The sequence below is a fragment of the Enterobacter sp. ENT03 genome, assembly GCF_019218745.1.
Taxonomy (GTDB): domain Bacteria; phylum Pseudomonadota; class Gammaproteobacteria; order Enterobacterales; family Enterobacteriaceae; genus Enterobacter_D.
Map to the genome: position 1 here is coordinate 975,293 of NZ_JAHUXA010000001.1, position 48,075 is coordinate 1,023,367.

General features: G+C 54.6%; 48 protein-coding genes (1 of these 48 running past the window's edge). 19 read left to right on the forward strand and 29 right to left on the reverse strand.

The genetic code is table 11. The annotated features are described in order from the left end of the window. The 10 genes from KW828_RS04715 to KW828_RS04760 all read right to left on the reverse strand — a co-directional run. Window positions 1-194 carry the 5' end (the start) of an MFS transporter gene (locus tag KW828_RS04715; protein WP_218335266.1) on the reverse strand. It extends 1,096 nt beyond the left edge of the window, so only the first 194 of its 1,290 coding nucleotides appear in the window; the start codon lies at window positions 192-194; the stop codon falls past the left edge of the window. A gap of 45 nt (window positions 195-239) precedes the next feature. Then, window positions 240-1,097, reverse strand: a complete 858-nt coding sequence (locus KW828_RS04720) for a helix-turn-helix domain-containing protein (RefSeq protein WP_218335268.1) — start codon at window positions 1,095-1,097, stop codon at window positions 240-242. A 266-nt stretch (window positions 1,098-1,363) separates the two neighbouring features. Next, complete coding sequence (gene cysA / locus KW828_RS04725) at window positions 1,364-2,458, reverse strand: sulfate/thiosulfate ABC transporter ATP-binding protein CysA (protein ID WP_218335269.1); 1,095 nt, start codon at window positions 2,456-2,458, stop codon at window positions 1,364-1,366. After that, on the reverse strand, window positions 2,448-3,323 hold the full coding sequence (gene cysW / locus KW828_RS04730; RefSeq protein WP_218335270.1) for a sulfate/thiosulfate ABC transporter permease CysW: 876 nt from the start codon (window positions 3,321-3,323) through the stop codon (window positions 2,448-2,450). The genes cysA and cysW overlap by 11 nt, the downstream gene beginning before the upstream one ends. Then, on the reverse strand, window positions 3,323-4,156 hold the full coding sequence (gene cysT, locus KW828_RS04735) for a sulfate/thiosulfate ABC transporter permease CysT (protein WP_218335271.1): 834 nt from the start codon (window positions 4,154-4,156) through the stop codon (window positions 3,323-3,325). Before cysT ends, cysW begins: the two co-directional genes overlap by 1 nt. Further along, window positions 4,156-5,166, reverse strand: coding sequence for a sulfate ABC transporter substrate-binding protein (locus KW828_RS04740; RefSeq protein ID WP_218335272.1), 1,011 nt, complete (start codon window positions 5,164-5,166; stop codon window positions 4,156-4,158). Before KW828_RS04740 ends, cysT begins: the two co-directional genes overlap by 1 nt. Window positions 5,167-5,346: 180 nt before the next feature. Further along, window positions 5,347-6,246, reverse strand: a complete 900-nt coding sequence (locus tag KW828_RS04745) for a Dyp-type peroxidase (protein WP_218335273.1) — start codon at window positions 6,244-6,246, stop codon at window positions 5,347-5,349. Window positions 6,247-6,338: 92 nt separating this feature from the next. After that, on the reverse strand, window positions 6,339-6,914 hold the full coding sequence (locus KW828_RS04750; protein ID WP_218335274.1) for an RpoE-regulated lipoprotein: 576 nt from the start codon (window positions 6,912-6,914) through the stop codon (window positions 6,339-6,341). 64 nt (window positions 6,915-6,978) lie between these two features. Then, on the reverse strand, window positions 6,979-7,425 hold the full coding sequence (locus KW828_RS04755) for a DUF2919 domain-containing protein (protein WP_218335276.1): 447 nt from the start codon (window positions 7,423-7,425) through the stop codon (window positions 6,979-6,981). Beyond that, a complete protein-coding gene (locus KW828_RS04760; protein WP_218335277.1) occupies window positions 7,412-7,837 on the reverse strand; it encodes a GNAT family acetyltransferase in 426 nt (141 codons plus the stop codon). The genes KW828_RS04755 and KW828_RS04760 overlap by 14 nt, the downstream gene beginning before the upstream one ends. A gap of 211 nt (window positions 7,838-8,048) precedes the next feature. On the opposite strand from KW828_RS04760, the gene amiA reads away from it, so the two are divergent. Together amiA and hemF are read left to right on the forward strand one after the other, a co-directional pair. Then, the gene (gene amiA / locus KW828_RS04765) at window positions 8,049-8,921 is read left to right on the forward strand and encodes an N-acetylmuramoyl-L-alanine amidase AmiA (protein ID WP_218335278.1); all 873 of its coding nucleotides are present in this window, start codon (window positions 8,049-8,051) and stop codon (window positions 8,919-8,921) included. Next, window positions 8,921-9,823 carry an oxygen-dependent coproporphyrinogen oxidase gene (gene hemF, locus KW828_RS04770; protein ID WP_218335279.1) on the forward strand — a complete coding sequence of 301 codons (903 nt, stop codon included), beginning with the start codon at window positions 8,921-8,923 and terminating at the stop codon, window positions 9,821-9,823. The genes amiA and hemF overlap by 1 nt, the downstream gene beginning before the upstream one ends. Before the next feature lie 156 nt (window positions 9,824-9,979). On the opposite strand, the gene KW828_RS04775 is transcribed toward hemF, so the two are convergent. Then, entirely contained in the window at window positions 9,980-10,321 is a 342-nt protein-coding gene (locus KW828_RS04775) for a RamA family antibiotic efflux transcriptional regulator (protein ID WP_218335280.1), read from the reverse strand. Window positions 10,322-10,362: 41 nt separating this feature from the next. Then, window positions 10,363-11,463 carry an MBL fold metallo-hydrolase gene (locus KW828_RS04780; protein WP_218335282.1) on the reverse strand — a complete coding sequence of 367 codons (1,101 nt, stop codon included), beginning with the start codon at window positions 11,461-11,463 and terminating at the stop codon, window positions 10,363-10,365. 192 nt (window positions 11,464-11,655) lie between these two features. Here KW828_RS04780 and KW828_RS04785 point away from each other — a divergent pair, with 192 nt between their 5' ends. After that, entirely contained in the window at window positions 11,656-12,237 is a 582-nt protein-coding gene (locus tag KW828_RS04785) for a TetR/AcrR family transcriptional regulator (RefSeq protein ID WP_218335283.1), read from the forward strand. Beyond that, window positions 12,237-12,608 (forward strand): MmcQ/YjbR family DNA-binding protein, encoded by a 372-nt coding sequence (locus KW828_RS04790; RefSeq protein WP_218335285.1) that lies wholly within the window; start codon window positions 12,237-12,239, stop codon window positions 12,606-12,608. The genes KW828_RS04785 and KW828_RS04790 overlap by 1 nt, the downstream gene beginning before the upstream one ends. 9 nt (window positions 12,609-12,617) lie before the next feature. Here KW828_RS04790 and KW828_RS04795 read toward each other — a convergent pair whose 3' ends face one another. Beyond that, window positions 12,618-13,487 (reverse strand): helix-turn-helix transcriptional regulator, encoded by an 870-nt coding sequence (locus KW828_RS04795; RefSeq protein WP_218335286.1) that lies wholly within the window; start codon window positions 13,485-13,487, stop codon window positions 12,618-12,620. Window positions 13,488-13,595: 108 nt separating this feature from the next. Here KW828_RS04795 and KW828_RS04800 point away from each other — a divergent pair, with 108 nt between their 5' ends. Further along, complete coding sequence (locus KW828_RS04800) at window positions 13,596-15,020, forward strand: MFS transporter (protein WP_218335288.1); 1,425 nt, start codon at window positions 13,596-13,598, stop codon at window positions 15,018-15,020. A 2-nt stretch (window positions 15,021-15,022) separates the two neighbouring features. On the opposite strand, the gene KW828_RS04805 is transcribed toward KW828_RS04800, so the two are convergent. The 11 genes from KW828_RS04805 to KW828_RS04855 form a co-directional block, all read right to left on the reverse strand. Beyond that, entirely contained in the window at window positions 15,023-15,886 is an 864-nt protein-coding gene (locus KW828_RS04805) for a DMT family transporter (protein ID WP_218335289.1), read from the reverse strand. A 21-nt stretch (window positions 15,887-15,907) separates the two neighbouring features. After that, window positions 15,908-16,888: a LacI family DNA-binding transcriptional regulator gene (locus KW828_RS04810; protein WP_218335290.1), complete on the reverse strand. Its 981-nt coding sequence runs from the start codon at window positions 16,886-16,888 to the stop codon at window positions 15,908-15,910. An 82-nt stretch (window positions 16,889-16,970) separates the two neighbouring features. Then, entirely contained in the window at window positions 16,971-18,122 is a 1,152-nt protein-coding gene (locus tag KW828_RS04815; protein ID WP_218335291.1) for a Gfo/Idh/MocA family protein, read from the reverse strand. After that, window positions 18,119-19,183, reverse strand: a complete 1,065-nt coding sequence (locus tag KW828_RS04820; protein WP_218335292.1) for a sugar phosphate isomerase/epimerase — start codon at window positions 19,181-19,183, stop codon at window positions 18,119-18,121. Before KW828_RS04820 ends, KW828_RS04815 begins: the two co-directional genes overlap by 4 nt. Window positions 19,184-19,198: 15 nt before the next feature. Then, a complete protein-coding gene (locus tag KW828_RS04825) occupies window positions 19,199-20,440 on the reverse strand; it encodes an MFS transporter (protein ID WP_218335294.1) in 1,242 nt (413 codons plus the stop codon). Window positions 20,441-20,599: 159 nt separating this feature from the next. Next, on the reverse strand, window positions 20,600-21,970 hold the full coding sequence (gene pheP / locus KW828_RS04830) for a phenylalanine transporter (protein WP_218335295.1): 1,371 nt from the start codon (window positions 21,968-21,970) through the stop codon (window positions 20,600-20,602). A 105-nt stretch (window positions 21,971-22,075) separates the two neighbouring features. Beyond that, entirely contained in the window at window positions 22,076-24,268 is a 2,193-nt protein-coding gene (locus KW828_RS04835) for a TonB-dependent siderophore receptor (protein WP_218335296.1), read from the reverse strand. A gap of 45 nt (window positions 24,269-24,313) precedes the next feature. Continuing rightward, complete coding sequence (locus tag KW828_RS04840) at window positions 24,314-25,405, reverse strand: YncE family protein (protein ID WP_218335298.1); 1,092 nt, start codon at window positions 25,403-25,405, stop codon at window positions 24,314-24,316. 466 nt (window positions 25,406-25,871) lie between these two features. After that, the gene (locus KW828_RS04845; protein ID WP_256349972.1) at window positions 25,872-26,063 is read right to left on the reverse strand and encodes a hypothetical protein; all 192 of its coding nucleotides are present in this window, start codon (window positions 26,061-26,063) and stop codon (window positions 25,872-25,874) included. Between the two features lie 310 nt (window positions 26,064-26,373). Beyond that, window positions 26,374-26,805, reverse strand: a complete 432-nt coding sequence (locus tag KW828_RS04850; protein ID WP_218335300.1) for a hypothetical protein — start codon at window positions 26,803-26,805, stop codon at window positions 26,374-26,376. A gap of 399 nt (window positions 26,806-27,204) precedes the next feature. Continuing rightward, window positions 27,205-27,726, reverse strand: a complete 522-nt coding sequence (locus KW828_RS04855; protein ID WP_256349973.1) for a cupin — start codon at window positions 27,724-27,726, stop codon at window positions 27,205-27,207. A gap of 105 nt (window positions 27,727-27,831) precedes the next feature. On the opposite strand from KW828_RS04855, the gene KW828_RS04860 reads away from it, so the two are divergent. After that, complete coding sequence (locus tag KW828_RS04860; RefSeq protein ID WP_218335302.1) at window positions 27,832-28,935, forward strand: AI-2E family transporter; 1,104 nt, start codon at window positions 27,832-27,834, stop codon at window positions 28,933-28,935. A gap of 222 nt (window positions 28,936-29,157) precedes the next feature. After that, window positions 29,158-31,059 (forward strand): flagellin, encoded by a 1,902-nt coding sequence (locus tag KW828_RS04865; protein ID WP_218335303.1) that lies wholly within the window; start codon window positions 29,158-29,160, stop codon window positions 31,057-31,059. 1 nt (window position 31,060) lies between these two features. On the opposite strand, the gene KW828_RS04870 is transcribed toward KW828_RS04865, so the two are convergent. Then, window positions 31,061-31,975, reverse strand: a complete 915-nt coding sequence (locus tag KW828_RS04870; protein WP_218335304.1) for a LysR family transcriptional regulator — start codon at window positions 31,973-31,975, stop codon at window positions 31,061-31,063. A gap of 103 nt (window positions 31,976-32,078) precedes the next feature. Here KW828_RS04870 and KW828_RS04875 point away from each other — a divergent pair, with 103 nt between their 5' ends. Next, window positions 32,079-33,146: an SDR family oxidoreductase gene (locus tag KW828_RS04875; RefSeq protein WP_218335305.1), complete on the forward strand. Its 1,068-nt coding sequence runs from the start codon at window positions 32,079-32,081 to the stop codon at window positions 33,144-33,146. A gap of 65 nt (window positions 33,147-33,211) precedes the next feature. Further along, a complete protein-coding gene (locus KW828_RS04880; protein WP_218335307.1) occupies window positions 33,212-34,243 on the forward strand; it encodes an NAD(P)H-quinone oxidoreductase in 1,032 nt (343 codons plus the stop codon). A 48-nt stretch (window positions 34,244-34,291) separates the two neighbouring features. Here the strand turns inward: KW828_RS04880 and KW828_RS04885 are convergent, their stop codons facing one another. Continuing rightward, window positions 34,292-35,167: an MBL fold metallo-hydrolase gene (locus tag KW828_RS04885; protein WP_218335308.1), complete on the reverse strand. Its 876-nt coding sequence runs from the start codon at window positions 35,165-35,167 to the stop codon at window positions 34,292-34,294. A gap of 105 nt (window positions 35,168-35,272) precedes the next feature. On the opposite strand from KW828_RS04885, the gene KW828_RS04890 reads away from it, so the two are divergent. The 5 genes from KW828_RS04890 to KW828_RS04910 all read left to right on the forward strand — a co-directional run bounded on the left by KW828_RS04890 (window position 35,273) and on the right by KW828_RS04910 (window position 41,350). Further along, the gene (locus KW828_RS04890) at window positions 35,273-36,184 is read left to right on the forward strand and encodes a LysR family transcriptional regulator (RefSeq protein WP_218335309.1); all 912 of its coding nucleotides are present in this window, start codon (window positions 35,273-35,275) and stop codon (window positions 36,182-36,184) included. A gap of 261 nt (window positions 36,185-36,445) precedes the next feature. Continuing rightward, window positions 36,446-39,493 carry a formate dehydrogenase-N subunit alpha gene (gene fdnG, locus KW828_RS04895; protein WP_218335374.1) on the forward strand — a complete coding sequence of 1,016 codons (3,048 nt, stop codon included), beginning with the start codon at window positions 36,446-36,448 and terminating at the stop codon, window positions 39,491-39,493. An 11-nt stretch (window positions 39,494-39,504) separates the two neighbouring features. Beyond that, a complete protein-coding gene (gene fdxH / locus KW828_RS04900) occupies window positions 39,505-40,389 on the forward strand; it encodes a formate dehydrogenase subunit beta (RefSeq protein ID WP_218335310.1) in 885 nt (294 codons plus the stop codon). After that, entirely contained in the window at window positions 40,385-41,038 is a 654-nt protein-coding gene (fdnI, locus tag KW828_RS04905) for a formate dehydrogenase-N subunit gamma (protein ID WP_218335375.1), read from the forward strand. Before fdxH ends, fdnI begins: the two co-directional genes overlap by 5 nt. 156 nt (window positions 41,039-41,194) lie before the next feature. Then, complete coding sequence (locus KW828_RS04910; protein WP_218335311.1) at window positions 41,195-41,350, forward strand: hypothetical protein; 156 nt, start codon at window positions 41,195-41,197, stop codon at window positions 41,348-41,350. Window positions 41,351-41,881: 531 nt separating this feature from the next. On the opposite strand, the gene KW828_RS04915 is transcribed toward KW828_RS04910, so the two are convergent. Both KW828_RS04915 and KW828_RS04920 read right to left on the reverse strand, forming a co-directional pair. Next, window positions 41,882-42,106, reverse strand: a complete 225-nt coding sequence (locus KW828_RS04915; protein ID WP_218335312.1) for a DNA polymerase V — start codon at window positions 42,104-42,106, stop codon at window positions 41,882-41,884. A gap of 134 nt (window positions 42,107-42,240) precedes the next feature. Then, window positions 42,241-43,263 carry an acyltransferase gene (locus KW828_RS04920; RefSeq protein WP_218335313.1) on the reverse strand — a complete coding sequence of 341 codons (1,023 nt, stop codon included), beginning with the start codon at window positions 43,261-43,263 and terminating at the stop codon, window positions 42,241-42,243. Window positions 43,264-43,598: 335 nt separating this feature from the next. Here KW828_RS04920 and KW828_RS04925 point away from each other — a divergent pair, with 335 nt between their 5' ends. The 4 genes from KW828_RS04925 to KW828_RS04940 are packed head-to-tail and all read left to right on the forward strand — an operon-like array spanning window position 43,599 to window position 46,573. Then, window positions 43,599-43,961 carry a GtrA family protein gene (locus KW828_RS04925; protein WP_218335314.1) on the forward strand — a complete coding sequence of 121 codons (363 nt, stop codon included), beginning with the start codon at window positions 43,599-43,601 and terminating at the stop codon, window positions 43,959-43,961. Beyond that, complete coding sequence (locus KW828_RS04930; RefSeq protein ID WP_218335315.1) at window positions 43,958-44,881, forward strand: glycosyltransferase family 2 protein; 924 nt, start codon at window positions 43,958-43,960, stop codon at window positions 44,879-44,881. The genes KW828_RS04925 and KW828_RS04930 overlap by 4 nt, the downstream gene beginning before the upstream one ends. Then, window positions 44,878-45,327 carry a hypothetical protein gene (locus KW828_RS04935; RefSeq protein ID WP_218335316.1) on the forward strand — a complete coding sequence of 150 codons (450 nt, stop codon included), beginning with the start codon at window positions 44,878-44,880 and terminating at the stop codon, window positions 45,325-45,327. The genes KW828_RS04930 and KW828_RS04935 overlap by 4 nt, the downstream gene beginning before the upstream one ends. Beyond that, window positions 45,311-46,573 carry a DUF6056 family protein gene (locus tag KW828_RS04940; RefSeq protein WP_218335317.1) on the forward strand — a complete coding sequence of 421 codons (1,263 nt, stop codon included), beginning with the start codon at window positions 45,311-45,313 and terminating at the stop codon, window positions 46,571-46,573. The genes KW828_RS04935 and KW828_RS04940 overlap by 17 nt, the downstream gene beginning before the upstream one ends. 55 nt (window positions 46,574-46,628) lie before the next feature. Here KW828_RS04940 and KW828_RS04945 read toward each other — a convergent pair whose 3' ends face one another. Further along, on the reverse strand, window positions 46,629-47,309 hold the full coding sequence (locus KW828_RS04945; RefSeq protein WP_218335318.1) for a hypothetical protein: 681 nt from the start codon (window positions 47,307-47,309) through the stop codon (window positions 46,629-46,631). Window positions 47,310-47,621: 312 nt separating this feature from the next. Between KW828_RS04945 and KW828_RS04950 the strand changes: the two genes are divergently transcribed. Then, window positions 47,622-47,861, forward strand: a complete 240-nt coding sequence (locus KW828_RS04950) for a DUF4222 domain-containing protein (protein WP_218335319.1) — start codon at window positions 47,622-47,624, stop codon at window positions 47,859-47,861. Window positions 47,862-48,075 lie beyond the last annotated feature (214 nt).

Here is a 48,075-nt window from a genome sequence, read left to right on the forward strand (position 1 = left end):
AAAAACGCACCGAGGGCGATACTTAAGGTCAATATGCCGGAAAGAATGCCTATTTCAGAGGACGTCGTACCGATAGCTTTTTGATATATCACCAGCGCCGTACCATTTGAAACAATGGCGGCAGAATCAATATAAGAGGCCATTCCCGAAACAACACCCACGTACCATGGATTTGGCTGGGTCATTTTATTCATAATGCTGACTCCCATTCCTTGTATCAGACAATCAATGAAAATAAGTTATGCGCCTTCAACCGGACGACTTAACTGACGTTCCTGGCTGGGCGTTCGTGAAAAATTCTTTTTATACAATTCAGTTAAATACGCGGCATTAATAAAGCCGCAGTCACTGGCGATATTTTTAATGGCTAAATCGGTGGTCCGCAGTTTATCTTTGGCTTTTAACAAACGGTAAGTTTGCTGGAACTTCTCCGGCGTGGTTCCGGTGTATTCCTTAAAAAGGCGGTACATGGTGCGCTGGGAAAGCCCCGCCATTTCACCCACGCTCACCCAGGGAACCGACTGCGAATAATGTTTGCGGATATAATTGAGGATAAACAGCACACCTTTCTCCCCGGTATTACCCCGCCCCTGTTTGTGATCGAGAGTACGGCTGAGCGTACTCAAAATGCCGAGCAGCAGCGATTCCGTCAGCGCAAAGTAAGCGCGGTCGAAGCTGTCATCGCGGCAGTCGCTGATCCCCTGCGCCAGCGCGACGATCCGGCTTAACGCCTCTTCGCTTAACGGGTGATAGCCGGTGGTGAACGGGACGGTATGCTTTTTTATGGTCGCCAGCAGCGGCGCAATATCCTTGAGAAAATAAAACGGCGTCTGCTTGTGAAACAGAATATTGATAATCGATAAATCACAGGTGGCATCGTAATAATGAACATCATTCGCTGACACGAAAAAGAAATCGCCCTGATGAATTAATTCCGTCTGATCGTTAATAACGTGAAAACCGCAGCCGTGAATGACAATCACCAGCTCATCAAATTCATGCCCGTGAATATCCGCCATCGCCTGATTATTTAATTGAAAAAGACAAAAAGCATGGGTGTCCGACAAGAAAAAATCCTGACTTTGTTTAATATCCATATTTTCGGCGCTCCTGGTAACAGGTATTACCATGTATGCGTTTAATTAGAACGTATTATTTATGACAAGTCATTACGATGACCTGGCAGTGGAGTGAAAGTCAGTGTGACCTTACCTGCATTTTTCGTGTGCAGAGGAAATAAAAAAAGCGACCGGATGGTCGCTTCGTGCGGGGTGCAGTTCATTTGCCGGGCGGCGCATTCGCTTGCCCGGCCTACGTGAGTTTGTAGGCCCGGTAAGCGAATGCGCCACCGGGCATTACGTCGTCAGGCAGATTCCGCCAGCGCCAGTTCTTCGTGATTTTCGATACGCTCGCTGCCGTGATACAGGCGCGCATGTTGCAGGCCGACAAACAGACGTTCGCCGCGCACCGGGGCGTCATCCCCCTGCAACACCACAGACAGCGGCTCGTCATACCAGCCCAGCGGCTGCACCACCAGTTGCGTGTAGTGCCCTTTTGGACTCGCTTCGATAACCTGTACCGGTAACGGTGAATCCAGACTGGTGCGACGGCTGATGTCCACTTCCCACGGACGCAGGAACAGATCGACTTCTCCCTGATGCGCCGGGGTGTACCCCAGCGGCCAGCGGTGCGCGCCGACGTGGAACTGCCCGCCGCGTACGGTGCCCTTCAGACGGTTCACTTCGCCCATAAACTCCAGCACAAAGCGGGTCGCCGGTTCGCGCCACACCTGCTCCGGCACGTCTACCTGCTCGATATTTCCCTGACTCATCACCACCACGCGATCCGCGACTTCCATCGCCTCTTCCTGATCGTGGGTCACGAACACGCTGGTGAATTTCAGCTCTTCGTGCAACTGACGCAGCCAGCGGCGCAGCTCTTTACGCACCTGCGCATCCAGCGCGCCGAACGGTTCGTCGAGCAGCAAAATTTGCGGATCCGGTGCCAGTGCGCGGGCCAGCGCCACGCGCTGTTTCTGCCCGCCGGACAGCTGCGCCGGATAGCGATCGGCAAGGTGCGACAGCTGCACCATCTCCAGTAATTTAGTCACTTTCGCTTTGATGGCCGCGGCATCCGGGCGCACGCGCCGCGGCAGTACCGTCAGGCCAAAGGCGATATTGTCGAACACCGTCATATGGCGGAACAGCGCGTAATGCTGGAACACGAAACCGACTTTACGATCGCGGGCATGCAGACGACTGACGTCGGTGCCCTGAAAACGGATACGGCCGCTGGACTGATGCTCCAGCCCGGCAATAATGCGCAGCAGCGTGGTTTTCCCGGAGCCGGACGGCCCCAGCAGCGCCACCATTTGTCCAGAAGGAATATCCAGCGAGATGTCATTCAGCACCTGGGTGCGACCAAATGACTTCTTAATGTTGGCGATCTCAATGCTCATGATGTTCCTCCTGTTGCGCGCGTTTTTCCTGATTATGCAAACGCCACTGCAACCCACTCTTTAAAAACAGGGTCAAAATAGCCATTAACGTCAGCAGGGCGGCGGCGGTAAACGAGCCAACCGTGTTGTAATCCTGCTCCAGTAACTCTATCTGTAACGGCAGCGACAGCGTTTCACCGCGGATCGAGCCGGATACCACCGACACCGCGCCGAACTCACCGATGGCGCGGGCGTTGGTCAGCACCACGCCGTACAGCAACGCCCAGCGAATATTGGGTAAGGTCACGCGGCGGAACATCTGCCAGCCGGATGCGCCGAGTAAAATTGCCGCCTCATCTTCGTGGCTGCCCTGGCTCAGCATCACCGGCACCAGCTCGCGCACCACAAAGGGACAGGTCACGAAAATCGTCACCAGCACCATGCCGGGCCAGGCAAACATGATTTGCAGATTATGTTCATCCAGCCAGCCGCCGAGCGGGCCGTTGGAGCCGTAAAACAGCAGATAGACTAAACCTGCCACGACCGGCGAGACGGCGAACGGAATATCCAGCAGGGTCAGCAGCAACTGGCGGCCCGGAAAATCAAAGCGCGTCACCAGCCAGGCCAGCAGGATGCCGAACACCAGGTTTACCGGCACGGTGATCAGCGCAATCATTACCGTCAGCCAGATGGCGTGCAGCATGTCCGGATTGGCCAGGTTTTGCAGCACGGGCATCAGGCCTTTGCTGAAAGCCTGCACAAAGATGTAGATCATCGGCACCAGCAGGATAAACGCGGAAACGATCATCCCGGTGCCGATCAAAAACCATTTGCCCCAGTTGATGCGGGGCGCGTCAATGCGTTTCAATTGTGTAACGTCCGCCATTAGTGACCTACCACACGCCGGCCAAAGCGACTTTGCAGGGTATTGATGGAAAACAGCAGCAGTAAGGACGCCGCGAGGATCACCGAGGCAATGGCGCTCGCCGCCGGATAATCAAACTCCTGCAGGCGCACAAAAATCATCAGCGAGGTGACTTCCGTTTTCCACGCGATGTTACCGGCGATGAAAATCACCGCGCCAAACTCACCCAGGCTGCGGGTAAAGGATAACGCCACGCCCGCCAGCAGCGCCGGGGAAAGCTCCGGCATCACCACTTTCCAGAAACTCTGTAAGCGGGTGGCACCCAGGGTTTCCGCAGCTTCTTCATATTCCGGGCCTAACTCTTCCAGCACTGGCTGCACCGTGCGCACCACAAACGGGATGCTGGTAAACGCCATCGCCACCGCGATGCCAAGCCAGGTGTAGGTGACTTTAATATCGAACTGCGCCAGCCACTGCCCGTAAAAGCCATTGACCGAAAACAGCGAGGCGAGGGTTAAGCCCGCTACCGCCGTGGGCAGCGCAAACGGCAGATCCATTAACGCATCGAGCAAAGTTCGTCCCGGAAAACGATAGCGGGTAAGGATCCACGCCATCAGCAGGCCAAACACGCCGTTAAAAATCGACGCCACAAACGCCGACAGCAGCGTCACTTTATAGGCCGCCACCACCTGCGGATTGGTGACCACCTCCCAGTACTCCGCCCAGCTCATTTGCGCCAGCTGCATGACCAGCGCGCTCAGCGGCAACAACAAAATCAGACAGACAAACAGCAGGCTGGTGCCGAGGCTGAGGGTAAAGCCCGGCAGCACGCGCCGGGTAGACAGTGCAAACATCAGCTACGCCCCGCCGCCAGCAGTTTGTCCAGCTCACCGCCGGTGGTGAAGTGGGTTTTCATCACCTCAGGCCAGGCACCGAACTGATCTTCCACGCGGAACAGCTCGGTCTGCGGGAATTTATCTTTCAGTTTTTCCATCACCTGCGGGTTATTCACGCGATAGTAATAATCGGTGATGATGGTCTGCGCCTGCGGGGTGTACAGCCAGTTGAGATAGGCTTTCGCGGCTTTCTCGGTGCCGTTAGCCTTGACGTTTTTATCCACCCAGGCGACCGGGAATTCGGCGAGGATATTCACCTTCGGTACCACCACTTCAAAACCCTGCGCTTCATACTGCTTGCGGATATTGTTCACTTCCGATTCAAAGGTGATCAGCACGTCACCGAGGCCGCGCTCCACAAAGGTGGTGGTCGCGCCGCGTCCGCCGGTGTCAAAGACCTCAACGTTTTTCAGGAACTGGGTCATGAATTTTTCGGTCTTAGCTTTATCGCCGCCGTCGGCTTTTGCCGCTGCGCCCCATGCCGCCAGATAAGTGTAACGCGCGTTACCGGAGGTTTTCGGGTTGGGGAAGATCAGCTTCACGTCAGAACGCACCAGGTCGTTCCAGTCGTGGATATTTTTCGGGTTCCCTTTGCGGACCAGGAACGCCATGGTGGAGTAAAACGGCGAGCTGTTATTCGGCAGACGGCTCTGCCAGTCGGCCGGGATCAGCTTGCCCTTGTCATGCAGGATCTGCACGTCGGTCACCTGGTTATAGGTCACCACGTCAGCCTTCAGGCCTTGCAGGATCGCCAGCGCCTGCTTTGAGGAACCCGCGTGGGATTGTTTGATGGTCAGCTTGTCCCCGCCATTGTCTTTCGCCCATTGCTGTTCGAACGGCGGATTCAGGGCGGCAAACAGCTCGCGGGAGACATCATAGGAGCTGTTGAGCAGTTCAGTTGCCTGGGCCTGAGCCACCAGCAACAGGGATGCTGCAAGCGTCAGGTATCCTTTTTTCAGTATGGTCATGGCGGTGCGCACCCTTATAAGTAGAAAGACTGTCCGGATCACAGTTTATTTATAAGCAGTACGAAAGGAGTAACGGTTTTATATACCGTTTGGTGATTTGCAAGTTGAAAAGAGAATAAGAGCGCCGGGACATTGCCGGGTAGCGCTGACGCTTACCCGGCCTCGGAATAAACAGGGCTTTTACAGCGCTAATAACCGCGTCAGCGACGGCGCAAAATAGTAGCCGCCGGTTACCGGACGGGTGAAGCGCAGCATGGCGTCGCGCTTGCCGTCGGTGTCGCCAAACATGCTCAGCAGCTGCTGCTCAATGTTATACAGGCGGGCGCAGTAAGCGCAGAAGTAAAGGCCGTGGGTGCCGCTTGCCGTGCCGTAAGGCAGGCTCTGACGGACAATCTTCAGGCCCTTGCCGTTTTCTTTCAGATCGACACGGGACAGGTGCGAGGTGACCGGGCGTACGTCGCCGTCGATCTCGTCGTTGGCGACTTTAGTACGGCCAATCATCATCTCCTGATCCGGTACACTCATGCGGTTCAGCTGTTTAAGGTTATGCTCCCAGCGCTGCACAAACACATAGCTGCCGCCGGCGTCCACACCGTCTTTGATCACCGCCACCTCGGTACGCGTTTCCACGCCTGCCGGGTTTTCGGTGCCGTCGACAAACCCGCTGAGATCGCGATCTTCCACCCAGCGGAAACCGTGCACCTCTTCCTTCACCTCCAGCGCATCGCCAAAGGCTTCCAGCGCCGCCTGGGCGACCGAGAAGTTAACATCATGGCGCAGCGATAAAATATGGATCAGCACGTCATACTGGGTGGCTGGTGCCAGCCCTTTGCCGTAAGGCACGAAATCTTTTAGCTCGGCGGCGCCCACGCCGCCACTCAGTTCGCGCCAGGCGTTATGCCCGAAGGCCACCACCGCGCCGAGGGCCGCGTCCGGGAACGTCGCCTGCAAGGTTGCCAGTTTATCGGCAAATATTTTACTGCCCGCACGCAGGGCGTTGATGTCGCCCCTGACGTTCGCTTCCATCCATATTGCCGCACGGCAATGTTCCGGCAATATGCCGCTCTGCACCTGAGACATCCATCACTCCTGAAAAAAAGATGCCACGCGACCGTGGCATTGATGGGCGTATTGTACCCGTTTTTTATGCAGGACAGATGATCCGCCGCAAATTAGCGACGCCAGATAATTTTTGTCAGCGTCCAGTTTTTCAGGGCATCGTCGGCAGGCATTAACCCTTCCGGGCCACTCCATTTACCGGTGAACAGATAGCTGATGTGCTGGCTCTCTTTCGCCCGGCATTCCACCGCGCTGCTGTCGTCGCCGGTGGCTTTTTCACAGTTACCATAGGCTTTGTCATACAGATCGCTAAACGGCGTGCCGATAGCGGTGCCGCTGGCGGTTTCGATGTCTTTATCCAGCACGTCGATGCGGCTGACCGTGCCCTGTTCACCCTGGATCACCATTGCCAGCTCGTCGCCTTTCAGCGCCTCGACGTACCGCACAATCGCGCCGTTTTCGGTTTTCATGCCGCTGCGCAGACGATAATCCCCGCCCAGCGCCGCGGTGATGGCCTCTTCGTTGAGCGCCGTGCTGCCCGTCAGATCGCCAACGCCCTCTTTGGTAACCTGCAGGGAGGAGCCGAACCAGTTCCACGGATTCGCCGCTGACCAGTTAACGTTGCTCAGCGTGGAGCAGCCGGTGAGCAGCAGTGGCGTAGCGCATAACAGTAAACGCAGCGATTTCATTGTCACTTCCTTCTTATTTCAGTTAACGCCTGTTGGAGTACCAGAACGGCAAAAAGTGCCGTGGTTACGCCTCCGGCGTGAAGCAGGCGCGCAGGCGGCGGTCCGTCAGCAACCACCAGAGCGCAAAACTGTCGATCAAAAGCAGGGCTAAACCGATCCCCGTCACGGCCTCGCCCGTCAGCCACAGCAGCGGTTGCCAGACCAGCAGCACCAGCTGCGCCACAATTAACAGGCCACGTAACCGCGGCCAGAGATGCGGATAGTGCTGACGACGCCCGCTAAACAGAAATACCAGCACCGCAGGCAGTCCCGGTAACATCCCCCACCAGAACAGATCGTGATCCGGATAAAACAGGCTCAGCAGCGTGCTGCCCTGTTCACGGGAGGCCCCCGCCATAACAAACAGCACCCAGGTGCGTGCTTGTAACAGCAGCACGCACCAGAGCATCAAAGGCAGGCGTAAGCGTCCGTGCGGGTCAAAATCGGAGGGCAAAAACTCAATATTCTTCATCTTCAATCAGGCGTTTGCCCAGATTCAGCACGTCGGCGTGCTCGTAGCCCAGGCGTTCATACATGCCGAGCACCACGTCGTTGTCTTCACGCACCATGATCTGAATTTTCGGACAGCCGCGGGCAATCAGCTTTTTCTCAAGACGATTGAGCAGTGCATTGGCGATGCCGCGCCCACGGTATTCCGGGTGCACGCCAAGGTAGTAGGCCGAACCGCGATGTCCGTCGTAGCCACCCATCACGGTGCCCACCACTTCCCCGTTCACTTCCGCCACCAGGAACAGGCTGACGTCATGATTCATCTTACGTTCAATATCCATTTCTGGATCGTTCCACGGACGCAGGAGTTCACAACGCTCCCACAGGGTGATGACTTCTTCGAAATCGGCCTGGCGAAATACGCGTATCTCCATGGTTTGACCTACTCTTTTCAGGCTAAAACGTTGATTATGGCGTGAAGTGCCGGGGAAACCAATATCCGGCGAAGTCAGCGTGAAAAAATGGCATAATATGAATCTGTCACGTATTGAAATGAAAAGTAAAACAAATCTTAACAACGAGTGTCGTAACGGATAACACGATACGATATAACACCACGGACCCCTTTTTTACAGTTCAGGCCGTATGAACACATTCAAACCCTTAAAAACACTCACCTCGCGTCGCCAGGTGCTCAAAGCCGGTCTGGCCGTTCTTACGCTGTCCGGCATGTCGAAAGCTATCGCAAAAGATGAAGCGTCGCTGAAGGTGACTAACACCCACAGCAAGCCAACGGCGAAAAAAAGCGGTGCACGCCGTGTCGTGGTGCTGGACCCCGGTCATGGTGGTATTGATACCGGCGCAATTGGCGGTAACGGTTCGAAAGAGAAACATGTGGTGCTGGCGATTGCCAAAAACGTGCGCGCTATCTTGCGCAGCAAAGGCATTGATGCCCGGCTGACGCGCACCGGCGATACCTTTATACCGCTTTACGATCGCGTGGAGATTGCCCATAAGCACGGCGCGGATCTGTTTATGTCGATCCACGCCGACGGCTTTACCAATCCGAATGCCGCCGGTGCCTCGGTGTTTGCCCTCTCCAACCGCGGGGCCAGTAGCGCAATGGCAAAATACCTGTCGGAGCGTGAAAACGCCGTGGACGAACTGGCAGGTAAAAAAGCCACCGATAAAGACCATCTGTTGCAGCAGGTGCTGTTCGATCTGGTGCAGACCGACACGATCAAAAACAGCCTGACGCTGGGCTCGCATATTCTGAAGCAGATCAAACCTGTTCACCGTCTGCACAGTAAGCACACGGAACAGGCGGCGTTTGTGGTGCTGAAATCGCCATCGGTGCCGTCGGTGCTGGTGGAAACCTCCTTTATCACCAATCCGGCGGAAGAAAAATTGCTGGGCACCACCGCCTTTCGCCAGAAGATCGCCAATGCGATTGCGGCGGGCGTCATCAGCTACTTCAACTGGTTCGATAACCAGAAAGCGCATTCGAGAAAACGTTAATGACCACACCTGACGCTCACCTGGTAAAAGCCTTCCTGTTGCAGTTGCAGGATGAGATATGCCAGCAGCTTTCCGCCGTTGACGGCGCAAGCTTCCTTGAAGATAACTGGCAGCGCGAGGCTGGCGGCGGCGGGCGTACCCGCGTGTTACGCAACGGCGGCGTGTTTGAGCAGGCGGGCGTAAATTTCTCGCACGTTTACGGCGCGGCGATGCCCGCCTCTGCCACGGCGCACCGTCCAGAGCTGGCCGGGCGTTCCTTCGAAGCAATGGGCGTCTCGCTGGTGGTGCATCCGCATAATCCGTATGTGCCCACCAGCCATGCCAACGTGCGTTTTTTCATTGCCGAAAAGCCCGGTGCTGATCCGGTGTGGTGGTTTGGCGGCGGTTTCGATCTGACACCGTTTTACGGTTTTGACGAGGATGCCGTCCACTGGCACCGTACCGCCCGCGATCTCTGCCTGCCGTTTGGCGAGGATGTCTATCCGCGCTATAAAAAATGGTGCGACGACTATTTCTTTCTGAAACACCGTAACGAGCAGCGCGGCATTGGCGGGCTGTTCTTTGACGATCTGAACACTCCGGATTTTGCACAGTGCTTTGCTTTTATGCAGGCGGTGGGCGAAGGTTACACGCAGGCTTATCTGCCGATCGTTGAAAAACGTCAGGCGCTGCCGTTTGGCGAGCGTGAGCGCGCCTTCCAGCTCTATCGTCGCGGGCGTTATGTCGAATTTAATCTGGTGTGGGATCGCGGAACGCTGTTTGGCCTGCAAACCGGCGGACGCACCGAATCGATCCTGATGTCGCTGCCGCCGCAGGTGGCGTGGGAATATAACTATCAGCCGGAGAGCGGCAGCCCGGAAGCGGCGCTGAGCGAGTTTATCCAGGTGCGGGACTGGGTGTAAGCCCAGCAATTCAGAACCTGCCCATCAGGCGTAATTGGTGCAGACAATCTGGACATGGACAGCGCGGAAAAACCGGAGCGTACAGATAGTACGTGAGGATTTTGAGCACTGCCCAGGCCCAGAGTGGCAAACAAAATAGCCTGATGGGTCAGGTTCTTAGTGCGTGACGCCGTGATTCTCGCGCCGATACGCTCCCGGCGGCTGATGAAACGTGCGGGTAAAAATGCGCGTAAACGTCTGCTGTGAATCAAAGCCATATTTCAGGCAAATATCGTAAACCTTCTGATCGGTGTCGCGCAGATCGCGCGCGGCCAGCAGAAGTTTACGCTCCCGAATATAACGCCCCAGACTTTCACCCTTGTAATGCATAAACAGGCGTTGCAAATGCCACTTCGAGTAGCCTGCGTGCCGGGCGATGTCATCAATCCGCAACGGTTGATGCAGATTGTCGTCGATCCACTCGACGATAGTGTCGATAACCTGAGCGGAAATCGTCATTTTTCTCCCCCTCTGCTCTTCGAAAGTGGTTTCAGGATGGATTACTGCCACCAGGCGCTGAACTGCTGTAGTGCGTCGGCGGCATGAACAGGTTCGCCCAGGCGCGGGGTGAGCAACCGGTAATCCCGGTTCTCGCTGGCCGCCGCCAGCCGTTTGTACGGGTCGTCCCAGGTATGTTTTGCCAGCACGAAGCGTCCGGCGTGACCGGGTAAAATCGCCCTGGCGTGCAGATCCACGGCGGCCTGGGCGGTTTCTTCCGGCATCATATGAATGTATTTCCAGTCTTCGTCGTACTGCCCGTTTTCAAGGATCGCCAGATCGACACTGCCGAACTGCTCGCCAATCGCCCTGAAATGCGGGCCGTAACCGGTGTCGCCGCTGTAGTAAACCTTACGCGCCGGGGTTTCCAGCATGAAACTGGCCCACAGCGTCTGGTTACGCTTCAGGCCGCGCCCGGAAAAATGCCGCGCGGGTAACACATGCACACGCAGGTCTTCGCTGATGTGCACCGCCTGGTTCCAGTCGGCTTCGGTGATGATCGCCGGATCCATACCCCAGTAGCGCAGGTGTGACCCGACGCCAAGCGGCGTGACTACCCGCTTCACTTTCGGCAGCAGCGCGGTGATGGTGGCGTGATCAAGGTGATCGTAATGGTCATGGGAGATGATCAGCAGATCGATGTCCGGCATCGTCTCAGCCCGCCACGGATACTCCCCGGCAAAGGCTTTATTAATAAACGAGAACGGCGCGGCGTAGTTGCTGAACACCGGGTCGATCAGAATGCGTTTTCCCGCCAGCTGTATATACCAGGACGAGTGGCCCAGCCAGACCAGGGTATCTTCCTGTAACGGCAGGCTCGCCAGATCGGTATTCACCATCGGCAGCGGCTGCGCCGGGCGGGCATTTTCGCGTTTGGTGACCAGGAACTCCCACCATGCCGCCAGCATATTTTTCTGACCGGTAAAGCCCGCCGTGGGCAGCGCGTTATGAAACTGACCGTCGCGATAGTGCGGTGATTTTTCCACTTCTGTAAGCTGTGCGCCCTGTGGCGGCTGGCCAAAGCCCGCGTTGAGGACAAAAGGTAAACTGGCCGTTGCTGCGACTAACATGACAATAACCACGCTAAAAAGGAGTCGGTTCATATCCAGGCTCAAAAAAAACCGCTCCTGTCCGCTGGAACGATAAGGGCACACTTGATTATGAGTGAGTAAGCACTCATTATAGAAAGGCATTGAAAGTCGTCAAGTCGATTTTCAATCTTTGACACCGGGCGTTGCGGCAACGCCTCTGGCATGGTTCAATCAGCGTTTTTGCGCAATGTGAGGGAATGTGTAGTGGCTCGTCCGAAAAGTGAAGATAAGAAGCAGGCCCTGCTGGATGCGGCGACAGAAGCGGTTGCGCAGTCCGGCATTATGGCGTCCACCGCATTAATTGCCCGCAAAGCGGGCGTGGCGGAAGGCACCCTGTTTCGCTACTTTGCCACCAAAGACGACCTCTTTAACGCCCTCTATGTGCATCTGAAAAGCGATCTCTGCCACACCATGCTGGCGGATCTCGACCGCACGGAGAGCGATGCGAAGCGTTTTACTCGCCATATCTGGAACCGTTATATCGACTGGGGTATTTCAAACCTCAACGGTCACGGGGCGATCCGCCAGTTGGCGGTCAGTGAAAAGATCACCCCAGAAACGCTGCAAATCGTGGAAGATATGTTCCCGGAACTGCGTCAGCTGTGCCGTCGCTCATTATTGCCGGTATTTATGACGGAAGAGTTTCGTGCCTTTGGCGATGCGCTGTTTTTATCACTGGCGGAAACCACCATGGGATTTGCCAGCCGCCAGCCAGAGCGTGCGGCGGATTTTAAAGCCCACGGCTTTGAAGCGATGTGGCGCGCCCTCTCCGTCGAGGATGAATAATGGACAGTCGATCCCTGCAAGCCTGCGCGCATCGCGTGGCGCTGGAATTACCCTTTACCGAGCACTGCTGGCCGTTTGGCCCGGACGCCGACGTTTTTAAAGTCAACGGCAAGATTTTCATGATGACGTCTATTGCGCACGGTCGTCCGTTGGTCAGCGTGAAAGCCGACCCGCAAAAAGCGCTGCTCAACCGGCAGATCTACCCAAGCATTGAGCCGGGCTGGCACCTGAATAAAAAACACTGGATCTCAATTTACGCGGGGGACGACATCAGCGAAGGGCTGGTGGAAGATCTGATCCTCGACGCCTGGCATCTGGTGGTCGACAGCCTGCCGAAAAAAGCCCGCCAGCGCATTCGCCCGGAAGGCTGAGTCTGACGCTCAGCTACGCGCCAGACTCTCCAGCGCCTGCTCCCCCGCCGCATCAACCGGCAGATACACCAGCAACCGCGAGCCGTTACGCGGCGCGGAATACCAGTACATCTGCTGCAACGTAAATTCCCCCAGCTGCGGATGATTGAAGGTTTTGATCTTATTTTCCACCCCGGAGACGTCATAGCGTTTATGCCACAACGCCTCGAATTCAGGCGAGACGGCAAAAAAGCGCGCCAGTTTATTCTCCCAGAACGGTTCGCCCCGGTGCTCCGCCATCGCCGCGCGGAAATAGGCCACAAACGTCGGCAGCACCGAGTCGTCGCTGCCAAGGCGGCTGCGCCAGACGGGGCTGGTGAGATAAAGATAAATACAGTTGCGCTCATCGTCGGGGATTTGCGCGAAATCAACGCCCATCAGGCGGCGAAAACTGTCGTTCCACGCCACGATGTCAAAGCTGGGGCGCTGAATACTGGCGGGTTGCGGATTCAGGCTGTCGAGCAGGCGTCGGGTACTGTCGCTGATCATTTCACAGCCGCTTAACGGCGGGATTTCACCGGGCGTTAAGCCTGCTAACACAAACAGATGGCGGGTTTCGGTGGGGGAACATTGCAGCGCCGTGGCAATGGCCTGCATCACCGTCGCGGAAGGATTAACTTCCCGCCCCTGCTCAAGCCAGGTGTACCAGGTCACACCGACATCGGCGAGCATCGCCACCTCTTCACGCCGCAGGCCAGGCGTGCGCCGACGCCCGCTGCGCGGCAGCCCCAGACGCTGCGGATCAAGGCTTTCCCGCCGTGCACGTAAAAACGCGCCAAGCTGTTTGCGGTTCTCATCCTGAATGGTCAGCGTCGCCGCCCGGTCAACCAGCATCGTCATAATCATCCCCAGCATGGTAGTGCCAGTACCAGTATAAGCAAGAACTGGTACCCGTTTAATGATTCCGCGATGCTACGTCCATCTGATGAATGACGCAATGGAGTTACCATGAATACCACTGCTGTTTCGCCGGGTCGGGCAGCGCTGATCGTGCTGCTGACCGGTCAAATGTTACCGCTGATCGACACCTCAATTACCAATGTGGCTCTTGATTCTATTACCGGATCGCTGCACCCCAGCGCCACGCAACTGGAGCTGATCGTCGCCCTGTACGGCGTGGCCTTTGCGGTCTGTCTGGCGATGGGCAGTAAGCTCGGCGATAACCTCGGTCGCCGCCGGGTGTTTATGTGGGGCGTGGCGGCATTTGGCGTCGCCTCGCTGCTGTGCGGCATGGCGACCTCAGTCGGGGCGCTGCTGGCTGCCCGCACTTTACAGGGCATGGGCGCGGCGCTGATCGTGCCGCAAATTCTCGCCACGCTGCACGTGACGCTGACAGGCAGCGCACGGGCGAAAGCCATCAGTCTATACGGCGGCATTGGCGGCATCGCCTTTATCATCGGGCAGATGGGCGGCGGCTGGCTGGTGTCCGCTGATATTGCCGGGCTGGGCTGGCGCAACGCCTTTTTCATCAACGTGCCGATCTGTCTGCTGGTGCTGGCCGTCGCGCGCCGTTATGTGCCGGAAACCCGCAGCGATGCGCCGTCGCGCATTGACTGGCGCGGCACGTCCCTGCTGGCAGTGATCCTCTGCTGTCTGCTGTTCCCGCTGGCTCTCGGCCCGGAACTGCACTGGCCGTGGCCGACAACGGCGGCGCTGCTGGCGGTGATCCCGCTGGCGCTGTGGATGCGCAGCGATGCCGCACGCCAGCAACAGCGCGGATCACAACCGCTGTTGCCGCCACGCCTGCTGAAGCTCCCCAGCATCCGGTTCGGCATCCTTATCGCCCTGCTGTTTTTCAGCGCCTGGTCCGGCTTTATGTTCTGTATGGCGCTGACCATGCAGGCAGGCATGGGCATGGCGCCGTGGCAGTCGGGAAACAGTTTTATCGCGCTGGGCGTCGCCTATTTTGTCTCCGCCTGGTATGCGCCAAAACTTATCGCCCGCTACGCGACCGGCACTATTTTGCTGACCGGTATCGCCATTCAGCTGCTCGGCCTGCTGGCGCTGATCGCCACGCTGACCGCGTCCGGGCGGATCGTGGGTGCGCTGGCACTGGCCCCGTCTACGGCGCTGATTGGCTACGGACAGGCGTTGATTGTGAACAGTTTTTACCGTATCGGGATGCGGGATATTGCCGCCCGTGATGCCGGAGCGGGCAGCGCCATCCTCAGTACGCTGCAACAGGCGACGCTCGGCCTGGGTCCGGCGGTATTAGGCGGCCTGTTCCTGCATCTGCTGGCGCGCAGCGAGGGGAATTATTCTTCGGCGCTGAGCGGCTTTCTCGCCGTGGAAGTGGTGATGATGCTGGCGCTGGCGACAGCGGCGATTTGCGGTCGCCAGCACCTGATGCCGGTCTGCACCGACAAACAGTAACACTAGGCGGGCAGCCGTTTTACCATCCGCCAGCGGAACCAGATTTGCGCCACGAGGATCAGCACGCCGCCGATGATTTTCTGTAGCGGCAGCCGTTCGCCGTACCACACGGAGGCGGCGATCACCGTCAGCAGCGGCTCCAGCACCATAATAATGGCGGCGCTGGCGACGGCGGCGTGTTTTTGCCCCTGCAATTGCAGGCCAAAGCGCAGCGCCGTGGCGATGAAAATACTGGCGATCAGCCAGCCAAAGGTGGTGGCGCTGATACCCTGCGTCCACGGCTCAAACAGCGCGGAGATCACAAGCGCGGTGAGGCCGGTGATCGCCAGTTGCGCGGTGGTGAGCGGGATCAGCGGCACCTCGCGGGCGACACGGCTGGTATAGCAAAAGGAAATAGACTGCACGAAGGCGGTGAGTAAAAACCAGCCCTGGCTGGCGTGGAAGGTAATGGGAACATGCAGGCTCAACAGCGCCAGGCCGATAATCGCCAGCGGCAGGCACTCCCAGTACGCCCGCGCCGGGCGCACGCCCATCATGCCCCAGGCCACCAGCGGCACAAACAGCATCGAGAGGCTCATAATGAACGCCCCCTCCCCCAGCGACGGCGTCACCGACACCGACCAGATCCACAAGCACAGGTTCAGCGCCATCCACAGACCGCTGATGATCACCGGCTTCAGCTGAATGCGGGCAATGCGTTCACCGCGACAGAACGGCAGCAGCACCAGCGCGCCACCGCAGAAACGCAGCGCAAGGAAAGCGAAAACCGGCATACCGGCAATGGCCTCACGGGAGAAGATCCAGCCGCAGGCGGCGATCATCGTAGTCAGGACGAGAAAAAGATCAGCTTGTCGTTGCCGGTTCACCGGAAACACTCCCTTAAAAAACTACGCGCTCAGGCGAGAAATATAGTGCCAGTCCATCATCACCCGCTGGGCGGGGGCATCCGGGTTGTCGATTTTATTCAGCAGTAGCCCGACGGCGGTGCGGCCAATGTCCTGGGAGGGTTGCTCAATGGTGGTGAGCGGCGGCGAAACCATTTCCGCCAGCGCCGTACCGTCAAAGCCCACCACCGCAATATCCTCCGGCGTTTTCAGCCCGGCACTGGCAATCGCCAGCATCGCTCCTGCCGCCAGCGTGTCCGATACCGCAAACACCGCGTCCGGGCGCACGTCGGCCTGCAACAGCTTCTCCATCGCCTGCACGCCCGCGCGGAAGCTCAGTTCGCTGGCATATTCCACGGCGTTATAGTCCAGCTTGCCCTGATGCAGCCCGGTTTTATAACCGCGCTCGCGCAGACGGGCGTATTTGTAGCTGAGATCGTGGTTGATGAGCGCAATGCGCTGGCGGCCACCAGCCACCAGTTGCCCGATCACGTGCTGGGCGGCGTCAACATCGTTAATGCCGACGCAGGAGACATTGCCGGCATCGGCGTATTCCGCACACTGCACCCAGGGCGCCTGACCGATCATCGCGGTCAGTTCCGGTAATTTGCTGAAGGCGTCCATGGTGATAATACCATCGACAATTTTACCGGAGAGCAGCTTCAGCGCCGAGGTGGAACGCGCCACGTCGGAGCCGGAGTTACACAGCAGAATGCGGTAGCCGTTTTTCTCAGCCTCTTCTTCAATGCCCTTGACCACTTCTGCGCAAAACGGGTTGGCGATGTTAGACACCAGCACGAGGATCATATAGCTGCGCGCGGTGCGCAGCTGGCGGGCCAGCAGGTTGGGCTGATAATTGCTTTCCTGAATAGCCGCCAGTACCCGTTCGCGATTTTTCGCTTTTACGGAGTCGCTGTTGTTGAGCACGCGCGACACCGTGGCGACGGAGACGCCTGCCAGCCGGGCGATTTTCTGAATTGACATAAAACGGACACATCCTGCGGTTGGCGCAATGCAATGCTTGCAGGCTATCACAAATTTAGTGCCCGGCGAACCGGGCTGTCGTTCACGAGGCCACGCGGATCCAGCGCTGCTGCTGATGACTTTTCACAATGGCATCAATGATAAACATCACGTTCGCGCCATCCTCAAAGGTGGCGAACGGGGCCGTTCCGGCGGCGGGCATTTTTCCGGCGCGCACTGCCTCATAAAATTGCAGCATCATATTTTTGAAGGCATCCGGCCAGCCTTCGATATGCCCGCCGGGGAAGTGGGCGCTGGCGGCGGCGTCCCGTGCCATCAGGCCAGGATCGTCCGTGAGGATCTGATTGGGCTGATTACGGTGCCCAATCCACAACTGCTGCGGCACTTCCTGATCCCAGGCCAGCGAACAGGCGCTGCCGTTGATCTCAAAACTGAGGCGGTTTTTGCGCCCGGCGCTGACCTGCGAAACGCTGAAACAGCCTTTGCTGCCGTCGTCAAAACGCAGCAGGACCGCACCGCCATCTTCGGTGGTGACCGGTTTATCCTCATACTGCGCGGTCTCGTTGCCGTGGCTGAAGGTCGCCCCGCCGTCGGTGCGCGCTTTGCGCGTTGGCCAGACGATCGCCAGATCCGCCATCACCTCGGTGATGCGCCGCCCGGTGACAAACTGCACCGTGTCGCACCAGTGAGAGCCAATATCCGCCACCGCGCGGGAGAGGCCGCCCATTGCTGCGTCCACCCGCCAGTTATAGTCGGTTTCCAGCACCATCCAGTCCTGCAAATAGCTGCCGTTAACCGAAAACAGCCGCCCCGTTTGCCCGTGGCGCTGCATACTCGCCGCCTGCTGCACCATCGCAAACTGCCGGTAAACGAAGCTGACGCCATGCACCACCCCTGCCGCCTGTGCCAGCGCCACCAGTTCGCGGGCTTCTTCCGGCGTCATGCACAGCGGTTTTTCGGAAAAGACGTGCTTTCCGGCGCGCAGGACCTGCCGGTTGATTTCCGCATGCAGATGATTCGGCGTGCAGTTATGCACCACGTCCAGCCCCGGATGCGCCAGAAAATCCTCCACCGCGCCGTAGGCGTGCGGCACGTTCAGCGCCGCCGCTTTTTCCTGCGCGGCGATAAGCGAGCTGTCGCACAGCGCAACCACCTCAACGAAACCCAGACGGCGCAGGGCTTCAATATGCGCCGGACCGATAAAGCCGCTGCCGATAATACCGACCTTGATCATGAGGCGTCTCCCAGTCCGAGCATGCGGCGCACGCTGGCGCGATCTGAGGCGCTGGCGGCAAAATCATCAAACGCACGATCCGCCACCGGAATGATATGCCGACGGATAAATTCGCTGCCCTCCCGCGCGCCCGCATCGCCCGCTTTCAGGCAGCACTCCCACTCCAGCACCGCCCAGCCGTCATAGCCGTACTGCGTCAGCTTGCTGAAAATTGCCCCGAAGTCGATCTGCCCGTCGCCTGGCGAGCGGAAGCGTCCGGCGCGGTCGATCCACGGCTGATAGCCGCCGTAGACGCCGCTGCGCCCGTTGCGGCGGAACTCCGCATCTTTAACGTGAAAGGCTTTGATACGCCCATGATAGCGATCGATAAACGCCAGATAGTCGATGTGCTGCAACAGCAGATGGCTCGGGTCGTAGAGCATATTGCAGCGCGGATGGTGATCCACCAGCGCCAGAAAACGCTCAAAGGTAGCGCCGTCGTGCAGATCTTCCCCCGGATGGATCTCAAAGCAGACGTTAACCCCATGGCGATCAAAGACGTCAAAGATCGGACGCCAACGGGCAGCCAGTTCATGAAAGGCTTCCTCCAGCAGCTGCACATTGTGCGGCGGCCAGGGGTAAAAATAGGGCCACGCCAGCGCGCCGGAAAAGGTGGCGTGCGCCGTTAAGCCAAGCCGCTGTGACGCCCGCGCCGCCTGCTCAAGCTTTTCCACCGCCCACGCCTGCCGCGCGGCGGGGTTGCCGCGCACTTCCGGCGGAGCAAAAGCATCAAAGGCCGCATCATAGGCAGGATGCACGGCAATCAACTGTCCTTCCAGATGGGTGGAGAGTTCGCTGATGACCAGCCCGTGCCCCGCCAGCCTCGCGATAATGTCATCGCAGTACGCCTGGCTTTCCGCCGCCCGCGCGACGTCAAAAATCGCCGGATGGTTGCAGGGAATTTGCAGCGCTTTATAGCCGTGCTCTGCCGCCCATGCCGCGATGCCATCGAGCGTGTTAAAAGGCGCGTCGCTGCCAATAAACTGCGACAGGAAAATACCCGGTCCTTTAATGGTTCTCATAACCTCTCCCACACCTTAAGCCTGTGCTTTATCGTCGTATTTGAATGACAACATGAAAATCAACGCGATAACCGCGGCGGCCACCGCCGGGCTCCACCAGAAGGTCACCCACGCCTGCGGTACGCTTTGCCCCGCCACCAGACGGTTATAGAGCGCGCCGGAGATCTGCGAGCCGAGCAGCATGCCGATACCATAAGTGAACATCACGATCATGCTTTGCGCCTGACCTTTCACTTTTTCCCCTGCCACGCGATCGGTGTAGATAAAGCCGACCACAAAGAAGAAGTCATAGCAGATACCGTGCAGCAGAATGCCGAGATAGAGCAGGAAGCGCCCTTCTTCGCTGACGCCCAGCGCAAAAAAGGCGTAGCGCACGAACCAGGCGAACATGCCGATCAACAACATGTATTTCACGCCCAGGCGGCGGAACAGCAGCGGGATCACCAGCATGAAGAAGATTTCGGACATCTGCCCGAAGGACATGGCGGTGCTGACATCCGCGACACCGGCGTCGGCGAGATAAGACGCGGTATAGGCGTAATAGGTACCCAGCGGCACGGAAATCAGCATCGCGCACAGCGAGAAGACAAAAAAGTGACGCGTTTTCAGCAGCGCGAAGGCATCGGCACAAAACAGATCGCGCACCTTCACCGGCAGGCCTTTTGCCGGGGCGGGCGTGTGCGGCAGCGTCAGGCTGTAGATCGCCAGCGCCACCGAGCTGAGGGCCGCTACCATAAAGATGCTGGTGCTGGAGGCGATACCGGTCACGCCGATAAAGATCCCCGCCACAATCCAGCCGATGGTGCCGAACACGCGCACCACCGGGAAGGTTTTATCGATATTGCGCAGGCTGTGAAAGGCGATGTTGTTGGTTAACGCCAGCGTCGGCATATAGCAAAGCGTGTAGCCAAACAGCAGGCCAATCAGCAGCGCACCGTTTTCCGCCACCAGCGCCTGGGGTACAAACCATAAGATCACCGCACCCGCGAGGTGCATCACCGCCATCACTTTTTGCGAGGCAAAAAAGCGATCCACCAGCATGCCGAGCACGAACGGCGAGAGAATAGAGGCGATGGGACCGGCAGAAAACGCATCGCCAATCAGCAGCGCCATATTGTGCTGCGTCATCACCAGACCGAGGGTGACTGACCAGCTACCCCAGATAAAAAACTGTAAGAACATCATCAGCGACAGCCGCGGTACGAGTAACCGGTGCTGCGCCAGATTGCTTCCGCTACTTTCGGTTGTTGACACCATTTTATTGCCTCACCTGTGAAAAGTAATCGATTACAAATTGCCGTCAACCAGAAAGTAATCGATTACAAAACAAGGCGCATCGTGATCGAACGGGATCCGCGAGGTGGATCACGATAAATAATCAGGGAGTCCCCTCATCGGGCGATGAGGGGAAAAGGATCACGCTTTCGCGCGGCGCATCACCTTAAAGGCGAGGAACAGGAACAGGATCCACACCGGCAGCAGGATAGCGGACGTCCGCATACTTTCCATGGTGCACATCAGGCCGAGGATCATCAGCAGGAAAGCGATGCACAGGTAATTGCTCGCCGGATAAAACAGCGCTTTAAACTGGGTATCACGCCCCTTGCGGCGCATGGCGGCGCGGAATTTAAGGTGCGCAAGGCAGATCATCATCCAGTTAAGCAGCAGCGTGGCCACCACCAGCGCCATCAGCAGACCAAAGGCTTCCTGCGGCAGCAGATAGTTCACCAGGATCACCAGCGAGGTAATGGCCGCCGACAGGAACAGAGAATTCACCGGCACGCCGCGTTTGTTGACGCGGGTTAAAAACGCCGGGGCGTTGCCCTGCACCGACAGGCCGAACAGCATTCGGCTGTTGGAGTACACGCCGCTGTTAAACACCGACAGCGACGCCACCAGAATGATGAAGTTCAGCGCCGAGGCGACGATGTTGCTGTCCATTTCATGGAAGATCATCACAAAGGGGCTACTGTTGGCTTTTACGTCCACCCACGGATAGAGCGCTAACAGCACCACCAGCGAGCCGATGTAAAACAGCAAAATGCGATACACCACCTGGTTCACGGCTTTTGGGATGGTGTTTTCCGGGGAGCTGGCTTCCGCCGCGGTGATGCCAATCAGCTCAAGGCCGCCAAAGGAGAACATGATCACCGCCAGCGACAGGATCAGCCCGTGCCAGCCGGTGGCCATAAAGCCGCCGTGCTGCCACAGATTCTCAATGCCCGCGCGCTCGCCGCCGGTCCCGGAGAACAGCAGCCACAGGCCAAAGCCGATCATGGCAATAATCGCCAGCACTTTGATCAGCGCAAACCAGAATTCCATTTCGCCGTACAGGCGCACGTTCACCAGATTGACGGCGTTGATAAGAATAAAGAAGGTCGCCGCCCAGACCCAGGTCGGTACGTCCGGCAGCCAGAACTGCATATAAATGCCGGCGGCGGTGAGTTCCGCCATGCCTACCAGCACGAACATGACCCAGTAGTTCCAGCCGGAGAGGAAGCCCGCAAAAGGCCCCCAGTATTTATACGCGAAATGGGAAAAGGATCCGGATACCGGCTCTTCGACCACCATTTCACCTAACTGGCGCATGATCAAAAAGGCGATGATCCCCGCCAGCGCGTAACCGAGCAGCACCGCCGGGCCTGCCATCTGGATCGCCGGACCGATGCCGAGAAACAGCCCGGTACCAATCGCGCCACCGAGGGCGATAAGCTGAATATGACGGTTTTTTAAACCCCGTTGCAGTGTCGGCACGGTATCCGGCGCGACGTCTGACGCGTTTTTCACGTCTTTCCCCTGTGTCTTTTATTTGAAGGGGCACGTTTTAACATTTAGCGCCGGCGGTAGCAATTATGATGGGCGTCCCTGCCCGTCATAACGAGGTGCAGGGGATCAGAAATCGTAATTCATTGAGACTTTCAGCGTGCGTCCTTCACCCTGGAAAATATAGGTGCCGAGATCTTCAACGCCAGACCAGTATTTCTCATTGGTGACGTTATCCACACCTACGCGCCAGACCAGCTCGTTTTGCGCGTCGTTAAGGCGCATACGGTAACGCATGCCGAGATCCAGTGTGGTGTAGCTGTCGAGTTTTTTGGTGTTGGCGGCGTTGGCGTACTGCGAGCCAGTGTGGTTGACGCGCGCGGTGGCAGTCAGGCCATCCACCGGTTTGATGTCGTACTCCGCGCCCAGCACCATAAAGAAGTTCGGCACGCCGATGGCGTCTTTGCCGTCGTTGATGCCGTCTTTGGTACGGGTCATTTCGGGATCGATCCAGGTGGTGCTGCCGTTAAGACGCAGCCCATACACCGGTTCGCCAAACACATTCAGCTCCAGGCCGCGGTTACGCTGTTCGCCGTCCAGCCCGTAACGCTTCGTGGTGCTGTCCATAATGGCGGAGGGCTTTTTGATTTCAAACAGCGCCAGTGTCCCGCCGATGCGACCATAGTCCACCTTCACGCCCACTTCGTTTTGCTTCGCGTGAATAATACCGACAGATTCAAAGGCGTTGGCGGCATCTTTCGGCGCGTTGCTGCCTGGCTGTAAGGATTCGGTGTGGTTGGCGTAGAACGACACCTGTTCCCACGGCTTGTACACCAGGCCATACGTCGGCATCCAGCGGCTTTCGGTGTAACGTGCGCTGAGGGTTTCCGCACCGGTGGCATTGCTGTAGTTACGCACCACCACTTTTTGATGGCGGGCGGCAAGGGTCAGTTGCAGGCGGTCATCCAGCACGCCTAACGTGTCGCTGAACAGCCAGCCCTGGGTACGGTTGCGGCTGGTGGTTAAGGGATCGGAATAGTTGCCGCCGATAGTGTTGTAATCCGGGCGCGGCACGCTTGCGGTGTCATAGATATTGATCAGCGGGCGATTCGCTTCTGCGGTGGAGCGCCAGGCGGTTTTATCCTGTTTAGTCAGCGCGGAATATCCGGCATTCACGTTATGCGATACCACGCCGGTATCGAACTGCCCGCGCAGCCCGGCCATCCCGCTGAACGAGTCAGAAATACGGTTGGTGTCCAGACGACCAATCCGCGCATCGCCCTGCTTATTGATGATCTCCGGCGAACTGTAGACCCCGGTTTCGTGGGCATGCTGACCGCCAAACGCCGTGTACGCGGTCCAGGCATCCGTCACATCAAACTCGGCGCGCGCCATACCGAATTCATTTTCGATGTCGCTGTAGCCCCATTTCTGGCTGTAGTTGTGCGTGGCATCCGGCAGAGCGGGAATGAAATCGACCTTGCTGATTTTGATACCGACATTGCTGCCGTGGAAGGTTTTCTTCTGGTAGCCCATGTCCAGCGAGGTACGCAGGCGGTCACCACGATAATCGAGCCCGATGGCGGCAAGCGTGGTGCGGCGGCGATCGTCATCCACGGCCCCCTCACCTTCCCGGTGCAACAGGTTGACCCGCGCGCCGAACTGATTGTCATCGCCAAAACGACGCCCCAGATCCAGCGAGGTACCGATCTGCGCCTGGCTGCTGTAATCCACGCCGACGCGGGTGACTGGCGTGTCTTCCGCGTGTTTTGGCTCAAGGTTGATCATACCGCCCACGCCGCTGGCCGCCGCGCCGTTCAACAGGCCGTTTGCACCTTTGAAGATTTCCACCCGTTCCAGCATCTGCGTATCCACGACCTGACGCGGTACGATACCCGGCAGGCCGCCCATGGTCATGTCGTCGCCGTCGAGCTTAAAGCCGCGAATGCGGTAGGTTTCGGCGAAGTTGCCGTAGCCCTGCACCGCCTGCACACCGGCGTCATTGCTGACCACATCGGCAATCGTTTTTGCCTGTTGATCCTGCACTGCTTTCGCGGTGTAACCGATGACGTTGAACGGTACGTCCATGGCATTTTGCTCGCCGAGCATCCCCAGACGCCCGCCGTGCGCCACCTGACCGTCCAGGTACGCAGGAACCAGTTGATCGCCGCCAGCGGTAAAATCGCTGCCCGCCGCCTGAACCACAATCGTATCTTCCGTCGTCACCGGAGCCTGACTTTCCGCCGTCGCGGCAGGGGTTACGGCGCCGATCGCCAGCGCCAGCAACGTCTTATGCAAAGGAGCAGTACTGTTCATTGTCATCTTTTATGAGAAAGGGATAAAAAGCCCGTCGCCGGGCCGGTTCGGTTATTTATTCAGGTCAATACGGACCACGCTGTCCGGGCCTTTGGTGGAATGATCTTTATTGAACGCCTGTTTCACGGTCACAAACAGCGTCTGACCATCCGCCGAGAGCAGCAGGCTGTTCGGATGCGGCGGCAGGTCCCAGGATTTTTTTACCGCGTAAGTGGTGGCGTCGAGGCTCAGCACTTTGCCGGAATCACGCTGAGAAATATAAAGCTCGTTGCGTGTGGCGTTGAATTTCACCGCCAGGGAGTCGCCCACCGGCAGCTGCTTTATCATCTCGCCGGTATTTATATCCAGCACCAGCGTGGTTTTGGCTTTCGAGTTATCGGTGACGAACAGGCGGCCTGTCGCGCTGTCTTCCGCGATATTCAGCAGCAGCGCGGTTTTCTCACCGAGCGGTTTCCAGCGTTTTTCGATGCGGTTATTGCGCGGGTTGATCACCAGGATCTCACCGCCGCCGTTAGCCGCATAAATGCGTCCGGTTTTTTCCGAGTAATGCAGGCCGGTCATCCATTTGCCGGTGTTTTTGATGCGGGTTTTCAGCTTCATGGTTTTCGCATCAACCACCCAGATCAGCGCCGGATCCGCTACCGCGCCGATATAGAGCAGACCGTTGTGCAGCAGCACCTGACGCGCACCGTAGGGGAAGCCTTCCGGGTTACGCTCCGGGAACAGGGCACGCGCGATCACTTTGCCGTCAGCGGTGGCGATCGCGCTGATCCCCGCATCCAGCGAGTTGGTGACATACAGGGTTTTACCGTCTGCGGAAATATCCACGCCAAAGTTTTTCAGATCGGTATGGGTGACGCCGAGGGTTTTCAGGGTTTTCGGATCGAGTTTGTAGATCATCCCACCCTGCACATCTTTGAAGCCTTCAGCGCTGGCGACATAAAGCGCGTCGCCCGCCGGACTTAACGCCAGTTCGTACACCCCTTCTGCCAGCACGCATTTCACGACGCTGCTGTCGGCAGGCAGCGTCGTCTGCGCTTTCGGCGCATCAGCGGCTTTTTTAGCGTCGGACGTGTGCGGCGTGCTGCACCCGCCCAGGGTAATCGCAACCAGCAGCGCCAGTGCAGACGTTTTCATTTTCATGTGGAAAATCCTTGCCTTGAGTGCAAACAGTCAGGGAGGTAGCGCCGGCGCGCATAACAATAAAGAGAATGAGAACTATACTCATTATGTTTAGGCAAGCAAGATTATTTGTCACAATCCATAACGAATTGTCATCAAGGGTAAGCAGCGGGCTGGCGCGGGGTGAAAATCCGCAGTAAAGAAGGGGTTGATAGTTTAGATGATAAGGATTATCTTTCTCATTACTGAATAGTTGAGCAAAACACTCAAGTATTCAGCACGACATTGCTCACATTGCTTCCAGTATTATGTTGCCCGCCTTGTGCGGGCTTTTTTTTGCTTTGAAGCTGTGCGCCTGAAATAAAAGCGTCATGTCTGCGCGGTGCGACATGAGAAGGCGTGACGGTGATCAGAGGGCGGTAGAAGAGGCTTTTCGAGCGGGCATAAAAAAGCCTCACATGGCTGTGAGGCTTTAGATCGGTGTGGATTAACGCGCACCGACCAGGCGTTTATCTGCATGAACATCTGGCGTATACACCACCGTTCTGGCCATCATTACTGATTTACAAAATATACATTTTGCGCCAAACGGGTTGCTTTCAGTCATGTCAAAAGGTGAAGTCCTGTACTGCGAACCGTGGCAACGCGGACAGGTAAAGTGCATAGAATTTGTTGTCATTGAGTATTTTAACCTTTTCTGTGGGCCATTTTGGCCAAAGATGGTCTGAAATACAGAGTTTAATCAGCGCTTAAAAAGTGGAGGCTCAAAGAAGAGGTATCAAAGATACACTGAGAAATGAGGACTGCTTTAGTTAACTACCCGAGATAATGTCTGCGTATCAAACCGACTGATTCATTAACGCACGTCTGCCGGGGGAAAGCAACATTTATTTAGGCTGTTATTTTTTACGTTGATTGCTCTGGTAGAAAAATAAAATAACGGTACATCCATGCACCTGATTTTTTAAGCGTAGTAAGGTTATTGCCATTCAGCAAATGATGTCCCGCCGATTGCGGTAAAATAATTTTAACGGACGCAGAATACAGTAATTTTCAGCCGTGAAATCATTGGTTGTCAGGTAGCGTTCTGTCTGGACTTCCGGCTTCCATAACGCCGTGAGCGCGTCATAAGTCATTGTTTTATCGCCATCCGGCGTTTCCACCCGGTATTCACCACTTTGCAGATACCCTGATGAGAACAGCAAATGGCTGTCGCTTACACCCCGCACCTGATGCTCAATTTTACGAAAACCAATTGGCACCAGATGAAAAAGGTAGAAAGGTAATGTTTTCAGTTTTAAATCTGAGAAACTTGAAATTATTTCACCATCACGGGTGAGAATGACCTCCTGTAAAGAAACCGACGACGACGGTAAAAGTTCAGGAAAAGCGCACTCGGCTTTGAAATAAATAAATTGCATAGCGGTACCTCAGGCGGGACTTTTTTTGTCACATATTATTTTTATAGCTCAACTCCGATGGTCATTCCTCTTTTTAAGACATTCCAGAAAATACTTACCTGAAAATTACCTGAGTTTACATACGCAGCGGCATCCGTCATTACCCGCACAATAAAAATGGTTATCAGACCAGGCAATATACGCAGTATGCCTGATGGTAATGCGTTAAGGTATTCTTAAGGTAATGTAAATATAGTGACGGTGATCAAGTTTTACTTGCCGCGAAGGACATGGCTGGTTACTATTTGCTCGCTTTAGAAACATCGGTTTACAGATGAACGAATTCTTTGTCGGTAGGGGATTAGATGTCGCCTTACCGACTTTCTTCGTTTTGTCCCCTCCCCCCTCCTGTTTTATTCCTTAGCTTCCCAGCCAGTGACGTAACAACGGCCCTTTTGCGCCATAAACCGGATCGCTTGCCGGAAACGGCGTCTGCGCAATGCTTTTCAGCATGTCAGCCGATGGCGCGGCGCGACAAATGTCGGCACTTTGTCCCGGTGGATACCCCCCTACGACCGTAAAATCATCGCTACAGCCTTTATTACAGTGCCCGGTTCCGGCGGGCAGTAACGCGATGTCCCCTGCCCGTACTGTGACCAGCGTGCCGCCAGGCCCACCGAGCATGATCCGTGCTTCCCCCCGCGTGAAGGCCAGCACTTCATGAGCTTCGCTGTGATAATGGTGATAATGAAAAACGCCGTCCACCCATTGCGCGGGCCAGCCGTTATCAGCAAATCGCTGTTCCACCTCAGCAATGGCCTGATCGCCCGGCGTAAAAACGTCACGGTATAACAGCACCGGCAAACGGGGATTATTCGGCACCCAGTCATGGGCATTTAGCATCAACACTTGCACATTTTGATGAGAAATTTCCGGCATCATGACACTCCAGCGACAAATGATTTTTTAAGCGTAGCCAGGCTTTATTGTATTCTCGCCAGTACCTTCTATATTTCGGAAACAGAATGCATATCGGGAGTAGTAGCTATGAGATTTAAGGGACTAACAAAAGGATTTTTTATCCTTATTTTATTTGTGGTCACCCTGGCGTTTTTTGATGTCCTGTCGCCCTATTTTTCGGCGATTTTGTGGGCCACGATCCTCGCGGTGATCTTCCAGCCGTTAAAGAATAAGCTGCGCGAAAAAATGGCAGATAAAAACGGCATCGCCTCGCTTATCACCGTGTTAATTATCTGCCTGATCGTCTTTACCCCGCTGGCTATTATTCTCTCGTCGCTGGCCTACGAAATTAACGTCGTGTATCAAAAACTCCAGGAGAACAACACCCAGTTCCCGGTGGTGATCGCCGATCTGCTGCGCCATCTGCCTGGCTGGGCGCGCAATTTCCTTGCGGAGCATGAACTTAATAACGCCGCGCAGATCCAGAAAGCGCTCTCCGGCGTGGCGCTTAAGGGCGGGCAGTACATGGCGGGCAGCGCGTTTGTCATTGGTAAAGGCACCTTCGGCTTTACCATCAGCTTTGGCGTGATGCTCTACCTGTTATTTTTCCTGCTTAAGGATGGCGCAGTGATCGTGCATCAGGCGCTGGAAGCGCTGCCTCTCTCCCGCTACGTTAAACACCATTTATTTGCCAAGTTCGCCACCGTATCGCGGGCGACGGTAAAAGGCACCGTGGTCGTGGCCCTCGTCCAGGGGGTGCTTGGCGGCATCGGCTTCTCGATTGTCGGCATCGACGGCAGCATTCTGTGGGGGGCTTTGATGGCGTTCCTGTCGCTGATCCCGGCGGTGGGTTCGGCGATTGTCTGGGTTCCGGCGGCGATTTTCCTCTTCTCCACCGGGCAGATGTGGCAGGGCTTCTTTATTGTCGGCTTCTTTGTGGTGATCGTCGGACTGGTGGATAACCTGCTGCGTCCGCTGCTGGTCGGTAAAGACACCAAAATGCCGGACTACCTTATTCTTATCACCACGCTCGGCGGCATGGAAATCTACGGCATCAACGGTTTTGTGATCGGCCCGCTGATCGCCGCGCTGTTTATCGCCTGCTGGAATTTGCTCTCCGGTAAAGATCATCAGGGCAACGTTGACGAGCTGGATGATGATTTTATGGAAGAAGGCAGGCGCGAGCAGTAAGCCCACCTACCAGAGTTTGTAGATCGCAGTTCATTCTGCTGGTTGCTAAATTTAAACAGGCAGCCAGCAGAATATAATCTCATCAGAATCAACTCAGCCAACCGTTAATATCAGAAATCCCTCTGTGCATCTCAGCTACTTTTTCCCTTCTTATATTTACCCCTAAAGAAAATTACCGTCTGCCGATAATCCTTCTCAGGGATGTCATTCGTGAGCCGGATAATGATAAGTCTAAAAACCAATATGTTTTCACTGAACGTCGAGAAGAACGTCAGCAAAAGTGCCTCGGCGCTCGACCAGGCGATCCATCGTTTATCTTCTGGACTGCGTATTAATGGTGCCAGCGATGACGCCGCAGGCCAGGCGATCAGCAACCGTCTTTCCAGCCAGCAACACGGGCTGGCGCAGGCGCAGCGTAACGCCGGGGATGGGTTGTCGCTGGTGGATACGGCGGAAAGCGCTATGAGTGCCATCAACGGCAGACTGCAACGTATTCGTGAACTAACGGTACAGGGGCTTAACGAAACCTGGAATCAGCAGGATTCGGACGCCATTCAGGCAGAAATCAACCTCAACCTGAAAGAGATCGACCGCCTGACTACAGCTACCGAGTTTAATGGTATCAATCTGCTGGATGGCAGCGCGGGCAAACTGGGTTTTCAGGTTGGCGCTTACGATAACGAAAAAATCGACCTTGACCTCTCTTCGCCGGGCTTCAGCGTCAATGCGCTGGGTTTGAAGGATCTGATTATTCGCGGCATCAGCGGTAAAGTCACCGATGTCAATACCGTCATCGGCACCGCGAATAACATTTCTCTTACCAATGGTAAGGCGAGCGTGAACTATGCCACACCGGCCGGGATCACCTCCCCGCAGCTGGTGCGCAGTACGGTAAATAATCAGCTCTATATTCAGGGCAACGACAGCAACGGTAACGCGACCTTTTTCCCGGCGACCTATAATGCTACCTGGTACACCGCCACCGGCAGCGGTACGGTGTCTGTGGGGACAACCAGTAGCTCGCCACTTTACAGTCCGGTTGCCACCCTGCCCTCCCGCCCCCTTGCGGCGGTAAATTTTACCGACACCAGCGGCACACCATTGAGCGCCAGCCCGGCGGCGGCGCTGACCATGGATAACGGTCAGTATTACATTGAACAGAATAATACCTGGTATCCCGCCACGCTAAGCTTCGGCCCCACCGGTGCCGTCAGCGCGCAAATGTCCAGCGCCACCGGTTTGCAGGATATTGATTTTGCCACGCTACCCACGCCCGTCACCGCCACACCGGTCGCCGATACCAGTACCGCAAGCTTTGTCGATGCCGGCGGCAACCCGGTCACAGGCGCGGCCCGGCTGGTAAAAAATGGCAGCCAGTATCTGATGGAAGTCGATAACGGCGGTGGCAACGTGCAGTACTTCAACGCCTCGGTTAAGGCCACGTCGGACGGCACGACCACCAGCATGCAGGTGACCGCCCTGAGCGCCACCAGCCAGAATGCGTTCACGGCCGTTAATACGGTAAACGGCACCTCAGTGGTGACGCTGGATCGCGCCAACGTAGAGCTGCGTTATATTGATGCCGATGGTCACGCCAGCAACGATGTGCTGCGACAGGATGCAAACGGCGATTACTATATGGACGCGCCGGGTTCAACCATCGACAAAACCGCAACGCTGGTACGGCAAAACGATGCCGCCAATACCCTGTTACTGAAAACGCTACAGGGCGTCGGGGATGTGCAGGTCTATTTTACTACTACCTATAGCGCGAACACCGATGCCTCGACCAACGCGACGACCATGAGCATTGCCGAAGTGGGCGATGAGATCCGCTTACGCAATCCGGATAACCCGCTGGCGACGCTCGATAAAGCCATCAGTATGGTGGATGCTCAGCGCACGAAGCTCGGTGCAGTCGCCAATCGCCTGAGTTCGGTGCAGACATTGCAGAGTGGTGCGACAGCCACTCTCGCCGCTGCCCGATCGCGCATTGAAGATGCCGACTACGCGACGGAAGTCTCAGCGATGTCGCGGGCGCAAATTCTGCAACAGGCTGGCGCACAGATGTTGATGAAAGCCAACCAAACGCCGCAAATGGTACTGGCGTTGTTAAACGGCTAACTCACCCCAGCGGCGCGGCAATCTCCAGCTGGCTGAGTACGTTAAGCAGAGCATCCACTTTTGGCAGCCACTGCTTGCGGCGCGGCCAGACCAGCGACAGCGTCAGGCCGTCGGGCTGCAATTCCGGCATGATCACCTGAAGTTCTCCGCGTAGCAGAGGCGCGCGCACCAGCCAGGTCGGCATCTGTCCGATACCCAGCCCCGCCACCACCGCCTGCACCTGGGCATCCACATCGCCCAACGCCATACGGTACGGCACATTACGCCAGTTCTGCTGCCCGTCGGCGGTGGTGAACAGCCAGGGTTTGGTGCTGCCATCCACCCGCTCGTAAAGAATGGCGCGGTGCTGCATTAATTCCTCTACCGTGCGTGGACAGCCCTCGCGTGCCAGATAATCCGGCGACGCGCAGAACACCATTTTCTCGCGCCCCGACTGGCGACAGCCCAGCGACGCAGGCAGATCCACCGCGCCGCCAATGCGCACCGCCACGTCAATTCCCTCATCAAACAAATCGATAAAGCGATCGGAAAACGTCAGGCTTAGCTCAATTTCCGGGTGCTGCTGACAAAAGGGTATCAGCAGCGGCATCACCGCCAGCCGTCCGTAGGTATTAGGTACCGCCAGCCGTAAACGGCCGGAGGGGATAGTGCGCTGGGCGGCGAGCAGCGACTCAGTTTCGGACAGCTCCTCCAGAATGCGCATACAGGTCTGATAATACGCATGCCCGGCGTCGGTCAGTTCCAGATGTCGGGTGGTGCGCTCCAGCAGGCGCGATCCGAGGCGCGCTTCCAGTCGACTGATGCTTTTGCTGACCGCCGATCCGGTGACGTGGAGATGTTCAGCCGCCGCAGTAAAACTGCCTTTTTCGACGCTGGTGACAAAAGGGACAATATCTTTCAGACGCTGATCGTGCACGGATTCATGACCTCAGGTTAAGGATCTTGTGAATTTATACCAGAGCCGGGAATGAGATTCTCTATTAGGCTGTATACATCCCCTGTTGCAAGGAAAAAAACACATGACAAAAAAAGCATTGATCGTCGGTATTAGCGGTGTCATTGGCCGCGCGCTGTCAGAAAAATTACTGCAAGACGGCTGGCAGGTAACCGGGCTGTCCCGCGGGCGCGGCGAGGTGCTGGCAGGCTGCGACAGCCTGACGGCGGATCTTACCGATGCGTCAGCGGTCAACGAGGCGCTGAAATCGGTCAAACCTGACGCGGTATTTTTCAGCGTCTGGGCGCGCCAGGAAAACGAAAAAGCCAATATCCGCGTCAACGGCGCGATGATCAAAAACGTCATTGAAGCGCTGGGCGACCGGCTGCACGGTGCCCATGTCGCGCTGGTCACCGGCCTGAAACACTACCTCGGCCCGTTCGAGAACTACGGTAAAGGCGGTGCCGCCGTCACCCCATTCCGCGAAGAACAGGGGCGTCAGCCAGTAGAGAACTTCTACTATGCGCAGGAAGATGAACTTTTTGCCGGTGCCGAGAAATACGGCTATCGCTGGAGCGTTCACCGCCCGCACACCATTGTCGGCTACGCGCTGGGCAACGCCATGAACATGGGGCAGACGCTGGCGGTCTACGCCACCCTGTGCCGCGAAAAAGGCTGGCCGTTTATCTTCCCCGGTTCGCCTGAACAGTGGAACGGCGTCAGCGATGTGACTGATGCGGGCCTGCTTGCCGAGCAGCTCAGTTGGGCAGCCACCAGCCCGACGGCTGCGAACGAAGATTTTAACGCCGTTAACGGTGACGTGTTCCGCTGGCGCTGGCTGTGGCCACGTCTTGCCGCGTATTTTGGTATTGAAGCGGCGGATTACCCTGAACAGATGATGCCGCTGGAAGGCCGTATGCAGGACGCTGCTGCCGCCTGGCAGACCCTCGCCACGCAGCACCAGCTGCGCAAGCAGGACATCAATAAGCTGGTGTCATGGTGGCATACCGACGCCGACCTGGGCCGTCCGATGGAAGCGTTCACCGACATGAGCAAAAGCCGCAAGGCAGGCTTTACCGGCTACCGCAGCACGCTGGACTCCTTCACCGCGTTGTTCGACAAACTGAAACAGGAAAAGATTATTCCTGGTTGAGGGGGTATTCTGCATCCCGCCGCTAATCGCATCCATACTAAAGACACTGAATGCAGGAGGAAAAGATGTCAGAACATACCACTACCCTTCCCGATACCATGACCGCGGTAGAGATCACGCAACCCGGCGGGCCGGACGTTTTAAAGCCGACGACCCGCCCGGTGCCGAAACCACAGCCGCATGAAGTGCTGATCCGCGTGGTCGCGGCTGGCGTGAACGGCCCGGACATTATGCAGCGTAAAGGCCAGTATGCGCCGCCGCCGGGCGCGTCGGACATTCCGGGTCTGGAAGTTGCCGGGATCGTGGCGGCCGTCGGTGCGGATGTGAAACGTTTTAAGGTGGGCGATCACGTCGCCGCGCTGATCCCGGGCGGCGGTTACGCGCAGTATTGCGTAGCCCATGAAACCAACGCCCTGCCGCTGCCACCGGGCTTAAGCCTGATCGAAGCCGCCGCGCTGCCGGAAACCTTTATGACGGTGTGGCTGAATATGTTCGAGCGCGGTCAGTTTAAGGCGGGCGATATTATTCTGATCCACGGCGGCGCGTCGGGTATCGGCACCACCGCCACCATGCTGGCGAAAGCGTTCGGCGCGGCGAAAATCATCACCACTGTAGGCTCCGCGGCGCATCGCGACGCCAGCCTGAAGCTTGGGGCGGATACCGCAGTGCTGTATAAAGAAGCGGATTATGTCGAGGTCACGAAACAGGTGACGGACGGGCACGGCGCGGACATTATTCTGGATATTGTGGCGGGCGATTACGTCGCACGGAACTACGATGCGGCGGCGATGAATGGTCGCATCGTGCAGATCGGCGTGATTGGCGGCGCCGCCAAAGAGCTGAATCTGTTCCCGATGCTCAGCAAACGGCTGACGCACATCGGCTCAACGTTGCGTTCCCGTTCCCCGGAAGAGAAAGCGGCGCTGATCAAAGCGCTCACCGAGAACGTCTGGCCGTTGCTGGAAAAAGGCACCGTCAAACCCCAAGTGTGCAAAACCTTCCCGTTTGAGAAAGCCAGTGAAGCGCATCAGATGATGGACGACAGCAAACATATCGGCAAAGTCGTGCTGATTATGGATGAAGAGGCGCACCGTTAAATCCAAAAAAGGGGGCCAGCGCCCCCTTTAGTTAACTGTAGTAAACGCTTACTGCGGCCATTTCATCTCGCCTTTCAGCACTTTCGCGCCCAGTTCCAGACTCGCTTCATCCTTCAGATTGGGATACTGCTTTTTCAGCATCGCCACCAGTTGCGCGGCATCTTTCGCTTTCGGCAGCGCCTTCTCCACCGCAGTAATGTAGTCCTGCGTAAAGGTTACGGACGCGAGCGTCAGAGGCGCGCCCGGCAGATAATGCCCTGGCACCACCACGTCCGGCTTCAGCGTGCTGATGCCTTCCAGCGTTTGCTGCCATTCGGCGCGTGACTGTGCGGTCTGGGTGTCCGCCATCCAGACGTGGATATTATTACCCGATACCGGCACGCCGCCGACCACCGCCTTTAGTGCCGGGATCCATACATAAGTGCGATCCGCCGTCGGCCCTTTCACTTCCACGTGTTGCCCGTCTACGGTGAACGTCTTGTCCGTCAGCGGCTGGGGCACGATCAGCGTTTTTGGCGCATTCTCTTTCAGGATCGGTCCCCAGTAGCTCAGCTTGCCGTCTTTTGTGGCTTCAATCGCCTTAATGGTTTCCGGGGTGGCAACGATTTTCGCCTGCGGGAACGCCGCCTTGATCACGTCCAGCCCAAAGTAATAATCCGGATCCGAGTGGCTGATATATACCGTGGTCAGGGTTTTGCCCGTCGCTTTGATCTTCTCAACCAGCTGTTCGGCGTCGTTACGCTGGAACTGGGCGTCGATCAGCACCACTTCATGCGCGCCGCTGATGATCTCCGACGAGACAGGGAAAACACTTTTTTCGCCCGGATTGTAGATCTCCATTTTCAGTGGGCTTGCGGCCTGGGCCGCAATGCTTACGGCAGAAAGCGTGACCAGCGTCAGCAGGGTAAATGAGGGTTTAAACATGATGTGTGTCCTGAGGTGTTCGGATAATGAACGCATAATACGTTGCATAAAGCGCGACAAAAACCGGATACTGAGCAACTATTCATTGCATAAATCGGACGAATTATGGATCGCCTTATCGCCGCCCGCGTGTTTGTCCCCATCGCCGAGCGCGGCAGTATGATTGCCGCCGCCGGGCAACTGGATATGTCGCGGGCGATGGTCACGCGCTATCTGGCGCAAATGGAACAGTGGGCGGGCGCGCGGCTGCTGCACCGTACAACGCGGAAACTGAGCCTGACCGACGCCGGGGAACGCACGCTGGCGCTCTGCCGCCAGATGCTGGCAGTGGCGGAAAATATCGATCTGGTGGCCGACAAACAGGACGATGCGATCCGCGGGTTGCTGCGTATTTCCTGTTCCCAGTCGTTAGGCCAGACCGTGCTGGCGGAGGCAGTAACGCAGTACCTGCAACGCTATCCGGCCGTGGCGGTGGATCTGCAGATGAACAACCAGGCGGTGAACCTGGTGGAAGAACGCATCGATCTGGCGCTGCGCATTACCAATGACCTCGATCCTAATCTCATCGCCCGCCCGCTTTCCACCTGCGACTCCGTCGTTTGCGCTACGCCCGCCTGGTTAAAAAAGCACGGTACACCGCACCATCCTGACGATCTCGCCCGTCACAATTGTCTGACCTATTCGTGGTTCGGCAAAAGCCTGTGGCAGTTCGATCATCAGGGGACAAAATCCGCCGTCGCCGTCAGCGGCAATCTGAGCGCCAACGAATCCGTAGTATTGCTGGCCGCCACGCTCCAGGATGCGGGAATTTCACTGCAACCTTATTATTCCGTCGCTGCGCTGCTGGAAAAAGGCGAGCTGATCGAGCTGCTGCCGGACTATACGCCGCAGGCAATGGGTATTTACGGCATCTATTTATCGAGGAAACAGATGCCCCTTACGCTGCGCTCGATGCTCGATTTTCTGGTGGAGTGGTTTGCCACTGATCCGCGCTGGCAACGTATGCTGCGCCGGTAGCGATAAGGGGCCTCCTGGAAATACGTCTACACCGTCTACCCTGCGCAACCAGCGCGGGACGTGTATTTCGTCGGCGAACCAGGTAAAGTCCAAAGATACACGCCTCAAAGGGATTATCGCCCCGCCAGCGCCGCCTACCCCGTAAGAGGTGAGTTCCCCGCCAATGCATAGCGAATTGATTTCACGCAATATCCCTGCTCGTCGCCCTGTTATTTTCGCCGCCGAAAACACGTCATAACAATTCAAAACATTGGGGATATGATGGACGTCAGTCGCAGAAAATTTTTTAAAATCTGCGCCGGCGGAATGGCAGGAACGACGGCGGCGATGCTGGGCTTTGCCCCCACCGTTGCCCTTGCGGAAACGCGTAACTATAAACTGCTGCGCGCGAAAGAAACCCGCAATACCTGTACTTACTGTTCCGTAGGCTGTGGATTATTGATGTACAGCATGGGTGACGGCGCGAAAAACGCCAAATCCAGTATTTTCCATATTGAAGGGGATCCGGATCATCCGGTCAGCCGCGGGGCGCTGTGCCCGAAAGGCGCGGGTCTGCTGGATTATATCCACAGCGACAGCCGCCTGCGCTACCCGGAATACCGCGCACCAGGCGCTGATAAATGGCAGCGCATCAGCTGGGACGAGGCCTTTACCCGCATCGCCCGCCTGATGAAAGATGACCGCGACGCCAACTTTATCGAGAAGAACGAACAGAACGTCACGGTAAACCGCTGGCTCTCTACCGGCATGCTGTGCGCCTCGGCGGCCAGTAATGAAACCGGGATGCTGACCCAAAAATTTGCCCGCTCGCTGGGCATGCTGGCAGTCGATAACCAGGCGCGCGTCTGACACGGACCAACGGTAGCAAGTCTTGCTCCAACATTTGGTCGCGGTGCGATGACCAACCACTGGGTTGATATTAAAAATGCCAACGTGGTGATGGTGATGGGCGGTAACGCCGCTGAAGCCCACCCGGTCGGTTTCCGCTGGGCGATGGAAGCCAAAAACAACAACGATGCCACGCTGATCGTGGTCGATCCGCGCTTTACCCGCACCGCGTCGGTGGCGGATATTTATGCGCCGATCCGCTCCGGTACCGACATTACTTTCCTGTCGGGCGTCATCCTGTATCTGATTTCTCACAACAAAATCAACGCCGAATACGTCAAACATTACACCAATGCCAGCCTGCTGGTGCGGGATGATTTTAGCTTTGATGACGGCCTGTTCAGCGGCTACGACGAGGCGAAACGGCAGTACGACAAAACCAGCTGGAACTATCAGTTCGATGAGAACGGCTATGCGAAGCGCGACGATACCCTCCAGCACCCCCGCTGCGTGTGGAACCTGCTGAAAGCTCACGTCTCACGCTATACGCCTGACGTGGTGGAACATATCTGCGGCACGCCGAAGGCTGATTTCCTGAAAGTGTGTGAAGTGCTGGCCTCCACCAGCGCGGCGGATCGCACCACCACCTTCCTGTATGCGCTCGGCTGGACGCAGCATACCGTCGGTGCGCAGAACATCCGTACCATGGCGATGATCCAGCTGCTGCTCGGCAATATGGGCATGGCAGGCGGCGGCGTGAACGCGCTGCGCGGCCACTCCAATATTCAGGGGCTGACGGATCTGGGCCTGCTCTCCACCAGCCTGCCGGGGTATCTGACCCTGCCATCGGAAAAACACACCACGCTCGAAAGCTATCTGGCAACCAATACGCCGAAGGCCACGCTGCCAGGACAGGTGAACTACTGGGGCAACTATCCGAAGTTCTTCGTCAGCCTGATGAAAGCCTTTTATGGCGATGATGCGACCCGGGAAAATAACTGGGGCTTCGACTGGCTGCCGAAGTGGGATCAGTCTTACGACGTGCTGAAGTACTTCGACATGATGGATCGCCAGCAGGTCACCGGCTACCTCTGCCAGGGCTTTAACCCGGTCGCCTCCTTCCCGGATAAAAACAAAGTGGTCGCCAGCCTCAGCAAGCTGAAGTATCTGGTGATCATCGATCCACTGGTCACGGAAACCTCGAACTTCTGGCAGAACCACGGCGAGATGAACGATGTCGATCCGGCCACCATTCAGACCGAAGTGTTTCGTCTGCCGTCCACCTGCTTTGCCGAAGAAGATGGCTCCATTGCCAACTCCGGACGCTGGTTGCAGTGGCACTGGAAAGGCGCGGACGCACCGGGGGAAGCGCGAAACGACGGCGAGATCCTCGCAGGTCTGTATCACCGGCTGCGCGAGATGTACCGCGCCGAAGGCGGTAAAGGCGCGGAGCCGCTGCTGAAAATGGGCTGGGATTACGCGCAGCCGGATCACCCGGAATCGGACGAAGTGGCCAGGGAGAACAACGGCTACGCGCTGGAGGATCTGTACGACGCCAACGGCAATCTGCTGGCGAAAAAAGGTCAGTTGCTGGACTCCTTTGCGCTGCTGCGTGACGACGGCACCACCGCCTCCGCCTGCTGGATCTACGCCGGGAGCTGGACAGCGAAAGGCAACCAGATGGCGAACCGCGATAACAGCGATCCGTCCGGGCTGGGTAACACGCTGGGCTGGGCCTGGGCCTGGCCAATGAACCGCCGCATCATTTACAACCGCGCCTCCGCCGATCCGCAGGGTAAACCCTGGGACGCGAAGCGCATGTTGATCAAATGGAACGGTACAAAATGGGTCGGCAACGATATTCCTGACTACAACACCGCGCCACCGGGCAGCGGCGTTGGGCCGTTTATCATGCAGCCGGAAGGACTGGGCCGCCTGTTCGCCATCGATAAAATGGCGGAAGGGCCGTTCCCGGAACACTACGAGCCGTTTGAAACGCCGCTCGGCACCAACCCGCTGCACCCGAACGTGGTGTCGAATCCGGCTGCGCGCCTGTACGCCGCGGATGCCCGACGCATCGGCAAACGCGATGCCTTCCCGTATGTCGGTACTACCTACCGTCTGACGGAGCACTTCCACACCTGGACCAAGCATTCGCGGTTGAACGCGATTGTGCAGCCGGAGCAGTTCGTGGAGATCAGCGAGCGGCTGGCGAAAGCAAAAGGCATTGCTAATGGCGATCGTGTGAAGGTCAGCAGCATGCGCGGCTTTATACGCGCCGTTGCGGTGGTGACGCCACGTGTACGCACGCTGTATGCGGGCGGCCAGGAGGTGGAAACCATCGGTATTCCGCTGCACTGGGGCTTTGAAGGCACGGCGCGTAAGGGGTATCTCGCCAATACCCTGACGGCGTCCGTTGGCGACGCCAACTCGCAAACGCCGGAGTACAAGGCGTTTCTGGTCAACATTGAGAAGGCGTAAGGAGCGACATTATGTCCATGCAATCTCAGGATATTATCCGCCGTTCAGCGACGAACGGCATGACGCCGCCGCCTCACGCCCGCGACGATAAAGAAGAAGTCGCGAAGCTGATTGATGTGTCGAGCTGTATTGGCTGCAAAGCGTGCCAGGTGGCCTGTTCGGAGTGGAACGACATCCGCGACGAGGTGGGTCATTGCGTCGGGGTGTACGACAACCCCGCCGATCTGAGCGCCAAATCCTGGACACTGATGCGCTTTAGCGAGACGTCGCAGAACGGCAAGCTGGAGTGGCTGATCCGCAAGGATGGCTGTATGCACTGTACCGATCCGGGCTGCCTGAAGGCCTGCCCGTCGGCCGGTGCGATCATTCAGTACGCCAATGGGATCGTCGATTTTCAGTCGGAACACTGTATTGGCTGTGGCTACTGCATTGCCGGTTGCCCGTTCAACATTCCGCGTCTGAACAAAGACGATAACCGCGTCTATAAATGCACGCTGTGCGTTGACCGGGTGAGCGTGGGCCAGGAGCCGGCCTGCGTGAAAACCTGCCCGACAGGTGCCATTCATTTCGGCACCAAAAAGGCGATGCTGGACGTGGCGGACGAACGCGTGGCGAAGCTGCAAAAACGCGGCTATCCGCACGCCGGCGTTTACAACCCGCAGGGTGTGGGCGGTACGCATGTGATGTACGTGCTGCATCACGCCGATCAGCCCGAGCTGTATCACAATCTGCCGAAAGATCCGCACATCGACACGCCGATTTCCCTGTGGAAAGGGCTGCTGAAACCGTTATCGGCGGCAGGTTTTATCGCCACCTTCGCCGGGCTGATTTTCCATTATGTGGGTGTCGGGCCGAACGAAGAGGTGGATGAAGACGAGGAAAAACATCATGATTAAGCAGAGCAAGATGATCGTCAGGACGAAATTCATCGACCGCGCCTGTCACTGGACGGTAGTAATTTGCTTCTTCCTGGTGGCACTTTCCGGCATCGCGCTGTTCTTCCCGACGCTACAATGGCTGACGGAAACTTTCGGTACGCCGCAGATGGGCCGTATTCTGCACCCCTGGTTTGGGGTGCTGATCTTCTTCGCGCTGATGTTTATGTTCGTGCGTTTTGTGCATCACAATATTCCGGACAAACACGATATTCCGTGGGTGAAAGGTATTGTCGAGGTGCTGAAAGGCAACGAGCATAAAGTGGCGCGGGTCGGCAAATATAACGCCGGACAAAAGATGATGTTCTGGACCATTATGAGCATGATTTTTGTGCTGCTGGTGACCGGGGTTATTATCTGGCGTCCGTGGTTCGCGGATTATTTCCCGATCAAAATGGTGCGTTACAGTCTGCTTATTCACGCCACCACGGCGATTATTTTGATCCATGCCATTCTCATTCATATGTATATGGCGTTCTGGGTCAAAGGGTCCATCAAAGGCATGATTGTCGGTAAAGTCAGCCGCCGCTGGGCGCAGAAGCATCACCCACGCTGGTATCGTGATGTCGAAGCGTTAGAAGCAAAAAAAGAGAGCACCGAAGGGCTATAAGTCGGGCTTTTCAACAAACCGTCAGGGGCAACGCTGGCGGTTTTTTTGTCGGTAAAAATGCCTTTCGGTAAGCGGCGGATATTTCTGGTAGTAATAAACGATCATCCTGTCTGGTATATTTTTGCTTTCCGGCATAACTATTTTCACAGGATGAACATGAACACTTTCAGCATTATTGCCATTCCCTTCTTTGCCGTTGCCATTGCTATGCTCGTGCTGGCGGCGACCCGTAAAAATCAGACATTTTTGATCGTCGGCGGCGTATTTATGGTTTCAGGCGTGGTAAATGCGGTGCTGGGGATGTCGTTGTAGGAAGTGAGCTGAAACAGAAATGGTACGCCCTACAGGGCTCGAACCTGTGACCTACGGCTTAGAAGTTCCTAGAACTACCTAGTCTTACAACAACTTACCGCGTCATCACTGCGCTCACACGTCCCATGATGCGAAAACATGCAAAGCCATGCAAACCAGTGCAAAGCTTTGCATGTCTCAATTCTGTCTCACATCACCGGGCAGTCATCATCCAGTCCGTTCCGCGTGTCGGTAATGAAATGGGTGACGACCCCGATCACCTGAAGCTCATCCAGACAATCTCCCTCTATCGCATCACCGTCATGCGTGATGAACGCCTGTCCGAGATCTTCCCGAAATAGCTACGACCGTCCAGAATGGCAAGGAGTATGTCGCCCTGCCGCACAGTCAATCCCCTGTCGACAACAGCAACACCCTCTGACGTCTGAATAACCAGGCTGTTTGAGGTCAGTCCGCAATACTGTCGGCTGTTACGGTAGCCTGCACGTAATCAGCTGCCGGTGAAGGAAAGCTCATGTCACAGCCCTCCGTTCAGGTTGACTGGAACCAGAGTTTATCCTCACCCTCTTCCGTCGATGCGTCGCGGAAGGTCCTTACGTTCATCTTGACCCAACGGTTCGCCTCATCGAGTGACAGGTTGTGATTCAGCGCGGCAAGGTTGCGCACAAACTCACTGGTCCGGACGACCTTGCGGCCTGACGGCTCGCGGGTGATCGACTGGTTGAATGCTGTGATTTTATCGTCGTAACGCGGCATGACTTCCCTCCTTAAAACCAGCACTGTACATGCATACAGTGTTGCCAGGAGTGTTTTTGCGATCAAGTCGGTATTTGTAAATCTCACCTGTTGCAGGCTTTTAACCAAAATTTATGGAGCTAAATGGGTAATGACTATATTATGTAATTTGCGAATTTTATTTTTCTTATAATAACCACTATTACATATGAAATAGTCAATATTAATAATGCATTTGCTATCGGGCCCATCACTGATACCTGCTCAAAAATTAAATTATTGCGTTTTAACACCATAAAAACCATCCAATGCACAAGATAAATACCAAAAGAATTCATTCCAATGCTATATATTAACTCCTTGACAGGCGTGTAAACAACATCAAAGTTAATGCTCATAAAAATATTAAACAAAACATATGACGATATGAATACTAAAGGGGTAGTGTATTGATAGTAAAACTCATTTGGAACACCAGTTTTAAGTGAGACAAATATATTTAACGCCGCATTAATAAATACAATGACCATGAAAATAACGGTATACCGTATAACATTTACCTTTCGGTAGATGTAGGGGAAAGCTAATGCATAAGCGATATATGCAGGAAACGTAAGTTCAAACTGGTTGAGGCCATTGAGATAAGAAAAATTACCGACAAAAGTATTTAGAAAGTAAACTAAAGATGGCAAAGCTATTGAGAAAAAGAATATAAGCACTGGTAGGTACTTAAAGTCTCGCACCGAATTATTTTCAAATATCTTTTTTACCGCAGGCAAAACAAAAACAAAACCTAGGAAAGCTGGTAAAAACCACAAATGAACTGATGTATATTTTGTAAAAGTAAGCTTTATAAAACTGATAAAGTCAGTTCCACCATTGAAAATAAAATACAATGCTGACCAAAAAACATAAGGAATGCCAATCCTTTTTACTTTTGATAAGAAGCCAATATTTGTCGATAGCGAGTTAAAAGCTATATATGTGGCAATTATAAAAAAAATTGGCACGCAAAACCTTGAGAAAGTGTAATAAACGTTACTAACGAGCCATAAAGGAGTGTAATCATTCATAACTTCCTTGCTATGGAATACAGGCACTGCCATATGTATTAAGATAACAGAAAAGACAGCCATTGATCTTAATGTCTCAATATTTACATTCCTTTTAGCATGCATTTCTTCCCACCACCGAGTATAATTAGATAATTTAGCAATTCAGTAACGTAAATGTTTTTGCAAAAAAAAACAACATTTGTTGCGCTTAACTACTGCAGATTTCATCTAACTATTACGTAGATAAACATCCTATGCGTTCTTGAGTGATTGCGTTTTTGTGTTTGATTCTTAAACATGCAAATCGCCTAGTAGGTGAACGCAAGTCCCCTCCCCTAAGAAAAGGTTGCGTCAGTACAAAAAATCAGCGATATGCTCACTATCTTCATACTAAAGTGATGATCGGCACAAGGAGGTCGGGTACACTTGGTCTATCTCCAACAACATTGATTAGTATAATGTTAAAGTTATTCGCCAAATACGCATCTGTAGGCATTTTAAACACTCTGATTCACTGGGTGGTTTTTTCTGTTTGCATCTATGCCCTGCACACCGGTCAGGCGCTAGCCAACTTCGGCGGCTTCGTTGTTGCCGTTAGTTTTAGTTTTTTTGCAAACGCAAGATTTACTTTTAAGTCATCAACTACAACGATGCGGTACATGCTCTATGTGGGATTTATGGGGACGTTGAGCGCGGCAATTGGATGGGAGGCAGACAGGTTCGGGATGGCTCCACTCCTAACGCTCGTTGTATTCTCAGCTATCAGTCTGATATGCGGTTTCATCTACTCCAAATTCATTGTCTTTAGGGATGCGAAATGAAAATTTCTCTAGTCGTGCCTGTCTTTAACGAAGAAGATGCGATTCCAATTTTTTATAAAACAGTTAGGGATTTTGAAGGCCTTGCCGAATACGAAGTGGAAATAGTTTTTATCAATGATGGGAGTAAAGATTCAACTGAATCAATCATTAATGCACTTGCTATTGCAGACCCCCTAGTGATTTCGCTGTCGTTTACTAGGAACTTTGGAAAAGAGCCAGCTCTTTTCGCGGGTCTTGATCGAGCCTCCGGAGATGCAGTAATTCCAATCGACGTTGACCTTCAGGATCCAATAGAGGTTATTCCCCACTTAATTTCTAAATGGCAAGCAGGTGCGGATATGGTATTAGCTAAACGCACAGACAGGTCTACTGATGGAAGATTGAAGCGCAAATCTGCAGAATGGTTTTATAAGCTTCATAATAAAATAAGCACCCCACAAATAGAAGAGAACGTGGGCGATTTCCGCTTAATGTCTCGTAATGTTGTTGAGAATATTAAACTATTACCAGAACGTAACCTTTTTATGAAAGGTGTTTTAAGTTGGGTTGGCGGACGAACCGATGTTGTGGAGTATGCTCGGGCGCATCGCATTGCCGGTAACTCTAAGTTTAATGGGTGGAAATTGTGGAATCTGGCTCTTGAGGGCATCACTAGTTTTTCAACATTCCCACTGCGTATGTGGACTTATATCGGATTAGTTGTTGCCGGACTATCATTCATTTATGGTGCCTGGATGGTAATAGATACTATTGCTTTTGGGAATCCGGTCAGAGGATATCCATCACTACTTGTATCCGTACTTTTCCTCGGAGGGGTACAACTGATCGGGATCGGTGTCCTCGGAGAATACATAGGCAGAATATACATTGAAGTAAAAAACAGGCCTCGTTATGTTATTAAAAAGAGTGAGAAAAAATGATAAGAGACTTGTTTTTTAAAGCATATAAGCCCTTGCTTGTGATAGGTTTGTTGTTCAGTTTCTTACTTTACTTCTCATGGAGTTTACCGTCTGATTTTATCTTACCTAAAGAAACAATAGGCGGGATCAATGGAAGGATCGACTCATGTCGAGTAGAAAATGGCTTCTTGGTTGTCGATGGCTGGGCATTTATTGACCACGACATGTACACTAAAACTAATGTGGGAGTTATGATCGGCGGAAGTTATAAGACTTTAAAAACTAAAACGGTCAAAAGACGAGATGTGGTAAAGGCTTTCAAGTTACCATTAACTCTTACCCCTGCCTTAAAAGGATTTACAGGATCAATGTACATCGGGAAAGAGAAAGCACCTTTCAACATTGCCATAATCGTAGCCCGAAAAAATGGAGAGAATTACAGAGGTGACTATGTTTGCAAAGGTTGATTACATAAAAATATTTTGTTTTTTATTTATAATCATGGTTTGTTTTAACGTGTTTTTTTCAGTCTCTTACAGACTCACTGCAGACGATCAATATTTCATTAACGCGCTTGACGATCGCAACTTACTCTCGTTTATTCATGAAAGATACATGACATGGTCAGGAAGATGGTCGATTGAAGCTATTACCGCATTAACTATACCTCACATTTGGTTAGTTAAGATTATGATACCGTCATTTTTAATGCTATCTGCTTTCTTCATTTCTAAGATATGTTTCCATGAATCTGACATCAGACATGTATCAATATCTTTAGCATCTATATTATTAATTCCTCATGGCATCTATGAAGACTCAATTTCATGGATCACTGGGTTTTATAATTATTTACTACCTGCATCGCTCGGGTTGTTCTTTTTTTATACTTTTGTTAACGAATATCCAAAATCACTTAAAACTCTATCAGTCCTCTCATTGATTATTGTATGCAATCATGAGCAGGTATCCCTAGCTTTGATAATGGCATCTGTGTTCTTTCTACTTTCCAAGAAAGGAAGATTTTCAGCTTATCGTATTATCTCGTTACTAGTAATGGTAGCAAACTTTGTGATACTTGTGATTGCCCCTGGAAACTTCAAGCGAGTGGTCAGTGAAAGCACATTAAGAATGCCTGAATACTTTGATTTGAATTTTTTAGACAAAGTAAGCATGGGCTACGACAGACTTAATGCCTTGTTTTTCATGAATGGTAATTATGTTATCTTGATTATATGTGTCGTCTTATTGTGGTCTCTGTTAACAATGCAAACTAAGAAAAGCAATGACATAATATCCATTGTCATTTTAATGGCATTTATAGCATGCATGATTCTTCTTAACTACAATGGGATTAAAAGCCCACTGATTGGAATAGTCCAAGAATACAAAGGCTTTAGTCCATTTACTATCATACCCTCTTATATTTCCCTTGCTTTTATAGTTATCACTATGTGCTACGTTATTTCTCAAAGACTTGCTAATTACAACCTAATCATAGGTTCCATAGTAATTGCAATAGCAACAGTGATTGCGATAGGGTTCTCGCCAACAGCATATGCTTCTGGTATGAGAGTTTTATTTGTGGCTGAGATATTACTTGTAATGACCTCACTTATGATTATTTCCCGTTCTCAATTCCTTGCATGTAAAATTAATGCAATCTCGGCAACTTTTATAGCATCTGCCTTCATCTTTTTAACTAAAAGCTAGATAAAGAACCAAGATCAGTGAGTGCCATACTTAAAACCCGCTTTCGCGGGTTTTCTTATATCGTACTAGCAACTATCTGCCCAGACGCAACAATTTCGAACCAAAATTCTACTCCCCCAACATTGGCTGCTGGCGTGGCAACGATATTGTTTGTAGAGGTATTCAGAGACCATGTGAATACAGGCCAGCTAGATGCCCCAACGCCAGGGGTTGTATCCGCGTAGCCGCCTGTAGCCAGTACTTTAACAAGTAATGTACTTCCTCCGGCATCATGCTTAGTTACCCCTAGTCGGTAGTAGGAAATGTTACCGTTTTCGTTTGATGGATGAGTTCTTCTGACGACGATGCTTAACTCTCCTGCATAACGAGCTACTTTACCTTGTGTGCTTTGCAAAGAACAGATAGCTGTTGCGGTTGATAATGGCAAGGTTTTATTTGTAATAATAGGCACTTGCTGGAAGTGTATGTAGCCATTATTTGTCGAACTAAATCCATTTGGAAGAATACAATCGCCCTTAAGATATAGATGTGCGCCAGCACCATTGACTATTACATCTTGGGTTGTGTTTCCTGGCCCGTTAGGAATAGATACCGCACCCTCTAAGCTTGCATATGCATTTCCTCCATTAGAAGCGGCCATCGAAAGCAGGTTAGCGTGTCCTGCATTGCTTTGGTTGTTACCATAAGCATAAATGTTTCTAAAGCTCAATCCGCGGATATTGATACCAGAAGACAAAGCTTCTATACGGAATCATGATCGCTGGTTGGTTTCTGATCCATCGGCCGTAACTGCCATCTCGGCAATATTGCCATCAAAAACATGCCCCCATTGCCCATTACCATCACTACCGTTTGCTGAACTATGACTGTAATAAGTATTGCCCCATTTAAAGCCCGAGCCTGCAAATCCGTGCATATAATTTGTATGCACTGAAAGGCTTGTTTTGGTGAAAAGCTGGGTTGTCGATCCCTTGTTGTAAGTTGGAGCAAAGTTCAAGCCATGAGATGCACCATTAGATAGTTTTCCTGAAAATGCAGGAGTCAGCCAATGTTCAGGATAATCCTGCCCGGTAGTTGGTACGCCGATTTACACGGCGCTCCATGCAAAATCATCCGCTCTACCCACGAAGTCATCCACTACATCAGAAACGGTCGAACCTGCATCGCCAGCATGGACCGCTTTCAGCACGATTTCGAGCCCATCAACAAATTCGAAGTGGCGCGGATCGAAGCGGAAATGGAAACATCAGAGCACATTAAGAAGTTGCGGGCGGCTCGTGCGGCATGACCATATTTATTGCATAGGGAGAGATAATGATTTGGCTCACATCGGTGCTCATTATCCTTACTGTAGCATCACTCCCAGTTATAACAATGAAGTGGTCAACAAAAACTGGCCACCGCGTTAGAGTTTTTCCAGTATCGTTTTTCCGATTCGTTTGGGGGTAAGCCACCGTTATATTCATGCGGCCTGAGCGTGCTGTAATATCCAACGATATAGT

Coding starts and splice junctions, on each gene's coding strand:
- KW828_RS04720 (WP_218335268.1), bottom strand. CDS start 1,097: ATGGATATTAAACAAAGTCAGGATTTTTTCTTGTCGGACACCCATGCT.
- cysA (WP_218335269.1), bottom strand. CDS start 2,458: ATGAGCATTGAGATCGCCAACATTAAGAAGTCATTTGGTCGCACCCAG.
- cysW (WP_218335270.1), bottom strand. CDS start 3,323: ATGGCGGACGTTACACAATTGAAACGCATTGACGCGCCCCGCATCAAC.
- cysT (WP_218335271.1), bottom strand. CDS start 4,156: ATGTTTGCACTGTCTACCCGGCGCGTGCTGCCGGGCTTTACCCTCAGC.
- KW828_RS04740 (WP_218335272.1), bottom strand. CDS start 5,166: ATGACCATACTGAAAAAAGGATACCTGACGCTTGCAGCATCCCTGTTG.
- KW828_RS04745 (WP_218335273.1), bottom strand. CDS start 6,246: ATGTCTCAGGTGCAGAGCGGCATATTGCCGGAACATTGCCGTGCGGCA.
- KW828_RS04750 (WP_218335274.1), bottom strand. CDS start 6,914: ATGAAATCGCTGCGTTTACTGTTATGCGCTACGCCACTGCTGCTCACC.
- KW828_RS04755 (WP_218335276.1), bottom strand. CDS start 7,425: ATGAAGAATATTGAGTTTTTGCCCTCCGATTTTGACCCGCACGGACGC.
- KW828_RS04760 (WP_218335277.1), bottom strand. CDS start 7,837: ATGGAGATACGCGTATTTCGCCAGGCCGATTTCGAAGAAGTCATCACC.
- amiA (WP_218335278.1), top strand. CDS start 8,049: ATGAACACATTCAAACCCTTAAAAACACTCACCTCGCGTCGCCAGGTG.
- hemF (WP_218335279.1), top strand. CDS start 8,921: ATGACCACACCTGACGCTCACCTGGTAAAAGCCTTCCTGTTGCAGTTG.
- KW828_RS04775 (WP_218335280.1), bottom strand. CDS start 10,321: ATGACGATTTCCGCTCAGGTTATCGACACTATCGTCGAGTGGATCGAC.
- KW828_RS04780 (WP_218335282.1), bottom strand. CDS start 11,463: ATGAACCGACTCCTTTTTAGCGTGGTTATTGTCATGTTAGTCGCAGCA.
- KW828_RS04790 (WP_218335285.1), top strand. CDS start 12,237: ATGGACAGTCGATCCCTGCAAGCCTGCGCGCATCGCGTGGCGCTGGAA.
- KW828_RS04795 (WP_218335286.1), bottom strand. CDS start 13,487: ATGACGATGCTGGTTGACCGGGCGGCGACGCTGACCATTCAGGATGAG.
- KW828_RS04800 (WP_218335288.1), top strand. CDS start 13,596: ATGAATACCACTGCTGTTTCGCCGGGTCGGGCAGCGCTGATCGTGCTG.
- KW828_RS04810 (WP_218335290.1), bottom strand. CDS start 16,888: ATGTCAATTCAGAAAATCGCCCGGCTGGCAGGCGTCTCCGTCGCCACG.
- KW828_RS04815 (WP_218335291.1), bottom strand. CDS start 18,122: ATGATCAAGGTCGGTATTATCGGCAGCGGCTTTATCGGTCCGGCGCAT.
- KW828_RS04820 (WP_218335292.1), bottom strand. CDS start 19,183: ATGAGAACCATTAAAGGACCGGGTATTTTCCTGTCGCAGTTTATTGGC.
- KW828_RS04825 (WP_218335294.1), bottom strand. CDS start 20,440: ATGGTGTCAACAACCGAAAGTAGCGGAAGCAATCTGGCGCAGCACCGG.
- KW828_RS04835 (WP_218335296.1), bottom strand. CDS start 24,268: ATGACAATGAACAGTACTGCTCCTTTGCATAAGACGTTGCTGGCGCTG.
- KW828_RS04840 (WP_218335298.1), bottom strand. CDS start 25,405: ATGAAAATGAAAACGTCTGCACTGGCGCTGCTGGTTGCGATTACCCTG.
- KW828_RS04845 (WP_256349972.1), bottom strand. CDS start 26,063: ATGACAACAAATTCTATGCACTTTACCTGTCCGCGTTGCCACGGTTCG.
- KW828_RS04850 (WP_218335300.1), bottom strand. CDS start 26,805: ATGCAATTTATTTATTTCAAAGCCGAGTGCGCTTTTCCTGAACTTTTA.
- KW828_RS04855 (WP_256349973.1), bottom strand. CDS start 27,726: ATGATGCCGGAAATTTCTCATCAAAATGTGCAAGTGTTGATGCTAAAT.
- KW828_RS04860 (WP_218335302.1), top strand. CDS start 27,832: ATGAGATTTAAGGGACTAACAAAAGGATTTTTTATCCTTATTTTATTT.
- KW828_RS04865 (WP_218335303.1), top strand. CDS start 29,158: ATGATAAGTCTAAAAACCAATATGTTTTCACTGAACGTCGAGAAGAAC.
- KW828_RS04875 (WP_218335305.1), top strand. CDS start 32,079: ATGACAAAAAAAGCATTGATCGTCGGTATTAGCGGTGTCATTGGCCGC.
- KW828_RS04880 (WP_218335307.1), top strand. CDS start 33,212: ATGTCAGAACATACCACTACCCTTCCCGATACCATGACCGCGGTAGAG.
- KW828_RS04885 (WP_218335308.1), bottom strand. CDS start 35,167: ATGTTTAAACCCTCATTTACCCTGCTGACGCTGGTCACGCTTTCTGCC.
- KW828_RS04890 (WP_218335309.1), top strand. CDS start 35,273: ATGGATCGCCTTATCGCCGCCCGCGTGTTTGTCCCCATCGCCGAGCGC.
- fdxH (WP_218335310.1), top strand. CDS start 39,505: ATGTCCATGCAATCTCAGGATATTATCCGCCGTTCAGCGACGAACGGC.
- KW828_RS04910 (WP_218335311.1), top strand. CDS start 41,195: ATGAACACTTTCAGCATTATTGCCATTCCCTTCTTTGCCGTTGCCATT.
- KW828_RS04915 (WP_218335312.1), bottom strand. CDS start 42,106: ATGCCGCGTTACGACGATAAAATCACAGCATTCAACCAGTCGATCACC.
- KW828_RS04920 (WP_218335313.1), bottom strand. CDS start 43,263: ATGCATGCTAAAAGGAATGTAAATATTGAGACATTAAGATCAATGGCT.
- KW828_RS04925 (WP_218335314.1), top strand. CDS start 43,599: ATGTTAAAGTTATTCGCCAAATACGCATCTGTAGGCATTTTAAACACT.
- KW828_RS04930 (WP_218335315.1), top strand. CDS start 43,958: ATGAAAATTTCTCTAGTCGTGCCTGTCTTTAACGAAGAAGATGCGATT.
- KW828_RS04935 (WP_218335316.1), top strand. CDS start 44,878: ATGATAAGAGACTTGTTTTTTAAAGCATATAAGCCCTTGCTTGTGATA.
- KW828_RS04940 (WP_218335317.1), top strand. CDS start 45,311: ATGTTTGCAAAGGTTGATTACATAAAAATATTTTGTTTTTTATTTATA.
- KW828_RS04950 (WP_218335319.1), top strand. CDS start 47,622: ATGTTCAGGATAATCCTGCCCGGTAGTTGGTACGCCGATTTACACGGC.